This window comes from Herbidospora mongoliensis (genome assembly GCF_001570545.1).
Classification (GTDB): domain Bacteria; phylum Actinomycetota; class Actinomycetes; order Streptosporangiales; family Streptosporangiaceae; genus Herbidospora; species Herbidospora mongoliensis.
Map to the genome: position 1 here is coordinate 284,562 of NZ_BBXD01000017.1, position 57,671 is coordinate 342,232.

A 57,671-nucleotide genomic window follows, 5' to 3' on the forward strand; every position below is an offset into this window, starting at 1 on the left:
ACGAAGGCCGACAGCGGCAGGTCGCGGGTGAGTTCGTGCAGGTGCCAGGCGGCGTCGGCCTTGGGCGCGAACACGGTGTCGAGGCGGTCGCCGTTCATCTGCTCGACGGTCGCGTCGTCCAGGACGCCGGCGGTGTGCACGACGCCGGTCAGCGGCCGGTCGGGCGGGATGAGCGCGAGCGCGGTGGCCAGCGCGTCCCTGTCGGCGACGTCGCACGCGACGACCGTGACCCGCGCGCCGAGCTCGCCCAGGTCGCCGGCCAGGTCGCCGGCTCCGGGCGCGTCCAGGCCGCGCCTGGAGACGAGCAGCAGATCCCGTACGCCGTGGCGCTCCACCAGCCGCCGGGCGACCAGGCTGCCGAGGCCGCCGGTGCCGCCGGTGACCAGCACCGTGCCCTCGCCGAACCCGACCGAAGGTCCGGCGGTCCTGCGGGCCAGCCGGGGGGCCAGCAGCGCGCCGTCCACGGCCCTGAGCTGTGTCTCCCCCGCCGCGACCGCGCCGGCCACAGCGGACCAGTCGGCGAAACCCTCTGCGGCCTCCAAGAGGACGAACCGGCCCGGATGCTCCGACATCGCGGAACGGACCAGCCCGCGCACCGCCGCGCCGGCCAGATCCCCCGGTCGGATCACGAACACCAGGCGGGAGGCGGAGAACCGCTCGTCGCCCGCCCACATCCGGACCAGGTCGAGCGCCCGGCCGCACTCCTCCCTCAGCGCGACCGGCAGCTCGCTCGACGGGTCGGCGCCGACGGTGGCGACGACGAAACCCGGCACGTCCGCGGGCAGCGGACCGGCGCCGAGGAAGACGAACGCGGTCTCGTCTCCAGCGGGTACGGCGAGTCTCACCCAGTCCATCCCGTGGATGACGGGCCCGCGCGGGGCGGTCGTGCGCGCCGGGGCGGTCCGCACCCGCAGGTTGTCGATGGAGAACACCGGGTGCCCGGTCGCGTCGGCCGCCTCGACCGTCGCGTCGTCCCCGGACGGGACCAGCCGGACCCGCAGCAGGGTCGCCCCCGACGCGTGCAGGCTGACGCCCCGGAACGCGAACGGCAGGCGCGGCCCGCCGGGCCCGGCGGCCAGCACCATCGGCTGGAAGGCCGCGTCCAGCACGGCCGGGTGGATGCCGAACCCGGTCACGTCCACGGTTCCGGCACCGGCGCCGTCACCGGTCACGTCCACGGCGATCTCGGCGAACAGTTCGGCGCCCCGGGTCCACATGGCGCGGACGCCCTGGAAGGCCGGGCCGTACTCGTAGCCGAGGTCGGCCAGCCGCTCGTAGCCGCCGTCGATCGGGAACGGCTCGGCGTCGGCGGGCGGCCAGGCGGTCGCCCAGGCGGACAGGTCCGCGATCGGCGAGCCGGTGACGACGAGCCCGGACACGTGCCGCGTCCAGTCCGCCCCGGCGCGGGCGAAGACCCCGACGGGGCGGCGGCCGTCGGCGTCGGGCGAGCCGACGATGACCTGGATGGGGACGACGTCTCCCTCGGAGAGGAACAGCGGCGCCTCGATGACCAGTTCCTCCAGGTGGTCGCAGCCCGTGAGCGCGCCTCCTTCGAGGGCCAGCTCGACGAAGGCCGCGCCCGGCAGCAGCACGCCGCCGTCCACGGCGTGGTCGGCCAGCCAGGGCGCGGTCGCCGCGCTCAGCTCCCCGGTGAGCAGGAATCCGTCGTCGGCCGTCGGCACCACGGCGGTGAGCAGCGGGTGGCCGGAGGCGTCGATCCCGGCGGGCGCGATCCCGGCCGGCCCGGCGGCGCCCAGCCAGTAGCGGCGGCGCTCGAAGGCGTACGTCGGCAGGTCCACGTTGCGGTCGGGCCCGGGGGTGACGGCCGCGCTCCAGTCGACATCCGCGCCGAGGACGTACGCGTCGGCCAGCGCGGTCAGGAAGCGACGCCAGTCGCCCGCTCCCCGGCGCAGGGTCGCGGCGACGCCCGCCGTGATCCCGGCCGACTCGCAGATCTCCCGCAGGTCGTGGCCGAGGACCGGATGCGGGCTGGCCTCGATGAACAGCGGCGTGCCCGTGCCCGCGAAGGCGGTGACCGCCGACTCGATCAGGACCGGGTTGCGCAGGCTCTCGTACCAGTAGGCGGTGGTCAGTTCGGCCGTGTCGATGAACTCGCCCCGGTGCGCGGAGCTGAACGCGATGTCGGTCGCGCGGGGCGCGACCCCGTCCAGGGTGGCCAGCAGCTCCTCGCGGAGCGCTTCGACGTGCGGGGTGTGGGAGGCGTAGTCGACCACGATCCGGCGGATCTGGACGGCGTCGCCGTGGGCGGCGGTGAACGCGTCCAGCGCGTCCACGTCGCCGGCGACGACGCACCCGGCGGGGCTGCTGTGCACCGCGATCCAGATCTGGTCCCGCCACGGCTCCAGCAGGTCGCGCAGCTGCCCGGCGGGCAGCGACACGGCGAGCATGCCGCCGGTGCCGCTCAGCTTGACCAGGGCCCGGCTGCGCAGCGCGACGATCTTCGCGGCGTCCTCCAGGGAGAGCGCGCCCGCCACGCAGGCGGCGGCGATCTCGCCCTGGGAGTGGCCGACCACGGCCGCGGGTTCGACGCCGAGCGAGCGCCACAGCGCGGCCAGGGAGACCATCACCGCGAACAGGACCGGCTGGATGACGTCGGTGCCCGAAAGCTGCGGCGCTCCCTCGTCGGCGCGGAGCACCCCGGTGACCGACCAGCCCGTGTGCACGCGCAGGGCCTTCTCGCAGCGCTGCATCTGCGCGCGGAACGCTTCGTTGGAGTCGAGCAGGTCGACCGCCATGCCGACCCACTGGGAGCCCTGACCGGGGAAGACGAAGACCGGCCGCGTGTCGGCGGGGGCCACCCCGGTCACGGCGGCGGGGTGCCGGCCGCCTTCGGCGAGGGCGGTCAGCGCGTCGACCAGTTCGGCGCGGTCCTCGGCGACGACGACGGCGCGGTGGGCGAAGCCGGAGCGGCGGGCCAGGAGCCGGCCGGCGGCGAACAGGTCGGCTTCGGGGGCGCCGCCGGCGAACGCGCCCAGCCGGGAGGCCTGGCCGCGCAGGGAGGCGGCGGACTTCGCGCAGAGGACCCAGACGAGGGGACCGAAGGCCGGCGTCTCTGTCCCGGTCTCGGTCCCGGTCTCGGCGGCGGGCGCCTCCTCCAGGATGAGGTGCGCGTTCGTGCCGCTGATCCCGAAACTCGACACGGCCGTCCGCACCACCCGGTCGGCGGGGAGCGGGACCGACTCGGTGAGCAGCCGCACCCCTCCCGACGACCAGTCCACATGCGGCGTCGGTTCCGCCACGTGCAGGGTCGTCGGCAGGGTCCGGTGCTCCATCGCCTTGATCATCTTGATCACGCCGGCCACCCCGGCGGCGGCCTGGGTGTGCCCGATGTTCGACTTCACCGAGCCGAGCCAGAGCGGCCGGTCGGCTGCTCTCTTGCGTCCGTAGGTGGCGAGCAGTGCCTGGGCCTCGATCGGGTCGCCGAGCCGGGTGCCGGTGCCGTGCGCCTCGACGGCGTCGACGTCGCGGGTGTCGAGCCGCGCGTCGGCCAGCGCCTGCAGCACGACCCGCTCCTGGGCGGGGCCGTTGGGGGCGGTCATGCCGTTGCTCGCGCCGTCCTGGTTGACGGCCGAGCCGCGCACCACCGCGAGGATCTTCCGGTTGTTGCGCCGCGCGTCCGACAGGCGCTCCAGCAGCAGGATGCCGACGCCCTCGGCCCAGGCCGCGCCGTCGGCGGTCGAACTGAAGGACTTGCAGCGGCCGTCGGCGGCGATGGCCCGCTGCCGGGAGAACTCGATGAACGGCTCCGCCGAGGCCATCACGGTCGCGCCTCCGGCGAGCGCGAGGGCGCACTCACCCCGCCGCAGCGCCTGCACCGCCAGGTGGATCGCCACCAGTGAGGAGGAGCAGGCCGTGTCCACCGAGATCGACGGGCCTTCCAGCCCGAAGGTGTACGACACCCGCCCCGACAGCACGCTCGACGCGCTCGAGGTGAACAGCGTCCCCTCGACCGTGGCCGGAACCGTGCCGATGAAGCGGCCGGCGTAGTGCTCGTACATGTTGCCGACGTAGACCCCGGTGAGGCTGCCGCGCATCGTGGCCGGGTCGATGCCGGCCCGCTCGAACGCCTCCCAGGAGGACTCCAGCACGAGCCGGTGCTGCGGGTCGGTGGCCAGCGCGGTACGCGGGCTCATCCCGAAGAACGCGGCGTCGAAGTCGGCCGCGTCGTACACGAAGCCGCCGTGGCGGGTGTAGGACTTGCCCGCCGCCTCCGGGTCCGGGTCGTACAGGTCGGTGGCCCAGCCCCGGTCGGTGGGGAACTCGCCGATCGCGTCCACGCCGCCGGCCACCAGCTCCCACAGCTCTTCCGGGCTGGTCACCCCGCCGGGGTAGCGGCAGGCCATGCCGACGACCGCGATGGGCTCGTGCCGGCGTTCCTCCAGTTCCGCGAGGTGCTCGCGGGTGTCCTCCAGCTCGATGATCGCGCGCTTGAGGTAGTCGCGAAGTCTGTCCTCAGTACTCATCGGTGCCGCCTTTCCACGTCCGGTGGCCACGGGTCACCGCTCGTTGTCGATAAGCGCGAAGATCTCCTCGTCGGAGGCCGAGTCGATCCGGCCGGCCACGTCGTCCACGTCGTCCACGTCGCCCGCGTCGCGCGCGGCATCGGCGGCGGTGAAACGGTTGAGGCCGTTCTGCAGGATCGCGACGACCTTGTTCCTGATCGCGTCCCCGGCCGCCGCCGTGATCATCGCTTCGACGCGTTCCAGCGCGCCGCGCAGCATCTCCTCCGGCGAGTGGGTGGCCGGCGCGAGGCTCTTGAACAGATGGTCGGTCAGCGCGTTCACGGTCGGGTGGTCGAAGACCAGCGTCGCCGGGAGCAGCAGACCGGTCTCGGCGTTGAGCCGGTTGCGGAGTTCGACCGCGGTGAGCGAGTCGAAGCCGAGTTCGTTGAAGGCCCGGTCGAGGCCGACACTGGCGGCGTTGCCGTGCGCCAGGACGGCCGCGACGTGGGCGCGGACGGTGTCGGTGAGCAGGCGCAGCGCGTCGGGCTGGGACAGACCGGCCAGCCGTTCCCCGAGCCCGCCGGACGGGCCCGCTCCCGCCGCCGGTCCTCCGGCGGCGACCCGGCGCGGAAGCCGGACCAGGCCATGCGCGATCGGGGGCAGGTCGCCCGCCTCGGCCCTGGCCCGCAGCCCGGCGGTGTCCCATCTGGCCGCCACGACGAGCGGTTCCTGGCTGCCGAGCGCCGCGTCCAGGAGGTCGAGGCCCTGCTCGACGGTGAGGGGGGCGACGCCGGCGCGGGCCAGCCGGGCCCTGTCGGCCTCGGTCAGCGTGCCGGACATTCCCGATTCGGTCTCCCAGAGCCCCCACGCGATCGACACGCCGGGCAGGCCCGCCTTACGGCGGTGCGCGGCCAGCGCGTCCAGGAACGCGTTCGCGCCGGCGTAGTTGCCCTGCCCCGGGTTGCCGAGCACTCCGGCCAGCGAGGAGAACAGCACGAAGGCCGACAGCGGCAGGCCGCGGGTGAGTTCGTGCAGGTGCCAGGCGGCGTCGGCCTTGGGCGCGAACACGGTGTCGAGGCGGGCGGGGGTGAGTCCTTCGACGGTGGCGTCGTCGAGCACACCGGCCGTGTGCACGACCGCGGTGAGCGGCCGGTCGGGCGGGACGAGCGCGAGCGCGGCGGCCAGCGCGTCCGGGTCGGACACGTCGCACGCGGCGACCATCACCCGGGCGCCGTAACTGCCCAGGTGGGAGACGAGCAGCCCCGCGCCGGGCGCGTCCAGGCCGCGCCTGGAGACGAGCAGCAGATCCCGTACGCCGTGCCGCTCCACCAGCCGCCGGGCGACCAGGCTGCCGAGACCACCGGTGCCGCCGGTGACCAGCACGGTGCCGTCGCCGAGCCCGGCCGCGGGTCCGGCGGTCCTGCGGGCCAGCCGAGGGGCCAGCAGGACGCCGTCGCGGGCGGTCAGCTCCGATTCGCCGGCCTCCACCGCGGCGGCGACCGAACTCCAGGCGGTGAAGTCGGGCCCCGCGTCCAGCAGGACGAACCTGCCGGGGTGCTCGGACTGCGCCGACCGCACCAGGCCCAGCACGGCGGCGCCGGCCAGATCGTCGGCGCGGGTGCGGAACACCAGGCGGGAACCGGCGAAGCGTTCGCCCGACACCCAGGTCTGGATCAGGTCGAGCGCCTGACCGGACAGGTCGCGCAGGGCCGCGGGCACATTCCCGTCATCGGCGGTCAGGGTCGTCACCACGAACTCGGGGACGGGTTCCAGCGACTGGAGGTGGGCCGGGTCCAGGAACGCGAACCCGGAACCGTTTCCGGTCGGCACGCTCACCTCCACCCAGTCCACCCCGTGCGGCACCGGGCCGGTCGAGGCGGCCAGCGCGGAGGCCGGGACCGGCCGGGCCCGGAGCGAATCCATCGAGAACACCGGCCGCCCCAGGCCGTCGGCCGCCTGGACGGCGCACCCGTCGGCGTCGATGGAGCTGAGCCGGACCCGCAGGCGACGGGCCCCGGCGGCGAGCAGCCGCACCCCGCGGAACTCGAACGGGAGGCGGATCTCACCGGCGGCGGCGGGGTCGGCCAGCAGCATGGGGTGGAACATCGCGTCCAGGAGGGCGGGGTGGACGCCGTAGCCCGTGATGTCCTGGTCGTCGTCGAGGGCGACCTCGGCGAGCAGGTCCTCGCCCTGCCGCCAGAGGGCCCGGACGGCCTGGAAGGCGGGGCCGTACTCGTAGCCGAGGTCGGCCAGCCGCTCGTAGCCGCCGTCGACGGGGATGGGGACGGCGTCGGCGGGAGGCCATTCGCCGGCCCAGGCGGCGGCCGTCACCGGGGCGGATGCCGCGCTGACGAGGCCGGAGACGTGCCGGGTCCAGACGGCTTCCGCCTCGCCGGCGGGCCGGGAGTAGACCCGGATCGGGCGGGGTCCTTCGGCGTGCTGGAGGACGACCTGCACGTCGACCGCGCCGCGGGAGGGCAGCACCAGCGGCGCCTCGAACATGATCTCTTCGATCTGGTCGCAGCCGATCCGGCCGCCCACGTCCAGCACCAGGTCCACCAGCGCGGCGCCGGGCAGCACGGCCGAGCCGAGCATCACGTGCTCGCTCAGCCAGGGCGCGGACGAGGCGGCGAGCCGGCCGGAGAGGACCGTGGTGCCGTCGTCGGCGAGGTCGAGAGCCGCGCCCAGCAGGGGGTGGCCGGCGTCGCGCAGCCCGGCCGCGGTGACGTCGCCGGTGCGCAGGAGCGAGCTGAGCCAGAACCGCTCGCGGTCGAAGGCGTAGGTGGGCAGCTCCACGTGCGCGCCGCCACCGGACAGCGCGGCCCAGTCGACCGGGACGCCGGCGACGGCCACCCGCGCGAGGCAGTCGATGAGCGAGTCGGGCTCGGGGCGCTGACGGCGGTGCAGTGAGGCGATCACCGTGCCGGGGCCGGTGACGCAGTCGTGCGCCATCCCGGCCAGCACCGCCTCGGGCCCGACCTCCAGGAAGGCGCGCACGCCCTCCGCCTCCAGCCGGGCGATCATCGGCTGGAACAGGACCGCGTGCCGGATCTGGTCCAGCCAGTACGACGGCTGCGTCCAGGTGGCGTCGGCGCCCAGGTTGGTGGCGGCCTGGAACTGCGGTTCGGTGAACAGGACGGTGCGGAGTTCGGCCTCGAACGCGGCGAGCATGGGCTCCATCAGCGCGGAGTGGAAGGCGTGGCTGACCGGCAGCCTGCGGGTGCGGCGGCCGAGTTCGCGCCAGCGCGCCCCCACCGCGAGCGTCGCCTCCTCGGGGCCGGACACGACGACGGAGGCGGGCCCGTTGACGGCCGCGAGGCCGACCTGGCCGGTCAGTCCGGGCCGTACCTCATCGACGCTCGCCTCGATGGCGACCATCGCGCCGGGCACGTCCAGCGCCTGCATGAGCCGCCCCCTGGCGGCGATCAGCCGGGCCGCGTCGGCGAGCGACCAGACGCCGGACACGTGCGCGGCGGCGAACTCGCCGACGGAGTGGCCGGCCACGAAGTCGGGGGTGACGCCGAGCGATTCGAGCAGCCGGTAGGCGGCCACCTCGTAGGCGAACAGCGCGGGCTGGGTGTAGCGGGTCTTGTTCAGCAGTGCCGCGTCCGGCGTGCCGGGTTCGGCCCACATGACCTGGAGGAGCGGCCGGTCCAGGTAGCGGTCCAGCGCGGCGCAGACCTCGTCGAGCGCGGCGGCGAAGACGGGTGAGGCGGCGGCCAGCTCGCGGCCCATGCCGGCCCGCTGGCCGCCCTGCCCGGTGAACAGGAACGCCAGCCGGGGGCGGTCCGGCGCGGTGCCGGTGATCCATTCGTCCTGAAGGTGCCCGCCGAGGCGGGCCAGCAGGGCTTCCCTGTCGTGGCCGACGATGACGGCGCGGTGTTCGAACCTGGCCCGCCGGGTCGCGAGAGCATGCGCGACGTCGGCGGGGGTCATCGCCGGGTCGGCGCTGACGAGCCGGTGCAGCCGGGCGGCCTGCTCGCGCAGCGACGTGGCGGTGCGGGCGCTGAGCAGCCACGCGTGCGGGGCGCCGGCGACCGCGGGGGGCTGGATCGGCGGCTCCGGCTGCTCGGGCGCCTCTTCGAGGATGATGTGCGCGTTCGTGCCGCCGATGCCGAACGAGGAGACGCCGGCCCGGCGCGGGTGGCCTTCGCGGAACCAGCGGCGTGCGCTGGTCAGCAGCCGGATCCCATCGGCGTGGTCCGGCCGGACGTCCTGGGTGAACTGGGTGTTGGCGTCCTCTACGTGCAGCGTGCGGGGCAGGACGCCGTGCCGCATGGCCAGCACCATCTTGATCATGCCGGCCACCCCGGCGGCGGCCTGGGAGTGGCCGATGTTCGACTTCACCGAGCCCAGCCAGAGCGGGCCGTCCTTGGAACGGCCCTGCCCGTACGTGGCGAGCAGCGCGCCCGCCTCGATCGGGTCGCCGAGCCGGGTGCCGGTGCCGTGCGCCTCGACGGCGTCGATGTCGCGGGTGTCCAGCCGGGAGTCGGCGAGCGCCTGTTCGACGACCTTCTCCTGGGCGGGGCCGTTCGGGGCGGTGAGCCCGTTGCTGGCGCCGTCCTGGTTGACGGCCGAGCCGCGGATGACGGCCAGCACGCGGCGGCCGTTGCGGCGCGCGTCCGACAGCCGCTCCAGCAGCAGGATGCCGGCGCCCTCGGCCCAGGCCACGCCGTCCGCGTCGGCGGAGAACGACTTGCACCGCCCGTCGGCGGCCAGCGCGCGCTGGCGGGAGAACTCGACGAAGGAGTCGGGGGTGGCCATCACGGTGACGCCTCCCGCGAGAGCCATCGTGCACTCGCCGCGCCGCAGCGCCTGCACCGCCAGGTGGATCGCCACCAGCGAGGAGGAGCAGGCCGTGTCCACCGAGATGGACGGGCCTTCCAGCCCGAAGGTGTAGGACACCCGCCCCGGCAGCACGCTCGGCGCGCTCGACACCAGCAGCGTGCCTTCGACCCCTTCCGGGACCGCCCCGTCGGTGAACCGCGAGGAGTAGTCGCTGTACATGTTGCCGACGTAGACCCCGGTGAGGCTGCCGCGCAGCGTGGCCGGGTCGATGCCGGCCCGCTCGAAGACCTCCCAGGAGGTCTCCAGGACGAGCCGGTGCTGCGGGTCGGTGGCCAGCGCGGAACGCGGGCTCATCCCGAAGAACGCGGTGTCGAAGTCGCCCGCGTCGTAGAGGAAACCGCCGTGCCGGGCGTACGACTTGCCCATCGCCTCCGGGTCGGGGTCGTAGAGACCCTCGACGTCCCAGCCGCGGTCGGCGGGCATCTCGCCGATGGCGTCGCCACCCGCGGCGACCAGGTCCCACAGCTCTTCCGGGCTGGTGACCCCGCCGGGATAACGGCAGGCCATGCCGACGATCGCGATAGGTTCGTGCCGGCGGTCGTCGCTGTCGCTGAGCCGTTGCCGGGTCTCCGCCAACTCGACGATCGCGCGCTTGAGATATTCGCGCAGTTTGTCCTCAGTCGCCATGTTCGGACCTTTCCGGTGAGGACCTCAGGGGTGACGCCTTGGCCCGGTCGTCGAGCAGCGCGAAGATCTCCTCGTCCGAGGCGGAGCTGAGTCGCTCCGCCGCGTCCGCGGTGCCGCTCGGCCGCACTCGGAGCCTGGTGGTCGTGGCGGCCCCGAAGGTTTCCAGGCCGCTCTGCAGAATCGCGATGAGCTTGTCGCGGATGGAGTCGCCGTCGCCGTTGGCGGCGGCGACCATGAACGCGACCTGTTCCAGCGCGGCGCGCAGCGTGTCTTCGGCGGAGGGCCCGGCGGGCGCCAGGGTGTGGAACAGGTGGTCGGCGAGGGCCTCGACGGTGGGATGGTCGAAGATCAGCGTCGGCGAGAGCCGCATCCCGGTGTCGGCGGTGAGCCGGTTGCGCAGCTCGACCGCGGTGAGGGAGTCGAAGCCGAGTTCGGTGAAGGCGAGGTCGACGCCGATGCTGCTCGCGGCGCCGTGCGCCAGGACGGCGGCGACGTGCGCGCGGACGACGTCGATCAGGCGGGCCCTGGCGTCGTCCGGGGCGAGGTGGGCCAGGCTCTCGGCCAGGCCGGCCTTCCCGGTCGCCTGCCCGGCGCCCTTCCCCGCGGTCCGGCGCGGGGCGCGGACCAGGCCGCGCAGCGGCGGGGGCAGTTCGCCGGCCGCCGCCTTCGCGCGAAGCCCGGCGCGGTCCCAGGTCGCCGCCACCAGGAGGGGGTCGTGCGCGGTCAGTGCCGCGTCGAAGAGCTCCAGTCCCTGCTCGGCGCTCATCGGAGCGATGCCGGCGCGGGCCAGGCGGGCCGTGTCGGCCTCGGACAGCGTGCCGGACATCCCCGATCCGGTGTCCCAGAGGCCCCAGGCGACGGAGACCGCCGGCAGGTCCATGGTGTGGCGGTGCACGGCGAGAGAGTCCAGGAAGGCGTTCGCGGCGGCGTAGTTTCCCTGGCCGGGGTTGCCGAGCACGCCCGCCACCGAGGAGAACATCAGGAAGGCAGTCGCGTCGGGGAGGAGTTCGTGCAGGTACCAGGCGGCGTCGGCCTTCGGCGCGAACACGCTGTCCAGGCGGCCGGCCGACATGCCCTCGACGGTGACGTCGTCCAGGACGGCGGCGGCGTGGATGACGGCGGTGACCCGGTGGCCGGCGAGGAGTGCCGCCAGCCGGGTCCGGTCGGACACGTCGCAGGCGGCGACGGTGACGCGCGCGCCCCCGGCCGCCAGCTCGGCGCGCAGCTCGGCCGCGCCGGGCGCGTCGGGGCCGCGCCGGGAGACAAGCAGCAGGTCTTGTACGCCGTGCCGCTCGACCAGCCGCCGCGCGATCAGCGGGCCGAGCCCACCGGTGCCGCCGGTGACGAGGACCGTGCCCGTGCCCAGCCCTTCGATCTGCCCTGAGACCTGCCCCGGGATGCTCCGGCGGGCCAGACGGGGAGCCAGGACCGCACCGTCGTCCGTCACGAGCTGCGTCTCACCCGCCGCCACCGCGGCCGAGGCCGAACCCCAGGCGGTGAACCCCTCTTCCACGTCGAACAGGACGAATCGCCCCGGATGCTCGGACTGCGCGGAGCGCACCAGCCCCCAGAGCGCGCCACCCGCCGGCGAACTGCGCGCCCCCCGGGTGACGAACACCAGCCGCGACCCGGAGAACCGGTCATCGCCCACCCAGGCCTGGATGAGGTTGAGCGCCTGGTTCATGCCGTCGTGCGCGCTGTAGGGAAGGTCGTCGTCGTCCGCCGAGATCGGCGCCAGCACGGTGGCGGGGACGCCGCTGACGGACATCTCCGCGACGGACACCAGGTCATAGCTCCGTGGCGCGATCACCCCGGCCTCGTCCAGCGCCGCGCCGATCTCGTCGGCGAACTCGTCGAGCCCGACGACGGCCCAGCGCTGGTCGCTCAGGTCGGCGGCCGGCGTCTCCACCTCGACCCAGTCGAGGCCGTACGTCTCCGCGGCGGCCCGCGTCGCGCCCCGGGCCACCCTGCGCAGATGGAGCGCGTCCACCTCGGCGATCTTGAATCCGGTCCCGTCGTAGATCGTCAGGGAGTCGCCCGACAGGTGCGCCCTGAGCGAGTCCGCGCCCAGGGCGGACACCCGTACCCCGCTCCAGGAGAAGGGCAGCAGCAGCGTGCCGGGGTCGCGCGCCTCGTCGGCGGCCTCCAGCACCAGGAGGTGGAGAGCCGCGTCCAGCAGCGCCGGGTGGAGGGTGAACCCCTCCCCGCGCAGCGGCTCGGGCAGCGCGACCTCCACATAGGTGTCCTCGCCGGAACGCCAGGCGGCGCGCAGGCCCTGGAAGGCGGGACCGTACTGGTAGCCGTGCTCGGCCAGCCGCTGGTAGGCGTCGGCGATGTCTACGGGTGGGCCGGGCGACCATTCCGCCGGTCCGGCCATCGGGGCCGACTGCGCGAGCGTGCCCGACGCGTGCCGGGTCCACGGGTTCTCGGCGTCTCCGGCCGGGCGGGCGTGGATCGTGAACCCGCGCCGCCCCTGCTCGTCGGCGCGGGCGACCGCGACCTGGACCTCGACCGACCACGCGCCCCGCAGCGGCAGCGGCGCCTCCAGCATCAGCTCCTCGACCTCTTCGCAGTCCGCGGCGGCTGCGGCGGCCAGCGCGAACTCCAGGAACGCCGTGCCGGGCAGGATCGCCTCGCCGTCGACGACGTGGTCGCCCAGCCAGGGCGCGCCACCGCGTGTCAGCCGTCCGCTGAGCAGGAATCCGTCGTCGCCGGCCAGCGCCACGACCGCGCCGAGCAGAGGGTGCCCGGAGGCGCCCATCCCCGCCGGAGCGTCACCGTCGAGCCAGTGGCGGCTGCCCTCGAACGGATAGGTGGGCAGGTCGACGTGGTGGCCCGGCCCGTCGGCGAGCGCGGCGGCCCAGTCGACCTCGGCGCCCAGCGTGTACGCGTGGGCGACCGCCGTCAGGAACCGCGCGAGACCGCCCTGATCACGCCGGAGTGTGCCGGTGGCCCCGCCCGGCCTGTCCGCCGCCGCCAGGGTGTCCTGGACGTGCCCGGTCAGCGTCGGATGCGGGCTGGCCTCGATGAAGATCGGGGCACCCTCGAACGCCTCGATGGCCTGCTGGAAGCGGACCGGGGTGCGGAGGCTGGTGAACCAGTAGTCGGCGGTGAGCTCGGCGGGATCGATGAACGCGCCGTCGCGGGCCGAGCAGAACGCGACCTCGGTCGGGCGCGGCGTGACGTCGCCGAGCGTGGCCAGCAGTTCCTCGCGCAGCGCCGCGATGTGCGGGGTGTGCGCGGCGTAGTCGATCGCGACCGGCCGGGTCCGCACGGCCTCGCCGTACTCCGCCGCGTACTCCGCCAGCGCGTCCAGGTCACCGGCGACGACTGTACTGGCCGGGCCGCTGTACACGGCGGGCCACAGCCGGCCGTCCCAGCGCGCCAGATCGATCCGGTCGGCCGGCAGCGACACGGCGAGCATCCCGCCGGTGCCGCCCAGCTTCATCAGCGCCTTGCTGCGCAGCGCCACGACCTTCGCCGCGTCCTCCAGAGACAGCGCCCCCGCGACGTACGCCGCGGTGATCTCCCCCTGCGAATGCCCGACCACGGCCGTGGGATCCACTCCCACCGACCGCCACAGCCCGGCCAGCGAGGCCATCACCGCGAACAGCACCGGCTGGATGACGTCGGAGCCCTCCAGTTTCGGCGCGGCGTCGGCCTCCCGCAGGACGTCCGCCACCGACCAGCCGACATACGGCTTGAGCGCGTCGTCACACCGGGCCAGGTGCTCGCGGAACACCACGCTGGACTCGAGCAGCTCGACGGCCATCCCGGCCCACTGCGACCCCTGCCCGGGGAACACGAACACCGGCCGCGCCGTGCCTGCGGCGACGCCCGCCACCACGGCCCCGTGCGGCGTGCCGGCGGCGACGGCCGCAAGTCCTTCGAGGAGTTCGGCCCGGTCCCGCGCCACCACGACGGCGCGGTGCGCGAAGGTCGCCCGCCGCGCCAGCAGCGGCCCGGCCGCGGCCAGATCCTCCTCGGCGGCGCCCTCGGCGAACGCGCCGAGGCGCACCGCGTGATCCCGGAGCGCGCTCTCGGTCTTCGCCGACAGCACCCAGACCAGAGCGGAGCCCACGGAGGTCGCGGAGCTCGGAGCGACCCGCGCCGGCTCCGCCGCGCGTTCCAGGATGACGTGGGCGTTGGTGCCGCTGATGCCGAAACTGGAGACGGCAGCCCGGAGCGGGCGGTCGCCCGGCAGGTCGACCTGTTCGGTGAGGAGGCGGACCCGGCCCGCCGACCAGTCGACCTGAGCGGTGGGCTCGTCGGCGTGGAGGGTGCGCGGGAGCGTGCGGTGCTCCAGAGATTTGATCATCTTGATCAGGCCGCCGACCCCGGCCGCGGCCTGGGTGTGCCCGACGTTGGACTTCAGGGAGCCCAGCCAGATCGGCCGCTCCGGATCGCGGTCCGCGCCGTAGGCGGCGATGATCGATTCGGCTTCGATCGGGTCGCCGAGCCGGGTCCCCGTGCCGTGCGCCTCCACCACGTCCACGTCGGCGGCCGACAACCGGGCGTCCGCGAGGGCCTGGCGGATGACGTCCTGCTGGGCCTGGCCGCTCGGCGCGGTGAGGCCGTTGCTCGCGCCGTCCTGGTTGATCGCGCCGCCGCGCAGGACGGCCAGGATCGGGTGGCCGTGCCGGACCGCGTCGGACTGCCGTTCGAGCAGGAGCATGCCCACGCCCTCGCCCCAGCCGGTGCCGTCCGCCTGGGCGGAGAACGCCTTGCAGCGGCCGTCGGCGGCCAGGCCGCCCTGCCGGCTGAACTCGACGAACAGCCCGGGGTTGGACATCACGGTCGCGCCCCCGGCCAGCGCCAGCGAGCACTCGCCCCGCCGCAGCGCCTGCATGGCCAGCACGATCGCGACCAGCGACGACGAGCACGCCGTGTCGACCGTGATCGCGGGGCCGCGCAGGCCCAGCGCGTAGGCGATCCGGCCGGAGGCGACGCTGAGGGCGGTGCCGGTCAGCAGATGGCCGTCGGCGACGCCGGTGGGCTGGTGCAGGCGCGGCCCGTAGTCGGAGGACATCGCGCCGACGAAGACGCCGGTGGGGGTGCCGTCGAGCGTGGCCGGGTCGAGGCCGCCCCGTTCGACGGTCTCCCAGGAGACCTCCATCAGCAGCCGCTGCTGGGGGTCCATGGCGACCGCTTCGCGCGGGCTGATCCCGAAGAATCCGGCGTCGAACCGATCCGCGCCGATGAGGAAGCCGCCGTAGCGGGTGTCGCTGGTGCCCGAACGCTCCGCGCCCGTCGCGAACAGCGCGTCGAGGTCCCAGCCCCGGTCCTCGGGGAACTCGCCGATGGCGTCGGCCCCGGCGCGCACGAGCTGCCACAGCTCCTCGGGCGTCGTCACGCCGCCGGGGTAGCGGCAGCCCATCGCGACCACCACGATCGGGTCGCCGTCGGGGCCGGTCGGCTCGACCGGGGCGGCGCCCGGCCCGGTCCGCTCGATCAGGGCGGTGGTGGCCATGCCATCGGCGGTCAGCGCGTACAGGTGGTCGGCGAGCCGGTCCGGCGTCGGGTGGTCGAACAGGAGTCCGGTGGGCAGCCGCATCCCGATCGCGGTGCGCAGCCTGGCCCGCAGGTCCTCCCCGGCCGCCGAGTCGAAACCGAGGTCCCTGAACGTCCGGTGCGGCTCCACGCCCGTTCCGTCCTGATGCCCGAGGACACCGGCGGCGGTGGTGAGGACCAGTTCGCGGATCTCGCGCCGCGAGAGCCCGGATTGCGCGCCGCCCATTTCCGGGCCGGTTCCCGGGTCCGCCGCCGCGACCACCGCGTTCGCACGACGGGACACGATCGCGGCCGGGCCGCACTGGCGGCGCTGGAACGGGTAGGTCGGCAGGTCGATCAGCCGGGCGCCGGCGTCGTGCCGGGCCGCCCAGTCGACGGGCGCCCCCCACGTGTACGCCTCGGCCAGCGACCGGGTGAACCGATCGGGCCCGCCCTCGCCGCGCCGCAGCGACCCGACGACCGCGACGTCAAGCTCCGCGGCCTCGGCCGTCTCCGCGACGCCCGCGCCGAGCACCGGATGCGGGCTGCATTCGACGAACAGGGCGGCGCCCAGGTCGAGCGCCGACCGGGTGGCCTGCGCGAACCGGACCGGCTGCCGCAGATTGCGGTACCAGTACTCGGCGTCGAGCCCGGAGGTGTCCATCGGCTCGCCGGTGAGGGTGGAGACGAACCGGATCGCGGAGCGCACCGGCCGGATCGGCTCCAGCGCGGCGACGATCTCGTCGCGCACGCGCTCGACCTCCGGCGAATGGGACGCGTAGTCGACCGGCAGCAGCTTGACCCGGTGCCCGTCGGCGGCGAGCCGCTCCCCCAGTTCGGCCAGGACCGCGCGCGGTCCGGACACGACCGCCGAGCGCGGGCCGTTGAACGCGGCCACGCCCACCTGCGGCGCCAGCGGGCGTACGGCCGCCTCGACGACGTCGAGCGGCGCGGCGACCGACATCATGCCGCCGCGGCCGGCGATCCCGGCGATGGCCCGGCTGCGCAGCGCCACGACCCGCGCCCCGTCCTGGATGCTCAGCGCCCCCGCGACGGTGGCCGCGGCGATCTCGCCCTGCGAGTGCCCGAGGACCAGATCGGGTTCGACGCCGTTCGCCCGCCACAGGCCGGCGAGCGACACCATGACCGCCCACAGCGCCGGCTGCACCACATCGACCCGGTCCAGGCCGGGGGCGTCCGGGGCGGCGCGCAGGACGTCGAGGACGGAGTAGTCGACGAAGGGCGCGAGCGCGGCGTCGCAGGACGCGACGAGCGCGACGAACTCCGGCGACCCGTCGAGCAGCTCCGCGGCCATCCCCGCCCACTGCGACCCCTGGCCGGGGAAGACGAACGCCCGCTGACCGGAGATGACCGATCCGCTCACCACCGACTCGTCGGGCCGCCCACCGGCGAACGCGTCGAGCGCCTCCCTGCGGCGCTCGCCGAGGACGACCGCCCGATGTTCGAGGTGTGCCCGGGTCCTGACCAACGAGAGCGCCACGTCGGCGTCGCCGACCGCCGGCTCGCCGTCGATCCGGTCGCGGAGTCGTCCGGCCTGCGCCCGGAGCGCCTCGGCCGACCGCGCGGAGATCACCCAAGGCAGTCCGGGGGCGTTCGGGGACCCGGTGCTCGAAGACCCGGTGCTCGAAGACCCGGTGCTGGCCGGGGCCTCCGCGAGGACCAGATGGCAGTTGGTGCCGCCCATGCCGAACGAGCTGACACCGGCGATCAGCCGATCGCCGGGTGCGGGCCACTGGCGGGAGGACCGGACGACCTGAAGGGCCAGGTCGTCGAGCGAGATGTCCGGGTTCGGGCTCTCGAAGTGGAGGCTGGGCGGGAGCTCGCGGTTCTTGAGGCTGAGAACGGTCTTGAGTAGGCCGGCGATGCCCGCCGCGCCTTCGAGATGGCCGATGTTCGTCTTGACCGAACCGACCAGCAGCGGATCCCCCGGGGGGCGGGATCCGGCGTGGGCGGCGCCGAGGGCGGCGGCCTCGATCGGGTCGCCCACCTTCGTGCCGGTGCCGTGCAGCTCGACGTACTGGACCTCGGCGGGGGCGACCCCGGCGGAGCGGCGGGCCAGCGTGATGACCTCCTGCTGGGCGCGGGCGCTCGGCACGGTCAGGCCGTCGCCGCCGCCGTCGTTGTTGACGGCCCCGCCGAGGATCACGCAGTGCACCGCGTCGCCGTCGGCGAGCGCCGCCGCGAGCGGCTTGAGCACGACGAGCGCGCCGCCCTCGCCACGGACGTAACCGTTCGCGCGGCTGTCGAAGGTGTGGCAGCGCCCGTCGGGGGACAGCGCGCCGAAGCTGCCGATGGCGGCGGTCGTCTGGGCGAGCAGGTTCAGGTTGACGCCGCCAGCCAGGGCCAGGCCGGTCTCGCCCCGGCGCAGGCTCTCGCACGCCAGCTCCACCGCCACCAGCGACGACGACTGCCCGGTGTCCAGCGTGAGGCTCGGGCCGCGCAGACCCAGGAAGTACGAGACGCGATTGGCGATCATGGCGCGGTTGGCGCCGATGTAGGTGTGCCGCCCGGGTTCGCCGAGCAGGGCGGCGTGGTCGTTGGAGATCGCTCCGATGAACACCCCGGCCGCCGCGTCCCGCAGGGCGGTGGGGGCGACCCCGGCGTTCTCCAGCGCCTCCCAGGCCAGCTCCAGGACCAGCCGCTGCTGGGGGTCCATGGCGGCGGCCTCGTTCGGGGAGATCCCGAAGAAGGCGGCGTCGAAACGGTCCACGTCGTCGACGAACCCGCCCCGGCCTTGGCCCGGCGCGCCGGCGTCCGGCCACCGGCCGGCGGGGACCTCGGTCACCGCGTCCACGCCGTCCCGCAGGAGGCGCCAGAAACGCTCGGGAGTATCCGCCTGGGGAAGCCGGCAGGAAAGGCCCACCACAGCGACCGGCTCGACCGACGAATCGCGCCGGGCGTCCGACTGAATCGAGTCCTGAACCATGAATGCGCCACCTCAAGCCTCGGGCGTCACCGGCACATCTCGCCGGTTTTCCAATATCCGTCCGGAGAAAATGCGTTATTCAAATGGTCACCACTGCAAGTTACTGCGACCCTACGGGCGGCTCCCCGCACCGGGCCACGATCGCGTGCTGGCACCTTGTTGCCAGTAGCTAGCTGTCATCGCCACCCCGGGAAAAGCCTTGACATGAGCGCGCGCGAGCTCTGATGCTGGTACGACGCGCTATTATCGGCCGAAATCAAATAGACGCCCCGCACAGAATTCATCTCTTGGGAGAACTCTTTGGGAGAAGAGGCCGGTAACGCGAGCCCGCCATTCGATCCGGCGATAACGGCGCCCATCCGGTCCGCGCTGATCTGGGCCGCCTCGGCCGGGGTCTGGCCGGCCGCCGGCAGCGTGCTGTTCCTGCTCCGGGGAATCGACCCGCTCACGTCCGCCGTCTGGGCGGCGGGTCTGGTGGTCTGCGTGCTGCTGGTCGCGACGCGGCGGACCGAGCCGGAACCGCTGTCGGCGCTGCGGTGGGGTTCCGCGCTCACCCTGGCCGGGGGTGCGGGCGCGCTCGCCGTCGGCGGAGACTTCACGCTGTTCCTGGCGGCGCAGGCGCTGCCGGTCGTCGTGCTGTCCGCCGCGGTGCTCCGGCCGCTGGGCCGCCGTACCGACCGGGTGCGGTCCCGGCTGGTCAGGGTGCGGCTCACGTGGACCGTCGCGGGGTCCTACGCCGGCCTGATCGCGTTCAGCCTGATGCAGGATCTGCGGGGGTTGCCGTTGATCCATCCTGACGTGGCGAGCCTGGTCACGCTGGGGACCATGTTCGAGATCGCCGTCGCCGTCGCCATCTTCGTGCTCTGGCATGGACGGCAGTCCGTAAACCGCTAGGAGAACCGATGCCCGCCGACGCCCCCCTCAGCCACGGTCAACTCTTCAGCTGGCGCGAGATCGAGCGATATCCCGATGACTGGATGCAGGACGCGAACCTCCCCATCGTCTGCGACCTGCGGGGGTTGCCGATGGCCCGGGTCGAGAACGCGCTGCGCGTGCTGATGGACCGGCATGAGCCGCTGCGCACCACCTATCACGTCGTCGACGGGCAGCCGGTGCAGCGCGTGCACGAGCCGGCGGCGCTGGAGCTGCCGATCGAGCGGGTCGACCGGGTCGTCCGCGACTGGGAGGACCCGGAGGACACCAAGGACGAACTCTGCGCGGAGCCGTTCGCGATGGAGGGCGGCCTGTGCTGGCGCGGGCGCATGATCACCACCAACGGGTCGGCGGTGTTCCTGGCGCTGTCCTTCTCGCACCTGATCATGGATGTGTGGTCGATCAACCACCTGACCGACCAGTTCAGCGCCTTGATCGCCGACCCGGCGGCCGTCGCCGAACTCGGGCCGACGCCGAGCGAGCTGGCCCGCGAGCAGCGCTCCGAGCGGTGGCGGGAACGGCAGGAGGCGTCGGAACGCTACTGGCGGCGCACCCTCGGCGACGTCCTGGCCGACCCGCTGCCGACGCTGCCGGCCAAGGAGAAGCGCAACCGCCTCGAGGCCACCCTGCACTCGCACCGCCTCGGCGGGCTGGCCGCGCTGGCCGCCAGAAGGCTCGGCGTCACCGCGCCGGCCCTGGTGATGGCGCTGGTCACCGCAGGGCTGGCCCGGCACACCGACACCGACAAGGTGACGATGAGCCTGATGGCCTCCAACCGGTTCTCGCCGGAACACCACCATGTGATCGGCACGATGAACCAGCTCATCCCGGTCGTCGCGACGGTCGACCCGGGATCGCCGCTGGGCGAGCACGTCAAGCGTCTCCACTGGGCCGGGGCGCGGGCCTACCGCTACTCCGCCTACGACTTCGACCGGATCGCCGCGCTCGCCGCAGAGGTCGCGGCGCAGCGCGGCGACGACCTGGCGCACGACTGCTGGGTGAACCAGCTGTTCCGCTGCTGGTTCAACTACGTGCAGCTCGACCGGCAGCCGTCCGACGCCACCGCCCAGACCCCGGCCGAGTTGTCGTGGACGCCGCTGGCGCAGCAGTACGGCCAGCCGTTCCGGGTCAGGGTGACGGTGTCCAACGGCCGGACCAGCATTCTGATGCTCGCCGACCCGACGATCATCCCGGCCGAGAGCATGGCCGGCATGCTGCGCACGATCGCGCTGGGCGTCCAGATCGCCGCGACGGCGCCGGAGACCAGCCTCAAGGACCTGTGGGACATCGACCACGAGTCCCTGGCGCCGTCCCTGTTCCCCGCGACCGTCCCCCTGCCGGAGTGAGAAAGGGGTGCCGGGCACGGCCCGGCACCCCTTTCCTCTCACACGAGTATTTCGACCGGCGCCGGATGGCTGAGGAACCCCGTGGGGCTCGCCGTGAGGCCGTACGCGCCAGCCTGGAACACCACGACCAGGTCGCCGATCTCGGTTCTCGGGAGTTCCACCCGGTCGCCGAGCAGGTCGAGCGGTGTGCAGAGGCGGCCGACCACGGTGACAGGCGCGTCCACGGGGTCGCCCATGCGATCGGCCACGGCCATCGGATAGTTGCGCCGGATCACCTGCCCGAGGTTCCCCGAGGCCGCCAGCTGGTGGTGCATGCCACCGTCCACGACCACGAAGGTCGTCCCCCGGGATTCCTTGCGGTCCACGACCCGCGTGACGTACACGCCGGCCTCGCCGACCAGATAGCGCCCGAGTTCGATGACGACGCGGGCGTCCGGCAGCAGCGGAGTGATCCGCTCGCGCATGAGCCGCGCCAGGTTGTCGCCGATCGGCTCCAGGTCGAGGGGCTGGTCGCGGCGCGAGTACGGGATGCCGAATCCGCCGCCGAGGTTGAGGTACCGGATGGGCGGCGACACGTCGGCCAGCCCGAGGACCAGGTCCACGGTGCGCCGCTGCGCCTCGCAGATGTGGTCGGCGCGCAGGTTCTGCGAGCCCGCGAAGACGTGGAAGCCCTGGAAGTCGACGTCGTCGCCCAGCCCGGCGAGCAACTCGGGCACCCGTTCCGCGTCGATGCCGAACTGCTGCGGCCCGCCGCCCAGGCGCATCCCGGAGCCTCTCACCGTGAAGTCGGGATTGACCCGGATCGCGATCCGGGCCGGAACCCCGAGGGTGGCGCCGATCGCGCGTACCCTGGCCAGTTCCGTCTCCGATTCCAGTTCCACCGTCACACCGGCCGCGACCGCCTGGGTCAGCTCCCCGACGGTCTTGCCCGGCCCGGCGAAACCGATCCGTTCGGCGGGCACCGGCGTGTCGAGCGCGTGCCGCAACTCTCCCGCCGAGGCCACGTCGAAGCCGTCGACCAGCCCGCTCAGATGCTGCAGCAGGGCGGGCATCGGGTTGGCCTTGACCGCGTAGCTCAGGTGGACTCCTGCGGGCAGGACGGCACGGAGGGAGGCGACCCTGCGGGTGACGAGGTCACGGTCGTAGGCGAAGAACGGCGTGCTCCCGACCCGGGCGGCGAGCCTCCCGGCGGGGATCCCACCGACGGTCAGCCGCCCGTCGCGGCGGCCTTCCCAGGTCATCGGATCGCCTGGCGGCGGAGTTCGGCGCGGTCGAACTTGCCGTTCCCCGAGCGGGGCAGCGCGGCGGCGAGGATGAACCGGCGCGGCACCATGTACCGGGGCAGGTCGCGTTCCATCGCCCGGCGCAGCTCGTCCGGGGTCGTGGTGGGGGCGGTGAGCACGGCGTGGAGCGCCACCTGCTCGCCCAGGTCCTCGTCCGGCACGCCGACCGCGACGGCCTCGGTGACCAGGCCGGTGGCGTAGGCCGCCTCCTCCACCTCGGTCGGGCTCAGCCGGTAGCCGGATGTCTTGATCATGTCGTCGGTACGTCCGACGAAGTAGATGAAGCCGTCCTCGTCCCGGTAGGCGACGTCGCCCGACCAGACGGCGATCTCGTCGGCGCCGGGCGGGTACGGCCGGAATCGCGCCGCGGTGCGGGCCGGGTCGTTCCAGTAGCCGAGTGACACCAGCGGTCCCCTGTGCACGATCTCCCCCTCCTCGCCGGGGTCGCAGATCGAACCGTCCGCCCGTACGACCAGGACCTCCGCGCCGGGGATCGCCTTGCCGATCGATCCGGGCCGGCGGTCGATCTCCGCCGGGTCCAGGTAGGTGGATCGGAAGGCTTCGGTCAGGCCGTACATCAGAAAGGGGGTGGCCTGGGGGAACGTCTCGCGCAGCCAGGCCAGGGTGGTCTTGGGCAGGCGGCCGCCGGTGTTGGCGAAATAGCGCAGGCTCCGGGTGGCCTCGGCCGGCCATCGCTGGGTGGCGAGCTGCGTCCACAGCGGCGGCACGCAGGTCAGCGCCGTCACCCCGTGCCTGGCGCAGAGGCGGACGACGTCGCGGGGCAGCAGATAGTTGACCAGCACCACATGTGCTCCGGCCAGGAACGAGGTGGTGAGCTGGCTCAGTCCGGCGTCGAAGCTCAGCGGCAGCGCCGCAAGGACCACGTCGCCGGCGGTGTGGCCGAGGTAACCGGCGACGCTCCGCGCGCCCGCGAGCAGGTTGCCGTGGCTCAGCACGACGCCCTTCGGCAGTCCGGTGCTGCCGGAGGTGTAGAGGATGGCCGCGACCTGTCCGGCATCGCGATCGGCGAAGAGGCTCACCGGCGGTTCCGCGCCCAGGTCCTCGATCAGCGCGGTGGGCACCGAGGCGTTCAGCGTGCGCGCCCGCTCGGGTGTGGTGAGCAGGAGCACGGCGCCGCAATCCTCGATCACATACTCGACCTGCCGCGCTTTGAAGAGCGGATTGATCGGGACGAAGACCCCGCCGGCCGCCGCCACAGCGAAGATCGCCACGACCGTTTCGAGCCTCTTCTCCGCATAGATCGCGACCCGGGCGCCGGGCTCCAGCCCGCGCAACCCCTCGGCCGCCCGCGCGACCCGGCTCCGCAGCTCGCGATAGGTGAGCGTCTCGTCCTTGTACGTGATCGCCGCATGATCGTCGTCACCGAACCGCAGCAGGTCGTCCACGCGCGTCAGCATGGCTCAGAGCCCGGCCCGCGCCGAGTCCAGCAGCGCCGACAGCCGCGCCCACAACGACCCCACCGTCGCGAACGTCTCCTCGTCGAGGATGTCGTCGGGCAGTTCCCGGTCATACCCGTCCTCCAGATCGACCAGCAACTGCACCACCCCCATCGAATCCAGCCCGAGCGCGGTGAGATCGTCGTCGGGGGCCAGATCACCCGGCCCGGCGTAGGGCAGATGCCGGCGAAGAATGGCCTGGAACTCGTGAGGTATTTCCATCACGGGTCTCCTCACAATCCCTGCGCTGAATTACCTCGTTCAGGGTCATCGAATTCCGCGACAACTGTCAACAATGGGCCCTGGCAGCTTTTTGCCTAAGAGAAGATGCCAGCGGCAGGTCAGGACGGGGGCTGTCTTCTCATTTAGCCTGAGTGGGCTGAACCGTTCAACCGCAGGAGGCGGGGCCGCCGATGAACATGAATCTCGGCTGGGGCCAGCATTACATCTGGCTCCGCTACCACGAACTGCCGCCGCACGCTCGCCACAATACACATATCATTCTGAATCTGGAGATTCCACCCGGCCTGACGATCCAGAACTGCCGGGCTGTTCTCAATCAGACGATCCGCAGGCACGAGACGCTGCGCACCACCTACCACTTCGACCTCGACGGCGATCCCTACCGGGTCGTCCGCCCGCCCGGCCCGTGTCCCCTCGTCGTCCTGTCCGCCGAGAAGGACGGCACGGCCATGCCCGCCGAGGTGGTGGAGCGGCTCGGCACAGCCGAGTTCGACATCGCCGGGGAGTGGCCGATCCGGGTCGTCATCATCACCACCGGGGGCGCGCCCCTGCAGGCGGTGGTGGTGCTGAACCATCTCGCGGTGGACATGTGGACGGTCACGGAGCTCAAGCGCGAGATGTGGGCGAGCTGCGCGGGCGTGGTGGCCCGGCGGCCCACCGCGATCGAACCGGTCCGGCACCGCCCCTCCGATCTCGTCCGGCACGAGGCGTCCCTGGACCCGGCGCCGGCGCTGGCGTACTGGGAGAAGGAGATCGAGGCCATGCCGGCCGACGGGTTCGGCGACCGCCGCCGGCCCGGTCCGCCCGTGGAGACGCTGCGGGCGTCGCTGGTCTCCCCGGCCCTGCTGGGCGCCTCGCAGCGGATCGCCGCCCGCCATCGGGTGTGGCCGTCGCAGGTGCACCTGGCGGCCTACACGGCGCTGATGGCCGCCTACACCGGCGGCCCGTCCTTCGACCATCTGACGCTCACGGGCAACCGTGAGAGCGGCCCGTACTCGAATGTCCTGACCTGCATGTTCTCCCCGCTGCTCATGCGCGTCGACGTGCGGGACGACCCGCCCTTCGCCGAGCTGCTCGCCCGCGTCGCCGACCGGTTCGAGCAGGCGCGGGAGCACGCCTACGTCCCCTACGACGCGGTGGTCGAGCTGCTGGCCAGGAAGGGCACCCGGCTGGCCTCGGAGTTCAACTTCATCAAGCAGCCCACCCTGGAGTCCCGCGCGCGGCGCAGCAGGATCACCTGGCACCCGGCGGCCGACGCCTACGGCACCGACACCTATGTCCGGGTCGACCAGTGGCAGGACTCCGTCGTGGTCGCGCTGAACGCCGCCTCCTCGGTCATGGACGCCGACGCCGTCGAGCGTTTCCTGCGCGCCCTGGAGACCACGATCCTCACCTACGACGCGACGCCGGACGGCCTGCGGACCAGCGACATCGCCGCACTGGCCGGCTTCGCCCCGGCGTCCGCGCCCGGCCCGGGGCACAACAGACGAAACATCCCGGAGAAGGCGGCGGTGGAGGTCCTAGCGGCCGCCGTGGGCCAGGCGAACGGACTCGCCGACGTCGACCCGGCCCAGAACTACGCCGAAACCGGAGGCGGGGTCCTGCGGATTCCGCGGGTGCTCGCCCTGCTCCGGGACCTCGGGTGGGAAGGAGTCACCCTCCACCAGCTCACCGGCGTCACGCCGCTGAGCACCCTGGCGGGCCAGTTACTACAACCCGGAGTTCGATCATGACTGAACTGTTCGCGGAGACCATAAGCAAGGCCCACCAACTCGTCGCCTCGGAGCAGGAGCTCCGCGCCGCCATCGACCGCGAGCTCGCCACTGCGAACCTGGACGAACTCGTCGTCATGGGCGGGCACTTCATGCTGTTCGAGGAGGAGGGCACCGGCAAGCTCGTCCCCGGCGTCCTGGAGGAGCAGTCCTCCACCACGATGCGCGACCGGATCGCCGGCCGGGTCGGGATCTTCCCCGGATACACCTGGCAGCTCTCGGTCGACCTGATCACGTCGTACGCGAAGATCGTCACCGACGCCAAACTGCTGCTGCTGATCAACGACTGGCAGTACGTCCCCACCGGCGGCCGTCCTGCCAGTCAGTTGCGCGCCGAGTTCCTCGAAGGCTTCACCGGGCTGCCCGACGGCTACGAGCGGATCCTGCGCGAGGCTGGACTGGACGCGGGGAGCGTGCTGCCCAGCCGCAAGCATCCGCTGGCGTTCCCGGAGACCTGGCTCAAATACCGCTTCCAGAAGGCCGCCGACAAGTTCGTCAAGCAGGGCAAGCTCGAAAAGCGGGTGCTGGAGTCCGGCGCGAAGGACACCGAGGTCTCGTTCCTGGACGAGTCGGGCAACTACCGCACGCTGATCAGCTGCGGCGTCACCGGCTGCGCCGGCGAGATCACCGAGATGATCTCGGAGGTCCACCGGGCCGGCTACCGGACCATCGTGATCTTCGCCCCGGGCGAGTGCCTGTCGCCGGTGCGGACCGGAGTCGAGATCGCGCTCAGCCTCTACGGGCTCACCGGCATGACCGTCGTGATCGCCGACCCCGGCGGCAGCGGCGAGATGTCCACCGACGAGATCTACTCAAAGCTGGTGACGGTCAGCACCTTCCGGAGTTGAGGGCGGAACGATGGACGTCATATATCTGGACAACTGCGCCACCACCCGGGTGGACGAAGAAGTGCTCGACGCGATGCTGCCGTATCTGCGGGACGAATTCGGTAACCCGTCCTCCCCACACCTGCTGGGCAAGCGTGCCCGCAGGGCGGTGGACGGGGCCACCGAGTCCGTCGCGCGGCTGCTGGGCGCCGACCCGGCCGGCATCGTGTTCACCTCCGGCGCGACCGAGAGCAACAACATCGCGCTGCTCGGCGTGTTCGGCCACGACGACCGTGCCCCGCTCAACGCGGTGTTCTGCCCCACCGACCACAAATCGTCGCTGTCGGTCGCCCGCGCGCTGCGCGAGCGCGGCGTCGGCATCCGGACCATGGCGATCCGGGCCGACGGCGTGGTCGACCTGACCCGGTTCGCCAACCAGCTCGACTTCGACTCCCGGGTGGCCACGGTCGCCTGGGTGAACAGCGAGATCGGCACCATCCAGCCGGTCCGCGAGATGGCCGCGCTCTGCCACGAGAGCGGCGCTCTGCTGCACGTCGACGCCGCCCCGGCCGCGGGCCGGATCCCGATCGACGTGGTCGGCGCGACCATCGACACCCTGGCCATGTCCGCCCACAAGATCGGCGGCCCGAAGGGCATCGGCGTCCTGTACGTCCGCCCGGAGATCCGCCGCAGGATCCGCCCCATCACCCACGGCGGCGGCCAGTACGACCTGCGCAGCGGCACCATCCCCACCCACCTGGCGGTCGGCCTCGGCAAGGCCTGCGAGCTGGCCGCGGCCCGGATGGAGGAGGACGGCGGGAAGGTCGCGCTGCTGCGCGCGACCGCGCTGGAACTGCTCACCCGCCGGATCCCCGGCCTGCGCGTCAACGGGCACCCGGAGACCGGCGTCCCGCACGTGCTGAACCTGGTGCTGCCGGGGGTGCGCGGCGAGAGCCTGGTCGCGAGCCTGCCGTCGGTGGCGCTGTCCACCGGATCGGCGTGCAACTCCGACTCCCAGGAACCCTCACCCGTGCTCACCGCGATCGGGGTGAGCGCCGAGGACGCCAACAGCTCCATCAGGATGTGCCTGAGCCCCCGCATGACGGTCGAGGAACTGGTCACAGGCCTGAACCTGGTCTGTGACCGGGCCCACGCCCTGGCCGACGTCGTGGTGGCGATGCGTTGAGAACACGGGTCCGCCGCCGACGCGGCGGACCCCCTCACGCGCCGCTGGCCAGGAACTTGCGGGCCGCCTGCACACCCGCCTGAAATCTGCTGGTGGCCTCCAGGTCACGCATCAGAGTGGCGATGTGCCGGCGGCAGCTCCGCACCGACATGCCGAGCTTGCGGGCCACCACCTCGTCGGTGTAGCCCTTCGCCATCAGCCCCGCGATGGCCTGCCGCAGGTCGTCGGCGACGTTCGCGTAGCCGGACTCGGCGCCCTCCAGCGGCGTCGCGGTGTCCCACAGGTGGTCGAACAGGTCGAGCAGGAACCGGACGATGCCGTCGTTGTGCACCCGCGCCACGTTGGTCTCGCCGTCCGACAGGCCGAACAGCACGACCAGCGTGCGGTCGAAGACGACCGCGGAGCGCGGGATGTGACTGACCGTGCCGATGGCCGCGCCCGCGTCGATGAGCTGCTTCAGCTTCATCCGGGTGGCCAGGTCGGCCCGGTTCCGGTGCTGGCAGACGATCCGCACGGTGACGCCGCGCGAGAGCAGCGGCAGGTACGCCCGCGCCAGCTCCTCCGCGTCGTCCTCACCGGACTGCAGGACCAGGACCTCGGTACGGCAGGCGTCCCCGGCCATCTTGAGGAAGCCGCGCACCTCCAGCGACCCGACCAGGTACTCGATCGGCGACGGCGGCGGCGCGGGAGCGCCGTAGTCTCCCCGGAACACGTCGATCCGCTCCCGGATCTGGTCGATCAGCTCCCGCCGCTGGTAGATCTCCCGCTCCACCGAGGAGACCAGTGCGTTGGCCGCGACCTGCGGGTCCACCGGGATGAACCGGTGGGCCGCGCCGTCCACGGCGCGTAAGAGGCGGCTCTCGACCAGCTGGTTCACCGCCTCGTTCAGCTCGCGCATGCCGATGCCTAGCTCGACGGCTGCCACGTCAAGGACGTCGATGGCGCCGTTCCTGGTCGCGTAACGGTAGACACCGGCGATATCGGCGCCGCCCGCGCGAACGGAATCGGAAAGCCACTTGGTGGTCGAATTCATCATGAGCTGCCTCCTCAGAGGGTTCTCGTTCGTCGGCTGAACAGGACAAGGGACAGGCTCAGCAGAGCGGCTGCCATGAGGCCCAGGACGGCGACCTCCAGCAGCACGTCGCCGAGTCCCGTCCCGGGCCGGGACAGAGTCAGGAGTGCGTCCATTCCCCAGGCGTGCGGGAAGAAGTGGCCGATGGCGTTGAGCGTCTGGCCGGCGGCCTCGGCGGGCCACAGGCAGCCGCCGAGCATGCCGAGCACGATGCCGAGCGGCGGCCCGATCGCGGACGGCTGCGCCGACGAGCGGACCAGGCTGCCCATCAGGATCGCGGCGCCGGTGGAGACCAGCGCGAAGACGCCCACGACGGCGGCGACGCCGAGCGGCTCGCCCCAGGAGACGCCGAACAGCAGCGAACTCACCACCATGATCAGCACGGCCTGGGCGGCGGCCACGATGAAGCGGCTGAGGGCCTCGCCGAACAGGACGGCCCCGCGCCGCACCGGGGCGGTGAAGGCCCGCGGCAGCATGCCGATGCGGCGGCTCTCGACGAGCGCGGCGGCGACGGCCATGGAGTTGATGAACGTGAACAGCAGCAGGTTGGCCGGGGCGGTGTAGGCGAACCCCCGCGGGGTCCCGGATGCCGTGTCGGAGTTGACCACCTCGACGTCGGCCGACGCCGCCTGCGCCCTGCGCACCAGTTCGGCGGCCTGGGCCGGGGTCGCGCCGGCCGAGGTGGCGGCGCGGGTGGCCTCGATGACGGCCGCGACCCGGCCGACGGAGACGTCGACGGCGCTGCGGGCGGCCATGCCGCTGCCGTTGGACTGCGTCATGACCAGCTCGAATGTGGTCGAGCCCGGCGGGATGACGACTCCGGCGGCCAGCGAACCGCCCCGGACGCCGGCCCGCAGCTCCTCCTTGCCGCCGACGGTGGTGATCTCCAGGTCGGGGTGGGCGCGCAGTTCCGCCAGGACGGCGGCGGCCACCGGGTCGGACTCCTGGGCCACCACGCCGACCGGCAGCCGGGAGGCGGCGGTGCCGCCGCCCAGCGCCATGCCGACGAAGATGATGCTGACGAACGGCATCACCACGATGAAGAACAGGCCCACCCGGTCGCGGGAGTGGCGGCGCAGGTTGGCGGCGACGAGCGCCAGGACAGGGTGAGGTCTCAGGTGCGGTCTCAGGTGCGGTCTCATCCGAGTAGTCCCTTCCTGAAGCCCGTCGCGGCGAGCCCGAAGGCGACCGCGGCGATCGCGCACAGGACGCCGATCGGCAGGGCCACCGAGGCCAGTCCCGCGCCTGAGCCGGCCAGGCCGGTGAGCCCGGTGGTGGTCCAGGCGTTCGGGGTGAACAGGGCGACCGTCTGGAGCAGGTCCGGCAGGTTGTAGAGCGGGACCAGGCTGCCGCCGAAGAACGCGGCCACGAAGGAGATCACCATGATCACTCCGTCCGCCTGGGCGTCGGTCCTGGCCCGGCTGGCGACCAGCATGGTGATCGCGGTGGCGGCCAGCACGTGCGCGAGCAGGAGGGTGAACACGGCCACCGGGTCACCCCAGGTGGAACCGAAGATCAACACCGAGGATCCCCAGGTGACGCAGACGCTGACCATGGCGAGGACGAACCCGACGACGGCCTTGCCCGCGATCGGGACCCAGCCGTGGATCGGCCCGGCCCGCATCCGGTCCAAAGTGCCCTGTTTACGTTCGATCAGGAGGCCGCGGAAGGACGCGCCGACCACGAAGAAGGCGAACAGCGCGGCCATGCCGGCGCCGTAGTAGACGGACAGGTCGACCCTGCCGCCGGCCATCGGGTCGTTCTCCAGGGTCAGGGCCGGCCCGGCCGCGCCGTTGCGCTCCACGAACTCCTTGACCTCGCCGGCGGGGACGCCCGCGTCCAGGGAGGCGCGGACGGCGAGCGTGCGGGCCCGCACCAGGCTGGAGATCCGGTCCACCACGGCGTTCGCGACCACCCCCGCCAGCGGCGTGTCAGCCGAGGTCAGCACGCCGACCTGGCCGCCCCGGCCCGCGCCGACGCTGGCGCTGAACCCCGCGGGGAAGACGATCGCGGCCCCGATGTCGCCCGCGTCCAGGGCGCTCTGGGCCTGCTCACGGCCGGGCAGGTCGCGCAGCGTCAGCACGCCGTCCAGCTCCGTCGACGCCATGATCTCGCGGCGGACACCGTCAGGGAACTCACCGCCGTCCAGGTCGACCAGGCCGACGGTGGCCCGCAGCGGCGGGTCGTCGCCGCCGAGCGCCACCCCGAACAGGGTGGCCATGGCCACCGGCACGATGATCGCGATGATCAGGGCGGTCCGGTCCCGCACCCGGGTCCGGAGCTCCAGGGCGCTCACCGTGAGAAGCGATCGCAACATGTCAGTCCCTGAGCGTGCTGCCGGTGAGGTGCAGGAAGGTGGCCTCGAGGTCGGGTTCGACGACCTCGACGGCGGTGACGGCGGCGATGCCGTCGACCGTGGAGATGACCGCGGGCAGCAGGTACCGGCCGCCCTCGGCGATCAGCCGGACCGATCCGGGCGCGGTGCGGACCGCCTCGGTGACGCCGCCCAGGCCGCGGAGCTTGGCGAGCGCGGTCTCGACGTCGCCGTCCAGGGTGAGCTCGATCCGGTCGGCCCCGCCGACCAGCTCGACCAGCTCGTGGCGGGTGCCCTCGGCGACGATGGAGCCGTGGTCGACGATCGCGATCCGGTGACAGATGCGCTCGACCTCCTCCATGTAGTGGGAGGTGTAGAGCAGGGCCATGCCGTCGGCCACCAGGCGTTCGAGGCCGTCCAGGATGGACTTGCGGCTCTGCGGGTCGACGCCGACCGTGGGCTCGTCCAGGATGAGCAGCTCGGGACGGTGCAGCAGGGCGGCGCCGATGTTGATGCGCCGCTTCATGCCACCGGAGTAGGTGTCGAGTTTGGCGTCGGCGCGGTCGGCGAGGCCGACCAGGTCGAGCACCTCCTCCACCCGCCCGCGCACCTCCTTGCGCGGGAGACCGAACAGGCGGCAGAAGAAGCGCAGGTTCTCCCGGCCGGTCAGATCCGGATAGAGGGCGATCTCCTGCGGGACGTAGCCGATCTTCGCCTTGGCCGCCATCGGGTCGGCCGCAAGGTCGGCGCCGCCGACCACGACCGTGCCGGAGTCGGGCTTGAGCAGGCCGACCAGCATGGAGATCGTGGTGGTCTTGCCGGCGCCGTTCGGGCCCAGCAGCCCGTACGCCTCCCCCGGCGCGATGGTGAACCCGACGTCGCGCACCGCGACGACGCCGCCGTAACTCTTGCTGAGGTTTTCGCAGGTCAGCGTGTTGGTCACGGCCGCCACCCCAATGCTTCTGCGGGCTCTCCCTTGGCGGCCACGTTGCCGGCGAAGGTCTGGAGCCCGAGGTCGGCGCCGAGCTGGTAGTCCAGCGGCGTGTTGCCGGTGACCCTGTTCCAGAGGATGTGGTTGGCCACCGCGTCGTCGCCGCCCCAGCCCTTGGACGAGCCCATCACGAACCCCGCGCCCATCACGGACTCGCCGCTGGGGTGGTTGTCGTGGACGTCGTTGTCGACCACGCACACCCGCTCGGTGCCGATCAGCGCGATCCCCACCCCCGAGATCGGCGGGCCCGCCGCGCCCAGCGCGCCGGGATCGTCGCCGCCGGAGGCCAGGTCGTTGCCGTGGACGACGTTGCCGGCGACCAGGCAGTCCCGCACCCCGCCGTCCGGCTCCCCCTCGTAGGTCTGGTTGAGCAGCATCAGCCCGATCGCGTTGCCGTGGCTGGTGTTGCGCAGCACCCGCACCCCGCTGGAGTTGTCGACGAACACCCCGAACGCGTTGGCGAAGGTCTCGTTGCCCTCGATGAGCGCCTCGCCCCGGCCGCAGAAGCTGACCGCGACGCCGCCGTACTGGCTGCCGGAGGCCCGGCACCGGAGCACTTCGCAGCCGGCGCCCTCCCGCACGTAGACACCCCAGACGGCGTTGTCCACGGCCGTCACGTCCCGGACGGCGAGGCCGGTGACGGAGTGGGCGTAGACGCCGGCGCCGGAGAAGCCGCGCACCGTCAGCCCGGCGACGGTGACGTCGCGGACGCCGTACGCGACGACGCCGGAGACCACGTCCTCGGCCGCGTCGTGCAGTCCCGGGACGTCGGGGCGGAGCCCTGGCCCGGGGAGCAGCACGGCACCTTCCCCGCGCAGGGTCACCCCGTCGTGCCTGATCCAGACGTTCCCCGGATACTCCCCCGGGGAAAGCAGGATCTCCGCGCCGGGGCCCGCCTCGTCCAGGGCGGCCTGGATCGACCCGCCGGGCCGGACGGTTCTGGTCATGGACATCGGGCGTCCTTCCTGTCGAGGTAGACGACGGCCAGGGAGACGAGCAGCCCCGCCCCGCTCCCCCAGCGGGCCGCGCCCGCCACCGGGCCGCCCAGGCGCAGACGGGCGGCCTCCCGGCAGGCGCCGCGCAGGATGTACGCCGCGCCGGCGGTCAGGGCCAGGCCGGTGGCGGCGGTGAGTTCGGCGGCCGCCTCGTCGAGCAGCTCGCCGGCCCAGGTCGGCTGCGGCTCCGGCGCGGCCTCGAAGTCGTGCCAGCTGAAGCCGGGCGGGCGGCCCCCGACGGCCTTGATGAAGCTCTCCTTGACCGGGAACGTCGCCGTGTCCGGGCCGAGGTCGCGTTCGGCGGGGGTGGCGAGGTGACGGGCGAAGGTCGCGCCGCCGCGCGCGACGGCCCGGGTCAGCCGGTCGGCCGAGACGATGTCCACTCCGATCAGGACGGCGGGAGTGGTCACGGTGATCATGCGGGCACCCGGCCGTGCCGGTCCAGGAACGACTCCAGGATCCCGGTGTACTCGGCGGCCCGTTCGATCATCGGGATGTGGCCGCTCTCCTCCACGACGACGACCTCGGTCCCGGGGTATTCGGCGAGCAGCTCCAGCCAGGGGCCGACGGGGGTCATCCGGTCGTGCCGGCCCCACACGTACGCGGACGGGCAGCGCACCTTGTCCAGCGCGGGCCTGACCTGGTAGCGGCGGGTGGCCTTGATGCTGCGGGCCATGCTGACCATCGCCTCGGGCGCCAGCAGCATGGTGCCGACGCCGTCCATCTGCTCCTGGGTGAAGAACCGCTCCTCGCCGTGGAAGAGCGCGGCGATCATCCGGTCGCCGAACTCCGTGCCGACCGGCCGCACGCTGGCCCGCCGGTCGAAGCTGAGGCCGACGTCGGGATCGGGGGTGAGGCCGGGGGCGCCGCTGACCACGATGCCGCGCACCCGGTCGGGGTGACGTCCGGCGAGGTCGATCGCGACGAGCCCGCCGAGCGAGTTGGCGCACACGATCACGTCCTGCGCGCCGGCCTCGTCGCAGGCCCGCAGGAGCGCGTCGCCGAGCCGTTCGATCGACCCGGCCACCCGCCGGTCGAGGGCGCAGATGGCTTCGTGGGTGCGGAGCACCGGCACCCCCGCCGCCGCCAGGCGCCGGTAGGGGTGCTCCCAGATCCAGCCGCCGGCGAACAGAGCGGACATGAACACCACGGCCGGCCGGTCGCCGTCCCCCGGCGCGTGCTCGAAGGTGAAGTCGGTCATCGTTGCTCCCGTCACAGTAGGGGGACGTCGCCGGGTGTCCACCCGCAGCCGCAGGCCGCGCCGTCGCCGAGCCTGACCACGGTGCCGCAGTCGGCGCAGCGGGCGTACTCACGGATGGCCTCGGGGATCAGGACGCCGGTGAGGGCACGGGCGCAGAGCCCGGCCTTGAAGAACCTGCGCACCGCCCGCTGGTGCGGGCGGGCGTGCACGGCACGCACCGACTCCGGCCGGTCGAAGGCGGCGAGCGTGTACTTGCGGTCGCCGATGTCGAACGTGGCGACCCCGAGGAAACCCTTGGAGGTCCGCAGACCTTTGACGATCTCCACGCTGAGCAGGTCCACCTCGGCGGCCTCCGCCGGGTCACCGACCTCCAGCCAGGTGAGGGTGAACGCGCCGGGCCGGTCGGTACGGCTGCTCGCCGCCCGCGCGCTGACCCCGAACTCGTACACCTCGTCGGCGGCCGGCACGAACGCGGCCCGGTACCCGAGCGCCTCGGCGACGGCCAGCCGGTCGAAGGAGCGCCTGACCCGCCCCTCGGCGGTGACGAGGTCGGTCCCGGCGATCCTGACGACCCCGCCGACGCCGGGCATCCCCAGGTAGGAGCCACGGTGGTCGGCTTCGATGGTCCACCAGACGGTCACGGCGTCCGCGTCTCCCGTCACCTGCTCGACCTGGAGGCGCGGGTTCCTGAATCGGTCCAGAACGGCCGCCGCGTGCGCGGCCAGCGCGTCGCCGCTCAGCCAGCCGGCGGTGTCGGGGTCCTGGAACCCGGTGACGGCGGCGGCCACGGCGGCGGGGTCGGCGTTCCGCCACGCCTCCAGATGCGCTTCGGCGATCTTCCTGGCGTCCATCACGCGTCCCCTTCCGGTACGTCTTCCGGGAGCCCTGCCGACGCCACGGCCATCGCCAGAGCCCGGCCGGACGTGTGGCTGAGCGAGAGCCTGATCCGCTGGTCGATCCGGGTGGCGAGGGCGGGGCCGAGCCGTACGAAAGGGGGATGGCCGTCGTTGCAGGCGGCGGTGCGGGCGCAGGCCGCGGTGGGCCGGGGCAGGACCTCGACCTGGGCCAGATGCTCGGCCGTGGGCGGGACGCCGAGCAGGCGCAGGACGGCGCGCTTGGCGGCCAGCCGGCCGGCCCAGTGCTGGAGCGACCGGCCGGCGCCGGAGCGCAGCCGTTCTGCGGGGGTGTAGACGTCCTCGAGCCGCATGCCGTCCAGCAGGTCCTGCGGCCGGGTGAGCCCGGCGAAGGCGACCACGGCGCTGCCCCACCGGCTCATGCCGCGAACTCCCTGGCCAGCCGGCGCAGCGTGCCGGGGTCGGCCATGCTCAGGCAGCGCGCGCCGGCCCGGCGGGACAGCCCGGCCAGCACCTTGCTGTCGCCCACCTCGACGGCGAGCCCGAGCGCGTCCACCACCGTGACGGTGTCGGTCCAGCGGACCCTGCCGGTGAGCTGGGCGATCAGCGATACTCTGATCACTTCGACGTCCTCGGTGGGCCTGCCGGTGACATTGGGGACGACCGGCACCCTGGGCGCCTCCATCGGCGCGGCCCGGACGGCCTCGGCCCAGCCCGGCACGGCCGCGGCCATCAGCGGCGAGTGGAACGCGTTGCCCACCGACAGCGGCACGATCTTGCCGGCGTCGACGGCCAGGCCGGTCAGCCGGTCCAGCGCCGCCGTCGAACCGGAGACGACCACGTGTCCCGGCGCGTTCTCCAGCCCGACCACGAGCGGCTCCGCCGGGGTCCCGGCCAGCGCGGCCAGCTCCTCGACCCGCTCGACCGGCAGGCCCATCACCGCGCGCATCCCGCCCGTGACGCCGACCCGCGACATCAGCCGCGACCTGATCTCCACCAGGCGGACCGTGTCGGCCCGCCCGAGCACCCCGGCCGCGTGCAGCGCGGTCAGCTCGCCGACGCTGTGACCGGCCACCACGCCCGGCTCGTAGCCCTCTTCCCGCAGGACGGCCAGCGCCGCCAGGTTGCACGCGGTCACCGCGATCTGCGCGTGCTCGGTGGCCACCAGCCGATCCAGCGGGCCGCGCACGCACAGCGCCGAGATCGGCCGCGCCAGCAGTTCGTCCACCTCGTCGAGCACGGCGCGGGCGACCGGCCGCCGGCGCAGCCAGGCGCCCATGCCGACCCGGACGGTGCCCTGACCGGGGAACAGGAAACCGAGCATCAGAGCCGCCTGCGCGGGCGTCGTTCGGCCTGGGCCGAGTCCTCCGTGCCGAGGAAGCCCAGCAGCAGTTTGCTGACCACTTCGGGGGCGTCGAGCGGAATCCAGTGGCCGGCCTCCTCGACCCGCTCGTACCGCCAGGGGCCCTTCACGAACTTGGCCGAGCCGAGCATGCCCTCCTCGCGCAGCGCCTGGTCTCCCGCCCCCCAGATGCCCAGGGTCGGGGCCAGGACCGGCGGGAACGGCCGGGCGGGCCGCAGCTCCGCCTCGGGCGAGCGGTTCGCGCGGTACCAGTTCAGGCCGGCGGTCAGCGCGCCGGGCCTGGCCATGTCGCGCAGGTAGCGGTCATGGTCGCCGTCCCTGCCCATGATCTCCTTGAACAGCCGCCAGCCGTTGCGGCGCAGCAGCTCCTCGCTGATCCCGGGGAACTGGTAGAGCAGCATGTACCAGGAGGCCGCGCGCTGCTCGATGGACGGCCGCGCGAACACCCCGGGGTGGCCGACCGACAGCACGGCCAGGTGGTCGATCCTGCGGGGCATCAGGAACGCGTACATCCAGGCGATGGCCGCGCCCCAGTCGTGACCGACCACGTGCGGGCGGCGGATGCCGAGCTTGGAGGTGAGCGCGACGATGTCGTTGACGATCGTCTGCATGCCGTACGCCTCGATCTCCTGCGGCTTGGAGGAGTCGCCGAAGCCGCGCAGGTCGGGCGCGATCACCCGGAATCCGCCCTCGGCGAGCGCCGGGATCTGGTGCCGCCACAGGTAGGAGGAGTCGGGGTAGCCGTGCAGCAGGATGACGGGGTCGCCCTCGCCCTCGTCCACGTAGGCGATGTCGACGTCGTTGACGCGCACCGTCTTCTTCTCAGTCATGCCGTCTCCCTGAACAACCGTTCCGCGAAGAACTCGCTGAATCCGAATTCGGGCACATCTTCGGGGGCCACCATGTTCAGCAGGCCCGTGACCTGGGCGGCGAAGTTCTTCGCCATCAACCGGCGGGCCCGTCGGCGGCGTTCCACCGCCTCCTCGCCGAACTCCACGTGCAGCCGGCTGACGATGTCGGCGCCGAACGCGAGCCGGTCCAGCCGGAACTCGCGCTCTCGCACGTACGGGTCGAACGCCGCCGGCGACCAGTCATCGGAGCCGAGCAGGATGTCGCAGACGGTCCGGGAGTCGCGCATCGCGCAGGAGAGCCCGGTGCCGAGCACGGTGTCGGCGTTGCCGGCCTCGTCGCCGATCAGCACCACGCCCTCGGCCAGCGGCGGCCCCTCCGGCACGCTCGACACCGACGGCCACACCGACAGCGGCCCGGCCGGGACGGCCTCGGTGACGGCCTTGCCGCGGTCGGGCAGGCAGTCGAGCTCGAACGCGGCCAGGAACCGTTCGACGCCGCCCTCGCCCCGGTAGCGCAGCTTGTTCTCGGCGGGGAAGTTCAGGTAGAGGCGGGCGCGGCCGAACCCCTGCGGGAAGACCATGAACATCACGTCGCCCTCGGTGCCCATGGCCTGCACGTCGGCCGGCCAGGAGTCCAGGCCCTCGACCATCATGCCGCCGCCCCAGTGGTGCATGGAGTTGCGCATGGTGACGCCGATCTGCCGCCCGACGGTGCAGCCCCGGCCGGTCGCGCCGAGCACCATCCTCGGGCGGATCTCGTGCTCGCCCTCGGGGGTCCGGTAGGTGACGACGGGTTCCCGTCCGGCGGTGACCTGGATGCGGGAGGCGTCCATCACCAGGCGGGCACCCGAACCCACGGCCTGGGCGGCCATCAGCTCGCACACCGCGTGGTGAGGGAACGACATCGGGCCGCCGATGCCGGGGATGAACCCGGTCATGTCGACGGCTTCGACCTCGTCGTCGTCGACCGCCTCGTCCCAGGTCATCCACTCCCGGATCTCCCAGGCGCCGCCCGCCCCGAAGCAGTCGTAGACGCCGAGCCGCTGCGCCTCGCGGATGCCCCAGGGGGCCAGCCACTCACCGCGGACCAGATCGTGGTACGCCTGCTGCTTCTCCAGGAGCACGACCTCCAGCCCACCGGCGGACAGTTTGCAGGCCGCCGACGCGCCCGCGATGCCGCCTCCGACGATCACGACATCGGTCATGCCTCCCACCTCTCCCAGTACGTGCGTTCCTTCGCGCCGACCCGGTCCGCCGGGCGGAAATCGGTGCCCACCGTGTAGGCGACCGGGATCATGCAGACCTGTGTGACCCCGGTCGGGATGCCCAGCAGCTCGCCGACCTGCCGCTCGTGCGGGATGTGCATGCAGGTGATCGTGCTGCCGAGGCCACGGCTGCGCAGCGCCAGCTGGAAGGACCAGATGGCGGGGAAGATCGAGCCGTAGAAGATGCTGGCCCGCATCGGGCCGAGCCGGACGTGATGGCCCGGGTCCTGCGGCGGTTTGGTCGACATGCGCTCCCGCCAGGCGGCGTCGATCGCCTCGATGTCCGGGGGACGGCCGAGCACGCACGGGATGACCAGGATCGGCACCCGCGCGATCGTCTCGGCCAGCGCGACCACCGACTCGTTGTTGCGGCGCGCCTGTGCCGTGTTCCGCCGCCGCCCCGCGTTGGTCCACACGTCGTTGCGGTGGAACAGCCAGGACGCCCGCGTCATCTCGGCGATCTTCTCTTTGACGGCGGGATCGCTGATCACCAGCCAGCGCCAGTTCTGGTGGTTGTTGGCGGTGGGCGCCTGGACGGCGATCTCCAGGGTCTCCTCGACGATCTCCCTGGGCACCGGCCGGTCGAGATCCAGGCGGCGGCGTACGGAACGGGTCGTGGTCAGCAGCCGATCGGTCTCGCTCACCTCGAAGGGGGTCATATCGCCCCCAGCAGGACGGCGCCGCGCACCGAGCCGGGCGCGGAGCTGAGCACCAGCGCCCGCCGGGCGGGCTCCGGCAGGTCCGGTGCGCTCAGGTAGTCGGCGAGCCCGCCCGCCGCCGGCGTGGCCAGCCCGGTCAGCGCGGGGGCGACCCCGTCCCTGATCGCGAGCGCGGCCAGCGCGATGTTCAGGGCGCCGGTCGCGGCCTGGCAGTCGCCGGTGAGCCCGGCCGACGCGGTCAGCGGCACGCCGGGCAGCGCGGCCAGCACGGAGGCGGCCTCCTCGGCGTCGTCGCCGCCGCCGGTGGCCGCGCCGACCACCAGGTCGAGCGGCTCGGTGAGTCCGGCGAGGCCGGTGAGCCCGTCGAAGGGGCCGCTGACGTGGCTCGCGTCCAGCACCCGCGCGTAGGGGCTCCCGCCCCGCGCCGCGCAGTGGTCGGCCGCCTCCACCACGAACGCGACCGCCGCCGACCCGGGCACACGTGCGGAATCCCGGTCGTAGGGCGACACGAACGCGTCCTGCGGCACCACGCCGACGTGCTCGTCGGCGGCCACCACCAGGACCACCTCCGCCTTGCCCGCTCTGATCATCTCCATCGCGCAGGTCAGTGCGATCGACGCCGACGCCCCGCCGTTGCAGATCGTCGTGGTCGGCCCGCGGAACCCGAGGGTCTGGCAGACCGCACCGCCGGTGGCGTTCAGCACCACGTTGGAGAAGCTGAGCACGGCCGGCTTGTTCGGGTTGGCCGCGATGCTGTCGTCGAAGCCGCCGGTGCTCTCCGCCGACCCGGCACTGGTGGCGAACACCAGCCCGACGTCGTCGAGTTCCTTCCTGGGCAGCTTCAGCCCGGCGTCCTCCCAGCTCAGCCGGGCGGCCGCGATGGCCATCCTGGACAGGTTGTTCATGTGCCGCCAGAGTGAGCGGGGCGCGAACGTCCTGCCTTCCAGGGAGGGCCGGGCGCCCAGCGCCTGGCGGCCGGCCAGGACGGCCTCGGTGGTCTCGGCGATGCCGGCCCCGAGCCCGCTGACCGGCCCGAGCCCGGTGATCACGACCTCCCGCGGGAGCGGTTCGCCGTACGCCCGGTCGGCGCCCGGCGTGGTCAGGACCAGCGAGACGTTGTTCCCGCCGAACGCGTAGTTGTTGGAGACGACGGTGTCGGTCGAGAGCTTTCGCGCGTGGTTCGGCACGAAGTCCAGGTCACCCGGCACGGCGCCCGGGTCGAAGCCGATCGTGGGCGGCGCGATGCCGTCCCGCAGGGCGAGCACGGCGGCGACAGCCTCGACCGCGCCGGCCGCGCCCAGGGTGTGGCCGACGAACGACTTGATGCTGCTGGTCGGCACCTGCCCGGCGCGCGGCCCGAAGACCACGCGCATGACCTTGGCCTCCATCGCGTCGTTGGCCGGGGTGCCGGTGCCGTGCCCGCTGACGTAGCCGACGTCGTCGGTGGTCAGGCCGGCGTCGGCGAGCGCCCGCCGCATCGCGGACACCCCGCCGCGGCCGGTGGGGTCGGGGGCGGTGGCGTGGTAGGCGTCGGCCGACAGGCCGTACCCGGCGACCTCGGCCAGCGGGACCGCGCCCCGGGCCAGCGCCAGGTCCAGCGGTTCCAGCAGCAGGAACGCGGCTCCTTCGCCGAGGTTCAGGCCGTCGGAGTGGCTGTAGGGCCGGCACGGGCCGGTGCTCAGGGCCTTGAGCCCGGCGAAGCCGGCGTAGGTGCCGAACAGCAGCGGGTCGACGCCGCCGGCCAGGACCGCGTCGGCCTCCCCGGCGCGGATCTTGTCCATGGCCAGCCCGACCGCGTTGCCGCCGGCCGCGCAGGCCGTGGACACCAGGATGCGGGGGCCGCGCATGCCCAGCCGGTCGGCGATCACGTCCTGGGTGTGGTGCATGGGCTGGTAGTGGCCGGCCGCGTCCGGGGTGGCCTGGCACTTGCCGAGGATCATCCCGAACCGGGTGGCGCCGATGCCGGCCAGCCCCGCCTGGGCGATCGCCTGGCGGGCGGCGATCAGGGCGAGCCCGGCGGTGCGGTCCAGGGCGGTGTCGGGCTCGGGCAACTGCCCTGTGATCCACTCGTCCGGGACCTGCCCGGCGTACCGGGCCTCGAAGACCGCGAAGGCCGGGTCCTGGATGGGGGTGAGGCCGCCCTGGCCGGTGGTGAGCCGGTGCCAGAACTCCTCGGGGTCTCGGCCGATGGCACAGATGACTCCCAGGCCGGTGACGACGACGGGCCGCAGCGCCATTCTGGATCTCCTTACCTGGCGGAACCGATCAGATGATCGGAATGCTCCAGCTCTTGGGCACGATGTAAGGGCTGGTCAGCGTGGTCACACCGGCGCCTTCCACGGTGAGCTCCAGCCCGGCGGCGGCCAGCCCGGCCTCCACCCTGGCCAGGCCGAGCGTCGTGCCGAGGCCGACGCTGCGGACCGCGAACACCACCTCGCCGATGTCCTCGCCACCGGCCAGGACGCGCGCGCCCGGCTCGGGCACGGTGTCGCCGCCGGAGAAGCCGACGGTCCTGCGGCCCTGCCGGGACTCGAACGCCGCGAGCACGGCCTCCTTGCCGACGAACTCGTCCTTGGTGACGTCGACCAGCCAGTTGGCACCGATCTCGATCACGTTGACGTCGCCGGTGGTCTCCAGCCTGGGGATGGGCTGGCGAACCTCCAGCATGGCCAGCTCCAGCGCCTCCTGCCCGGAGGGGGTGACGTGCTCCAGGGTGGCCTCCCACAGGTCGGCGGCGGACTCGACCGGCACGATCATCTGGTAGCCGTACTCGCCGGTGAACCCGGTCCGGGCGAAGATGATCTCGACGTCGTTCCACACGGTGTCCGACACCGCCTCGAAGGGCAGCGAGGCCAGCTCACCGTCGATCAGGCGGCCGACCACGCCCCACGCGTACGGGCCTTCGAGACCGATCACGGTCAGGTCGGCGGAACGGTCGACGATCTCCACGTCCTCGATGTCGAGGGCCCGCAGATGCTCGAGCAGCCGGGTGCCCGCCCCGACCGAACTCTCCAGCAGCAGCCCGTCCTCCCGTCCGAACGCCAGGACCTGGTCGACGACCCGCCCGTCGTCGTCCAGCACCAGGCTCATCATGCAGCGCTCCGAGGTCAGGTACTCGACGTCGCGGGCCAGCACCTGCTGCGCGAAGTCCACCGCGGCGGGACCGCTGATCTCGATCAGCGTGTGCCCGCCCAGGTCGAGCGCCACCGCCCGTTCCCTGAGCACCTTGTACTCGGCCGACAGGTCGGTGAAGCGGAGCGGGACGGTGGCGTCGCCGACCTGGCCGTAAACGGTGTCCCCGGGGTGCGTGTGCGCGAGGGGGGTAGTCATGGGTCACACCTTTCGCTCGGCGGCGTTGCCCGCCGGATCGACGATCGTGAGGATTCCTTCGGCCGCGACCTGGCCGTCGACCCGGGCCGAGACCCGGAACTCGGCGAAGCCCGCGCCGCCGCCGGTCCGCTCGGCGGTCAGGGTGAGCCGGTCGCCGGGGACGACGGGGCGGCGGAACCGCATCGACCTGACCCCGGCCAGGTAGCTGATCCGGCTGGCCCCGGCCAGGGCGAAGACCAGGCCGGCGAGCTGCGCCATGGCCTCGATCATCACCACGCCGGGCAGCACCGCCTCGGTCGGGAAGTGGCCCTGGAACCACAGCTCGGTGCCGGTGACGTTCTTGGTCGCCGTGCCCTTCACGCCGGGTTCGACCTTGCCGACCCGGTCCAGCAGCAGCATCGGCCAGCGGTGCGGCAGCACCTCGCGGATCTGGTCGTTGCTCAGCCCGGTGACGGGGGCCGCCGCCACGATCGTCATGCGGTCACCCTGAGCCGCGGATTGACCTCGTCGGCGAGGCGGGAGATGGAGCCGAAGACGGCCATGTCGCTGTCGTACAGGGCCACCCCGAACTCGGCCTCGATCGCGACGTACAGCTCCAGCACGTCCAGGCTGTCGAGTTCGAGGCCGCGCCCGAAGAGTGGCTGGTCATCGGTGATCCAGTCGGGTTCGACCTCCAGGTCGAGGCGGGACACGATCATCTTCTTGATCTGGCCGCACGTCTGCTGACGCTCGGCGGCCTTGGCGCGTAGCTCGTCGATGGTCATCTGTCCTCCAGGTTGGGTTCTTCAGCCGAGGCCGCCGCCGTGGGCGACCACGACAGAGCCGGAGATGTAGGACGCCTTGTCGGATGCGAGGAAGCTGACGATCGAGGCGATCTCCTCGGGCCGCCCCATCCGGCCCAGCCGGATGCGGGACTCGTACTGCTTCCTGATCTCGGCGGGCACCTTGCGGGTCATGTCGGTGGCGACGAAACCGGGCGCGACGACGTTCGCGCGCACCCCGTGGGGGGCGGCCTCGTTGGACAGCGCCCGGGTGAACGCGATGATCGCGCCCTTGGACGCCACATAGTTGGTCTGGCCGGGGAAGCCGCCGTCCAGGCCGCTGGTGGAGGACAGCGTGACGATCGCGCCGCGGCGCTGGTGCTGCATCAGCCGCAGGCCCTCCCGGCAGGCCAGGAACGTGCCGACCATGTTGACGTCCATCGGCGTGCGGAACTGCTCCAGGTTCATCGCGACGAGGTAGCGGTCCAGGGTGATGCCGGCGCTGGTCACCAGGATGTCCAGCCGGCCCCGGACGGCGCGGATCTCGCGGAACATCGCCCGCACCGCGTCCTCGTCGGTGACATCCGCGCGTACGGCCGTCGCGGCGCCACCCCGCTCCTCGATGAGGGTGACGACCTCCTTGGCGTCCGCCTCGGAGCGGGCGTAGTTGACGATTACGTGCGCGCCCTCGGCGGCGAGGTCGAGCGCGACGGCCCGGCCGATTCCGCGGGAGCCACCCGTAACCAGGGCCACGGAGCCTTCGGCAAAGAGCATCATCGTCTCCAGATTCGCGGGGATTCGACAATCACACTTGGAAATAGTCTGCAACTTCAAGAATCAAGCTACTAAGGGGCGATATCACGCCTGTATCACCGAGTTATCCAGGGATTGACGTGCATTAATTGGATATATGATTCTGGCTCCGTGGATGAACCACGCGTCGAGAACGTCGATACTTTGATCGTGGGCGGCGGCCCGGTCGGGCTGGCGGCTTCCATCGAGTTGTCCCGGCACGAAATATCTTCGTTACTTGTTGAAAAACATCCGGATACATCTCTTTTCCCGAAAGCGCGGCTCGTCTCCACCCGGACGATGGAGATCCTGCGCTCCTGGGGCATCCAGGAGGAGGTGGAGCGGGCCGGCATGCCGCGCGAGGACGTGCTGGCGGTTGGCGTCGGCACCTCGCTGAGCGCCGGCGACTACCTGCGCAAGGCGGCGGCCATCGCGGAGGACGCGGCGCAGAGCCCGACCTACACCTATCTGTGCTCCCAGGACATCCTCGAAGTGATCATGCGCAGGGTCGCCGCGTCAGCCGCTGACGTGCGCTTCGGCACCACCATGACCGACCTGCGGATCGACCGTGACGGGGTCGTGGCGACGGCGGTCGCCGGCGGGGTCGCCACCCGGGTCAGGGCCCGCTACCTGATCGCCGCCGACGGCGGCCGCAGCACGATCCGCGAGCGGCTCGGCATCGCCGTGGAGGGCCCGCCCCCGCTCGGGCACATGGTCAGCATCATGTTCGACGCCGACTTCGACTTCCTGCCCCCCGGCCGCCGCGCCGCCCTCTCCTTCGTCCGCAGCACCCCGGGCGGCGCGATCGAGGCGGTCGACAACCGCCGCCGCTGGATCATGCAGACCGGGTACGACCCCGCCGGGGGCGGCAGCGCCGACGACTTCACCGAGGAGTACTGCCTGGCCGCCGTACGTTCGGCGATCGGCATCCCCGACCACCCGGTCGACATCGTCGGCGTGATGCCCTGGCTCCAGCAGGCAGTGGTCGCCGCCGAGTTCGCCAGGGACCCCGTCTACCTGGCCGGGGACGCCGCGCACGTGGCCACCCCACAGGGCGGGTTCGGCATGAACTGCGGCATCCAGGACGCGCACAACCTGGCCTGGAAGATGGCCGCCGTCCTGCGCGGCGAGGCCGGCCCGCGACTGCTGGACACCTACGCGGAGGAACGCCGCCCGATCGCGGTGCGCACCGTGGACGAGAGCCTGGTCAACGCCATGATCACGTTCCAGATGATGGCCGGGCGGCTGTCCATGCACGAGGCCATCGAGCAGCAGGCGGGACGGCGTGGGTCGGAGGGACTGGTGCTGGGTTTCCACTACGACTCGGCCGCCGTCATCCCGGACGGCACGCCGGAGCCCGCGCCGGCCGATCCGTACCGGACGTATGTGCCGACCGCCCGCCCGGGTCACCGCGCCCCGCACGTCTGGGTGGCGCCCGGTGTGTCCACGCTCGACCTGCTCGGCCCGACGTTCACGCTGCTCACCGCGACGGGCAGCGGATGGGCGGCGGCGCCCGCGGCTTCGGAGGTGAAGGTCGTGGAGATCGACTCGGCGGAGTGGGCCGAGGCGTACGGCGTCGGCCGGGAAGGCGCGGTCCTGGTGCGCCCCGACGGCCATGTCGGCTGGCGTACCCGCGGCGCCGACCACGCCGAACTGGAGAAGGCGCTCGACGTCATCCTGACCCGGTCGTGACCGACGTCGTGACCGACCTGGTGACCGACACCGCCCGGGAGCCGATCCGGGCGGCCCCCATCCGCAACCGCAGCGGATTGCCGGAGGAGCGCGCCAGCAGATCCGTCACGGCCTGCGCCCCGGCCGGGCCGGCCAGCAGACCGGCCAGTTCCCTGGCGGCCTCGGTGGCGAGCGGCCGGACGAACTCGCGGTGCGCGCCCTGCCGGGCCACCAGTTCGTCGAGCGGGTCGGTGCTGGTCACGATCACCCGGCAGTTCGCGCCGCCGGGCAGCAGCGGCAGCACCTGGGCGGCGTCCGCGGCCCGATCGAGCACCACGACCATCCGGCGGCGGGCCGTCCAGCTGCGGAACAGCGCGACCTTCTCGTCAAGGTCGGCGGGGATGTCGGCGCGGGGCACACCCAGCGCGCGCAGGAACCGTCCCAGCACGGCGGCGGGCTCGGTCTCCTCCAGGTCGGCGTACAGGTGACCGTCGGGGAACCAGTCGGCCCTGTCGTGCGCCCACCGCAGCGCCAGCGCGGTCTTGCCGATGCCGGCCGGGCCGCTCAGCACGGTCGTGCCAGGCAACGCCATCTCGGGGTCGGGCCGCAGGACCGCGTCCAGCGCGGCCAGTTCCTCCCGCCGTCCGACGAACGGCACGACCCGGGGCGGTAGCTGAGACGGCACGACCATTCCCGCCTGGTGCGCGGGCTGCCGCATCAGGCCGGACTCGTCGCGCAGGATGCGCTCGTGCAGGTGGCGCAGCGCGGGGCCGGGCTCCAGGCCGATCTGGTCGCGCAGGTAGCGGCGGGTCTCCTGGTAGGTGCGCAGCGCGTCGGCGCGCCGGCCAGCCCGGTATTGGGCCAGCATGAGCTGGGCCCTGACCCGCTCACGGAACGGGTGCTCGGCGACCAGCGCCAGCAGTTCGGGGATCACCTGGTGGTGGTGGCCCAGCTCGATCTCCAGCTCCAGGCAGGCCTCGGCGGCCTCCAGCCGGGACTCCTCCATCCGGGCCACGTCGTAGCGCAGGCCCCGGATGTCCTCGAAGGGGTTCCCACGCCAGAGCGCGAGCGCCTCCCGCAGCAGCCGGACCGCCTCCTCCCGGTTCTTGCCCGCGGCCTCGCCCCGGGAGCGGGCCACCAGGGACTGGAAGCGCAGCCAGTCGATGCTGTCGGGAGCCGGGCGGATCAGGTAGCCGGGGCTGGACGTCTCGATCACGCCGGCACCCAGGATGCGGCGGAGCCGGGACACGCAGATGGCGATCTGGCGGCGGGCGCTGGGGGGCGCGCACTCCGTCCAGACGGTCTCGATCAGGCGGTCGACGCTGACCGCGCGGCCCGCGTTGAGCACCAGGCTGGCCAGTATCGCCAGCTCACGGCTGGCGCAGATCCGCAGCTCCGCGCCGTCCCGCAGGACCTGCATGGGGCCGAGCACCCGGAATCTGAAACCGTCGTCCATCATCGGGCCCATAAATCGCCGGGAATGTAAACAATCTCACCGCGGTCACACGGAGGAAAAATGAAGAGATGATATCGAGCCATTTTAAGAATCTCTCCCGCGCAGATTACTGGCAGGGCATCCACTACCTCCGAACCTAATGAGCGGCCCCGCCGTCCCGGCACCCCTAGCAACCCCCTGCTACCCCCTACCCCGCCGCCCGATTGGGATTCCCCTATTTCTCCGGTAAACCGGCAGGGGGCGAACCGTCACTGTACGCTTTTGACCTGACTTTGACCGACACAAGGCTGTCAACAAGATAACGATCGGGACGCCGAGGGGGGAAATTGCGTTACACCAGACTCGGACGGGACGGCCCGGTGATCTCCAATATCGGGCTCGGCACCCTCGCCCTGTCCGGGGCGTACGGGTCGGTGGATCCCGGCGGCGCGCTCAACCTGATCGGTCGCGCGCTGGACGCCGGCGTCAGCATCGTCGACACCGCCGACCTGTACGACGACGGCCAGGTCGAGCGCCTGGTCGGCCGGGCGGTCGCGAGCCGCCGCGAGGAGATCGTGGTCTGCACCCGCGGGAACGGCACCGCGCAGGCGTGCGAGGCGTCGCTGAAACGCCTCGACGTGGACGCCATCGACCTCTACTACCTGCGATCCCCCCACCGGGACGCTCCGGTCGAGGAGAGCATGTCCGGGCTGGCCGACCTGGTCAGAGCCGGGAAGGTCCGCCATGTCGGCCTGTCCGACGGGACGCTGCGGCAGCTCCGCGAGGCCGACGCCGTCCATCCGGTGGCCGCGCTCGCGGTGGAGTACTCGCTGTGGGGACTGCGCGCCCAGCCCGGCCTGCTGGCGGAGGCCCGGCGGCTGGGTGTCAGCGTGGTGGCCGCCCGCCCGGTCGGCCGGGGTTTCCTCACCGGCCGCATCCGTTCCGCCGACCAGCTGACGCCCGGCGACTGGCGGCGCCGCGACCCCCGCTTCCACCCCGCCGACCTGCGCCGCGGCCTTGACCCGCTGCGTGCGGTCGAGGATGTCGCCGCCCGGCTGGACCTGGGCGCGGGCCGGCTGGCGCTCGGCTGGCTGCTGTCCCAGGGCGACCATGTCGTCCCGATGCCGAGCACCCGCGACGAGGTGCATCTGGAGATGAACCTCGCCGCCTCCGAGGTGAGACTCGACCCGGACATCCGGGACGAGCTCAGCCGGATCTTCCCGCCCGGGGCGGCGGATCAGTCCGAGTCTCTCCTGCTCTGAGCCGGGATCAGCGACGCGGCCATCGCCTTGTTGACCGCGTCGATCCGGGAGACCGCGTTGAGCTTCACGAAGATGTTCCGCATGTGCCGCTTGACGGTCGCCTCGGCCAGCCCGAGCCGGCGGGCGATCTGGAGGTTGCTCAGCGCCTGCGCGGCCAGTTGCAGGATCTCCTTCTCCTTGTCGGTCAGCACCCCCGCCTGCGGGCCCTCCACCTGGGCCAGGCTGGCGCGGGACACGGCGAGCACGACCCGGCCCGGGTCCTCGTGCACGCTGCGGACGGCCGCGAGCAGTTCGTGCCGGTGGATGCTCTTGAGCAGGTAGCCGCTGATCCCGGCCGCCAGCAGGCGGGTGAGAAGGTGCGGGCCGTCGTACATGCTCAGGATGATGATCCGGGTGGACGGCGAGAACGTCCGGATCCGGGTGACGGTCTCCAGCACATCGTCGCCGGGGATCTCCACGTCCAGCAGCACCACGTTCGGGCGGGTGTCCCGCACGAGCCGTACGGCGTCGGAGGAGTTGCCCGCCTCGCCGGCGACGACCAGGTTGGCGGTGGATTCGAGGATCTCGCGCAGGCCCTCGCGGAACAGGGCGTGGTCGTCGACGAGCGCGACCGAGATCTTCCCGCTAGAGCTCGTCGTGCTCACGGGTCTGCCTCTTGAGTGGGATGGACAGGTCGACCCGGCAGCCGCTGCCCGGGGCGCTGGTGATCGTCAGCCGGCCGCCGAGCAGCTCGGCCCGCTCACGCATCGAGGTCAGCCCCACGCCGCGGCCCCGGACCCGGGACGGCTCGAAGCCCCGGCCGTTGTCCTGCACGAACGCCTGGAGTTCGTGCGGGGCGATGTCGACCCGCATCAGGATCACCGACGGCCCGCCGTGGGTCAGCGCGTTCCTGGTCGCCTCGCGGATGATCAGGAAGGACTCGTCCAGGACGCGCGGCTCGGCCCACGACTCGTCGCCGTTCACGTCCAGACCGACCGACACCCCGTCGTCCTCGATCGCTTCGAGGAACCTGAGCAGCGCCTTCTCCAGGCTCTTGACCGGCACCTGCGGGTGCAGTTCGGAGGTGATCTGGCGGAGGTTCTCCATCGCCTCCTGGATCGCCTGCTGGGCGACCCCGATCTTGACGGCCGCCCTGGCGGGGTCGGTGCCGCGGTGCAGCTCCGACAGCGCGAGTTGCTGGTGCGCGACGCTGACGCCGTGACCGATCCGGTCGTGCAGATCGCGCGCGATCCGGCGGCGCTCCTCCTCCTGCACCTGCTGGACCTGGTTGAGCAGGAACCCGTGGTAGCTCTCGGAGGCCTCCCTGACCCGGCGCGACAGGCTCTCCTCCATGCCGGTGGCGGCCAACGCGAAGACATCGGTAGGGCTGTCGGAACCGGCCGCAATTTGCCGTGCCAGATGTGTCAGCGCGGACCTGAAGAAAAGTGAGCCCGCCTCAAGAGATGCCTTCGGATGAACGCTGGAAGCCGCCCTGCTGGTGCCGACTTCCCAGGCGTGAAACTTATAGAGTTCGTTGACCTGCACTTTTCCGGTGCGTAGTGTCGCGGCCACGTCGTCGAGAACGTACTGGGCCGTCATAAGAGCCTGGCGAACCGCGTTCGGATCCGTGGAGAGCGCGTTGCCGGTGGAGTGCAGCTCCGACTCGAATTCCTCAAGGATTTCGGCCCGGCACGCATCCACGAATCTAGCCGGATCGCTCTCCGCCCCGAAATCAGCACCCAAGGAAGTCCCTCTCGATTTGGGACGCGCGAGAGCCCTCATTCTCTCACATACGTCACAAAAGCAACATATCCTTCCCAATATTAGAGGACAGAACAGTAATGTGAACCACGTATTGCGTCGCCATGAAGGCCCGGTAAGGTCTGCGCCGCCGCAGCCGGGCGGCGTCGGCGTCCGCGGTGCGTCCCGCGAGGGTGACCGCCACCGCTCCGGCGAACATGGCCAGCGCGGTCTCGGCGAGCGGCACCGAGAGCGCCACACTGGCCACCCAGAATGCCCCTGCCAGGAGCAGCGCGGCGGCTGACATGACATTCCTGGCCACCCGCGCGCCCCAGATCACCGCGATGGTGCGCCGACCGGCGGCGGCGTCCCCCTCGATGTCGGACAGGTCCTTGGCCGGGATGCCGACGAGCGTCATCCAGCAGGTCGCGGCCGTCGCGAACATGATCAGGGTGAGCGGCGTGGCCCCGTCCGCCCCATTGACGACCACGGTGAACCCGCCCCAGTAGGCCAGCAGCCCCGACCCGCAGAGCACCGCGACGGTGCCGCCGGAGCGCCGCTTCAGGCGGAACGGCGCGCCCGAGTACAGGTAACCGAGGATCAGGTTGGCCGCGATGACCCAGGTCATCGCGGCGGGCAGCCCGGCGGTCGCCACCAGCGACAGGGCCGCGGTGACCGCGGCCGCCGCGGTCGCCGTGCGCGGGTCCAGGTCATTGCGGGCGATCGGCCGGCGGGATCCGTTGACCCGGTCCTCGTGGACGTCCGAGACGCCGTTGCCCACGTAGATCGCGAAGATCGACAACACCCAGGCGGCGGCGCCCTGCAGCACCTTCGCCGGGTCGGCGGCGACGGCGACCGGCAGTGCCAGCGTCGCCCCCGCCAGGAATCTCAGCATGGACACGGCCAGCACGGCCGGCCGGGCCTCGATCGCGCAGAACCGCAGCGCTCTCGTCGTGCGTCTGAGGGTGGAAGGTCCGGATGCCCGGCCCGATACCCAGGTGCTCGCCATGACCGGATTGTTACGCCGGAATCGAAGCCCGGTTAAGGGGGATAATCCGAGAGTTGCAGGGGGGAATACAACTTTAGATACCTCCCCTTACCCCTCAGGGCTAATTTCCCCGAACTGCCGACACCCCTACTTGCCGGGTCACGGCGCCCCCTATTAGCTTGAGGCCAGCGGAATAGGGATCGTACAACTTTCAACAAGTCCAATCTTAGGCAACCCCATGCCGCATATCAAGCTCCTGTGCTTGCTGAAGGTTATTCGAGAGCTCGCCCGCCGATGACGTTCCCCCACAGGCGGTTGCACAGGTCAGACCGCCGGGCTCCTTCTTCTCCGAGCCCGATCCACCCCCCGGGAGTCATACAGGAAAGGAAATACGACGATGAAGGGTGTCGAGCGTTATTCCGGATTCACCCCCCTTGTTCTGACCGATCGCACGTGGCCGGGAAACCGGATCATCACCGCGCCGCGGTGGCTCTCCACCGACCTGCGGGACGGCAACCAGTCACTCGCCGATCCGATGACACCCGAGCGGAAACTCCTGATGTTCGAACTTCTCGTGGGGATCGGCTACAAGGAGATCGAGATCGGTTTCCCGGTGGCCAGCCGGAGCGATTACGACTTCGTGCGCATGCTCATCGAACGCGACCGGATCCCGGACGACGTCTCGATCACCGTGCTCACCCAGGCCCGTGAAGACCAGATCCGGCGCACCGTGGAGTCCCTGAAGGGCGCGCGCCGCGCGGTCGTGCACATCTACAACGCGACCTCCCCCCTGTTCCGCCGCACCGTGTTCAACCTGGACCGGGCGGGTGTGCGCGACCTGGCCGTCCAGGGCACCCGGACGATGATGCGCCACGCCGAGCGGATGCTGCCCGACTGCGACCTGGCCTACCAATACTCCCCCGAACTGTTCAACGAGACCGAGGCCGACTTCGCCCTGGAGGTGTGCGAGGCCGTCATGCGGGTCTGGCAGCCCGAACGCGGGCGCGGCATCATCCTGAACTTCCCGACGACGGTCGAGCGGTCGCTCCCGAACGTCTTCGCCGACCAGATCGAGTGGCTGCACCGCAACCTGTCCCGGCGCGAGCACGTCTGCCTGTCGGTGCACCCCCACAACGACCGGGGCACCGCGGTCGCCTCCGCCGAGCTGGCCCTGCTGGCCGGCGCGGAACGGGTCGAGGGCTGCCTGTTCGGCAACGGAGAACGCGCCGGCAACGTCTGCCTGGTCACCCTCGCGATGAACATGTACAGCCACGGCGTCGACCCCGGCGTCGACTTCTCGGAGATGAACGCGGTCCGGCGCACGGTCGAGCGGTGCACCGGGCTGCCGGTCCACCCCCGCCACCCCTACGGCGGCGACCTCGTCTACACCGCGTTCTCCGGGTCGCACCAGGACGCCATCAAGAAGGGCTTCGACGCCCGCGTCCGGCAGGCGGCGGAAACGGGGACGCCCCCCGACGCGCTGCCGTGGCGGATGCCGTACCTGCCGGTGGATCCCAAGGACGTGGGCCGCACGTACGAGGCGGTGGTCCGGGTGAACGGCCAGTCCGGCAAGGGCGGCGTGGCCTACGTGATGAGCGCCTGGCACGGCCTGAACCTGCCGCGCGGCCTTTCGGCCGACCTGTCCGCCCGGGTGCAGCGGCACGCCGACGCGACCGGCGGCGAACTGAGCCCGAACCGGATCGGCGCCCTGTTCTCCGAGGAGTACCTCCACCACGGCGAGCCGACCGGCCCGCTCCCGGTGGGCCGCGAACCGCTCGCGGCGACCCTGCACGTGGACGGCGGGTTCGAGGTCGGCGGCGACCAGGCCGACGCGTTCGGCGCCCTCGGCTCGGTGCTGAGCCCGTGGGGCATCCGGGTCGACGTGGTGCACCACACCGGACGGCCGCTCGACAACGACGATCTCACCCCGGACCAGGCGGTCAGGTCCGGCGACGAGACCGTGATCTACGCCGAGTGCCGCAGCGGCGGAGCGGTCGCCTGGGGCGCGGGCATCGACAGGGACGTCGCGGCGGCGGCCTTCTCCGCGGTCCGCGCGGCCGCCGGCCGGCTCGCCAGGGACGGCCATCTGGACGCTCACCTGGCCGCCGCCGGGCACTGACCAGAGGGGAACGACGGTGGACGACACACATGAGGGCATGGCGACCCTGCGGGTGCTGCTGGCCGAGACGGTCGCGGGCAAGGGCAGGATCGCGATGGTCACCGGCGCGGTGGCGACCGGCAAGAGCGAGTTGCTGTACCTGATCGCCGAGCACGCCCTCGACCAGGGCGCGCTGCCGCTGACGGCCACCGGTTCGCCGGCCGAGAGTGGCCTGCCGCTGGGCGTGTTGTCCCAGCTACTGCACCACGCGCCGCTGCCGGCCGAGCAACGGGCCGCCATGCTCGGCCTCCTGCACGAGGGTGCCCGCAGGCAGCTGGCCGGCGACGCGGGCGCCGAGTCGATCGAGCACGTGGACGCGCAGATCGTGGACGCCCTCTGCGTGGTCCTGCTGGAACTGGCCGGGCGCTGCCCGCTGGTGATCACGGTCGACGACGTGCACCACGCCGATCGCGCCTCACAGCTGTGCCTGGCCTACCTGGCCAGGCGGATGAGGTTCGCCAACGTCATGCTGGTGTTCAGCACCCCCGACCACAGCACCCACCTGCGCACCCTCTTCCACACCGAGGTGCTCAGGCAGCCGCACTGCCGTCCGGTACGACTCACCCACCTGTCCCGCGAGGGCGTCGACGCCCGGCTCGGCGAGGACGCCGCCCACCGGTTCGGCGAGCTCGTCCACACGCTGAGCGGCGGCAACCGGCTGCTCGTCGACGCCCTGCTGGAGGACCTCCAGGTCACCGGCGCCCCCGGTGACCGCTACGGCGAGGCGGTGCTGGCGTGCGTGCGCAGGCTGGGGCCGTGCGCCCAGGAGGCGGCGTACGGCCTGGCGGTGCTGGGCGAGCCCGGCTCGATCAGCCGCCTGCTCGGCCTCGGCGAGAGCGAGGCCGTCGTCTCCAAGTCGCTGCAGGCGATGGCCGGGGCCGGGCTGCTGGACGGCGGCCGGTTCCGGCACGAGGCGGCGCGCTCGGCCGTCCTGGCCGAACTGGACGCCGCCGACCGCATCCACCTGCACCGCCGCGCCGCCGAACTGGCCCACCGGGACGGCGCGTCGGCCGACGTCGTGGCCGGCCATCTTCTCCAGGCCAGCCACGCGGGCGACCCGTGGGCGCTGTCGGCCCTGGAGGAGGCGGCCAGGCTCGCCCTCCGCGATGACGGCGTGGAGTCCGCGATCGAGTACCTCAGGCTGGCCTGGCGCGCCTGCGACGACGAGCGCCGCCGGGCCAGGATCGGCACCGCGCTGGTCCGGGCCGAATGGCGGATCGACCCCGGCACGCCCGCCGGCCACCTGGCCGGGCTGACCGACGCCCTGCACAAGGGCCACCTCGGCGGCGGCGAGACCGTCGTCCTGGCCAAGGCGCTGCTCTGGCACGGCCACACCAGAGACGCCCTGGACGTCCTGGACCGCTTGCGTGAACTCGGCGAACCCGACCGGGAGACCGCCTCCGAGCTCGCCGCCGCCCGCCCGTGGTTCCGCGCCCTCTACCCGTCGTTCCTGCCGCACCTGCCGGAGGTCGGCGTCCCGTCCGCCCCGGCCCCCGGCGTCGGCCGCCGCATCCAGTCCGCCGACGTGCTCGCCGACGTCCTCACCGGCGGCCCCAGCGACGAGACCATGGCCGCCGCCGAGCACATCCTGCGCGGCTGCCGCCTCGACGAGGTGACCATGGACACGGTGGAGACGGCGCTGCTGGCCCTGACCTACACCGACCGCCCCGGCCGGGCCGCCCCGTGGTGTGACGCGTTCATCGCCGAGGCCGAAGCCCGGCGTGCGCCCAGCCGCCAGGCCCGCCTGTCCGCCATCCGGGCCGAGATCCGTCTCCGGGAGGGCGACCTGGCCGCGGCGGCCCGGGACGCGCGGCGCGCCCTGGAGATCATCCCCGCCGGGAGCTGGGGGGTGGCCGTGGGCGGGCCGCTGGGCACCCTGCTGCTGGCCGGCGCCGCGATGGGCCGGCTCGACGACTTCCTGCCCGAGTTCAACCTGCCCGTCCCCGAGGCGATGCTGGAGACCCGGTACGGCCTGCAGTACCTGCGGGGCAAGGGCCGTCTCAACCTGACGGCCGACCGTCCCGGCCAGGCCCTGCGGGACTTCCAGCTGTGCGGCGAGCTGATGACGCGATGGGACCTGGACGCCCCCGGCTTCATCGCGTGGCGCCTGGACGCCGCCGAAGCCCTGATCGCGCTGGGTGAGGAAGAGAAGGCCAGGCGGCTCGTGAACGAGCAGCTCTCCCGCTGCGGACCCCGGTCCCAGCGGGTCCGCGGTTCGGCGCTACGCCTGCTGGCCGCCGTCAGCGAGGTCGACCAGCGCCCGTCGCTCCTGCGCCAGGCCGCCGACCCGCTCCAGGAGGGCGGCGACCGCTACGAGTACGCCCGCCTGCTGTCCGACCTCACCGAGGCCTACCACGCCATCGGCGAACACCGCAAAGCCGGGATGCTCAAGCAGCGCGCCCGCGCCATGGCCAAGGAGTGCCACGCCGAGCCGCTCACCCGGGCCCTGGCCGGCCGGGACGATCCGGCGGCCAACGTGCCCGGTCAGCTCAGCGACGCCGAACGCCGGGTGGCGCAACTGGCCGCCGAGGGATACACGAACCTGGAGATCGCCACCCGGCTGTACATCACCGTCAGCACGGTCGAGCAACACCTGACCCGCGTCTTCCGCAAGCTGAACGTGTCCGGCCGTACGGAGTTGCCGGCCAGCCTCGCGCGCATCGGATGACTCACAACGGGATGTTGCCGTGCCGCCCGCGCCGGCAAGGGGCCCGGTCCAGGGCCTCCGCCAGGCGGAACCGGGTGGTGTCGGGCGAGATGACCTCGTCGACGACGCCGAGCGCGAGCGCCCGTTCGACTCCGCCGGAGACGCGCAGGTGCTCCTGGGTGAGCCGCGCCTTCAGGTCCGCGCGCTCGTCCTCGGGCGCGGCGGCCAGCGCCTTGCGGTGCAGGATGCCGACGGCGGACTCGGCCCCCATGACCGCGACCTCCGCGTTCGGCCACGCGAAGACCGCGGTGGCGCCGAGGGAGCGTGAGTTCATCGCGATGTACGCGCCACCGTACGACTTGCGGGTGATCAGGGTCACCCGGGGCACCACCGATTCGGCGAAGGCGTGCAGCAGTTTCGCGCCACGCCGGACGACACCGTCCCACTCCTGGGCGACCCCGGGCAGATATCCGGGCACGTCGACCACCACCACCAACGGCACGCCGAGCGAGTCGCACATCCGCACGAACCGGGCCGCCTTCTCCGCGGAGAGCGTGTCCAGGCACCCGCCCTTACGGATCGGATTGTTGGCCAGCACGCCCACCGAACGCCCGCCCAACCGGCCGAGGCCGACGAGGATGTTGCCGGCCCAGCGCGGCTGCAGCTCCAGGAATCCCTCATCGACGATCGCGCGCACGAGCGGCCGGACGTCGTACGCGCGGCGCGGCGAGTCGGGCAGGATCGCGGCCAGGTCGCGGCTCTCGGCGAGCGCGCCGAGATCGAAACTCCCGGGCCGGGTGAAGATGCCCGTGAGCCGGCGCGCCTGCTCGTACGCCTCGTCCTCACCGTCCGCGACCAGGTGCGCGACCCCCGACTTGGGGCCGTGCGCCTCGGGACCCCCGAGCCCGGCCATGTCGATGCGTTCCCCCGTGACACTGCGGACGATCTCAGGACCGGTGATGAAGATCCGCGCGTCCTCGGCCATGATCACGATGTCGGTGAGCGCGGGCCCGTACGCGGCGGCTCCCGCGGCGGGACCCAGGACGACCGAGATCTGCGGGATCACCCCGGACACCCTGGTCATCGCCGCGAACATCCGCCCCACCCCGTGCATCGACTCGACACCGTCGGCCAGGCGCGCCCCGCCCGAGTGCCACAGCCCGATCACCGGGCAGCCGAGCCGTTCGGCCGCGCCGATGGCCTCGACGACGCGCTCCGCGCCCGCTCCCCCGAGCGCGCCGCCCATCAGGGTCGCGTCGGTGCAGTACGCGACGACCACCGAACCGTCCACCCGCCCGCACACTGCCTGGACTCCACTGTCGTCGTCGGCGTGCAACGGCACCGCCGAACCGGGGTCGAGCAGCCGGGCCAGCCGGACCGAAGGAGCCCGGTGATCCATCTCGATTTCGACGATCGGCATGGTGGTCATCCGCGAACCCCGATTCCCTCAGAGGTATTTCGCCGAATGTGCCCAGCCGTGCCTGCGGCGGCCAACCCCTATTTTCGGCCATCCCGGTTCGCAAGCCTGTGACCAGCGCAAACGTCTATTGGCAACTTGTGACCGCCATTTCTGCCAATTGACGCGTCATCTCACATCCCCGTTTTCTCGTCGTGATCACCTGAACGATGGAGGGCACTTTGTCCATATGGTCAGCACCGACGATCGCCGCGCTTCTGGCGGCGATGGCATTGCCGGCGGGCGTGGTGGCCGACACCGTGCCCGCCCCGGTCAGCGACGTGGCCGCACTGGTCAACCCGTTCCTCGGCACCAAAGCGGGCGACGCCGACTTCGGGCACGGCGGCGGCGCGGGAATGAACTTCCCCGGCGCGGTCGTGCCGTTCGGCATGATGCAGTGGAGCCCCGACACGATGGAGAACGCCGGGGGCGGCTACGCGTGGGAGGACAACCGCCTGCGCGGTT

39 protein-coding genes (2 of these 39 cut by a window edge) are annotated in these 57,671 nt (G+C 72.4%); 10 read left to right on the top strand and 29 right to left on the bottom strand.

The window, feature by feature from the left end:
* The 3 genes in view from AW272_RS25865 to AW272_RS25875 are tightly spaced (at most 33 nt apart) and all read right to left on the bottom strand, a layout consistent with a single transcriptional unit that may run on beyond the window.
* Window positions 1-4,484, bottom strand: partial view of a type I polyketide synthase gene (locus AW272_RS25865; RefSeq protein WP_066370167.1) — the 5' portion only. 922 nt of this gene lie to the left of the window's left edge; only the first 4,484 of its 5,406 coding nucleotides appear in the window; the start codon lies at window positions 4,482-4,484; its stop codon lies beyond the left edge, outside the window.
* Window positions 4,485-4,517: 33 nt separating this feature from the next.
* Window positions 4,518-9,938: a type I polyketide synthase gene (locus tag AW272_RS25870; protein ID WP_066370170.1), complete on the bottom strand. Its 5,421-nt coding sequence runs from the start codon at window positions 9,936-9,938 to the stop codon at window positions 4,518-4,520.
* Window positions 9,928-18,375 carry an SDR family NAD(P)-dependent oxidoreductase gene (locus AW272_RS25875; protein ID WP_066370172.1) on the bottom strand — a complete coding sequence of 2,816 codons (8,448 nt, stop codon included), beginning with the start codon at window positions 18,373-18,375 and terminating at the stop codon, window positions 9,928-9,930. The genes AW272_RS25870 and AW272_RS25875 overlap by 11 nt, the downstream gene beginning before the upstream one ends.
* Before the next feature lie 300 nt (window positions 18,376-18,675).
* On the opposite strand from AW272_RS25875, the gene AW272_RS25880 reads away from it, so the two are divergent.
* Both AW272_RS25880 and AW272_RS25885 read left to right on the top strand, forming a co-directional pair.
* Window positions 18,676-19,269: a hypothetical protein gene (locus AW272_RS25880; RefSeq protein ID WP_066370174.1), complete on the top strand. Its 594-nt coding sequence runs from the start codon at window positions 18,676-18,678 to the stop codon at window positions 19,267-19,269.
* An 8-nt stretch (window positions 19,270-19,277) separates the two neighbouring features.
* Window positions 19,278-20,654 (top strand): condensation domain-containing protein, encoded by a 1,377-nt coding sequence (locus AW272_RS25885; RefSeq protein ID WP_066370176.1) that lies wholly within the window; start codon window positions 19,278-19,280, stop codon window positions 20,652-20,654.
* A gap of 38 nt (window positions 20,655-20,692) precedes the next feature.
* Here the strand turns inward: AW272_RS25885 and AW272_RS25890 are convergent, their stop codons facing one another.
* From AW272_RS25890 to AW272_RS25900, 3 genes are read right to left on the bottom strand one after another with little or no spacing between them, the layout of a single operon-like run.
* Window positions 20,693-21,895, bottom strand: coding sequence for a pyridoxal-dependent decarboxylase, exosortase A system-associated (locus AW272_RS25890; protein WP_066370178.1), 1,203 nt, complete (start codon window positions 21,893-21,895; stop codon window positions 20,693-20,695).
* Window positions 21,892-23,355 carry an AMP-binding protein gene (locus AW272_RS25895; protein ID WP_066370181.1) on the bottom strand — a complete coding sequence of 488 codons (1,464 nt, stop codon included), beginning with the start codon at window positions 23,353-23,355 and terminating at the stop codon, window positions 21,892-21,894. The genes AW272_RS25890 and AW272_RS25895 overlap by 4 nt, the downstream gene beginning before the upstream one ends.
* A gap of 3 nt (window positions 23,356-23,358) precedes the next feature.
* On the bottom strand, window positions 23,359-23,616 hold the full coding sequence (locus tag AW272_RS25900; protein ID WP_030450103.1) for a phosphopantetheine-binding protein: 258 nt from the start codon (window positions 23,614-23,616) through the stop codon (window positions 23,359-23,361).
* A 191-nt stretch (window positions 23,617-23,807) separates the two neighbouring features.
* Here AW272_RS25900 and AW272_RS25905 point away from each other — a divergent pair, with 191 nt between their 5' ends.
* From AW272_RS25905 to AW272_RS25915, 3 genes are read left to right on the top strand one after another with little or no spacing between them, the layout of a single operon-like run.
* Window positions 23,808-25,370 carry a condensation domain-containing protein gene (locus AW272_RS25905; RefSeq protein ID WP_066370182.1) on the top strand — a complete coding sequence of 521 codons (1,563 nt, stop codon included), beginning with the start codon at window positions 23,808-23,810 and terminating at the stop codon, window positions 25,368-25,370.
* Window positions 25,367-26,257, top strand: coding sequence for a hypothetical protein (locus AW272_RS25910; protein ID WP_066370183.1), 891 nt, complete (start codon window positions 25,367-25,369; stop codon window positions 26,255-26,257). The genes AW272_RS25905 and AW272_RS25910 overlap by 4 nt, the downstream gene beginning before the upstream one ends.
* Before the next feature lie 10 nt (window positions 26,258-26,267).
* On the top strand, window positions 26,268-27,422 hold the full coding sequence (locus AW272_RS25915) for a cysteine desulfurase family protein (protein ID WP_066370184.1): 1,155 nt from the start codon (window positions 26,268-26,270) through the stop codon (window positions 27,420-27,422).
* Between the two features lie 34 nt (window positions 27,423-27,456).
* On the opposite strand, the gene AW272_RS25920 is transcribed toward AW272_RS25915, so the two are convergent.
* Genes AW272_RS25920 through fabG form a run of 18 tightly spaced genes read right to left on the bottom strand, consistent with a single transcriptional unit; the run spans window position 27,457 to window position 43,855 of the window.
* Window positions 27,457-28,458 carry a hypothetical protein gene (locus AW272_RS25920; protein ID WP_066370185.1) on the bottom strand — a complete coding sequence of 334 codons (1,002 nt, stop codon included), beginning with the start codon at window positions 28,456-28,458 and terminating at the stop codon, window positions 27,457-27,459.
* A gap of 11 nt (window positions 28,459-28,469) precedes the next feature.
* Window positions 28,470-29,636 carry an ABC transporter permease gene (locus AW272_RS25925; protein ID WP_066370187.1) on the bottom strand — a complete coding sequence of 389 codons (1,167 nt, stop codon included), beginning with the start codon at window positions 29,634-29,636 and terminating at the stop codon, window positions 28,470-28,472.
* Window positions 29,633-30,811: an ABC transporter permease gene (locus AW272_RS25930; protein ID WP_066370189.1), complete on the bottom strand. Its 1,179-nt coding sequence runs from the start codon at window positions 30,809-30,811 to the stop codon at window positions 29,633-29,635. Before AW272_RS25930 ends, AW272_RS25925 begins: the two co-directional genes overlap by 4 nt.
* Before the next feature lies 1 nt (window position 30,812).
* Window positions 30,813-31,751 (bottom strand): ABC transporter ATP-binding protein, encoded by a 939-nt coding sequence (locus tag AW272_RS25935; RefSeq protein WP_066370470.1) that lies wholly within the window; start codon window positions 31,749-31,751, stop codon window positions 30,813-30,815.
* Window positions 31,748-32,746 carry a right-handed parallel beta-helix repeat-containing protein gene (locus tag AW272_RS25940; RefSeq protein WP_245657724.1) on the bottom strand — a complete coding sequence of 333 codons (999 nt, stop codon included), beginning with the start codon at window positions 32,744-32,746 and terminating at the stop codon, window positions 31,748-31,750. Before AW272_RS25940 ends, AW272_RS25935 begins: the two co-directional genes overlap by 4 nt.
* Entirely contained in the window at window positions 32,743-33,213 is a 471-nt protein-coding gene (locus AW272_RS25945) for a 4'-phosphopantetheinyl transferase superfamily protein (RefSeq protein WP_066370194.1), read from the bottom strand. Before AW272_RS25945 ends, AW272_RS25940 begins: the two co-directional genes overlap by 4 nt.
* A complete protein-coding gene (locus AW272_RS25950; protein WP_066370196.1) occupies window positions 33,210-33,995 on the bottom strand; it encodes an alpha/beta fold hydrolase in 786 nt (261 codons plus the stop codon). The genes AW272_RS25945 and AW272_RS25950 overlap by 4 nt, the downstream gene beginning before the upstream one ends.
* Window positions 33,996-34,006: 11 nt before the next feature.
* Window positions 34,007-34,846, bottom strand: a complete 840-nt coding sequence (locus AW272_RS25955) for an ester cyclase (RefSeq protein WP_066370198.1) — start codon at window positions 34,844-34,846, stop codon at window positions 34,007-34,009.
* Window positions 34,846-35,271 carry a holo-ACP synthase gene (locus AW272_RS25960; protein ID WP_066370208.1) on the bottom strand — a complete coding sequence of 142 codons (426 nt, stop codon included), beginning with the start codon at window positions 35,269-35,271 and terminating at the stop codon, window positions 34,846-34,848. The genes AW272_RS25955 and AW272_RS25960 overlap by 1 nt, the downstream gene beginning before the upstream one ends.
* A complete protein-coding gene (locus AW272_RS25965; RefSeq protein WP_066370209.1) occupies window positions 35,268-36,173 on the bottom strand; it encodes an ACP S-malonyltransferase in 906 nt (301 codons plus the stop codon). The genes AW272_RS25960 and AW272_RS25965 overlap by 4 nt, the downstream gene beginning before the upstream one ends.
* A complete protein-coding gene (locus AW272_RS25970) occupies window positions 36,173-37,042 on the bottom strand; it encodes an alpha/beta fold hydrolase (RefSeq protein ID WP_066370210.1) in 870 nt (289 codons plus the stop codon). Before AW272_RS25970 ends, AW272_RS25965 begins: the two co-directional genes overlap by 1 nt.
* A complete protein-coding gene (locus tag AW272_RS25975) occupies window positions 37,039-38,268 on the bottom strand; it encodes an FAD-dependent oxidoreductase (protein WP_066370211.1) in 1,230 nt (409 codons plus the stop codon). The genes AW272_RS25970 and AW272_RS25975 overlap by 4 nt, the downstream gene beginning before the upstream one ends.
* Window positions 38,265-38,987, bottom strand: a complete 723-nt coding sequence (locus AW272_RS25980; protein WP_066370212.1) for a nitroreductase family protein — start codon at window positions 38,985-38,987, stop codon at window positions 38,265-38,267. Before AW272_RS25980 ends, AW272_RS25975 begins: the two co-directional genes overlap by 4 nt.
* Window positions 38,984-41,224: a beta-ketoacyl-[acyl-carrier-protein] synthase family protein gene (locus AW272_RS25985; RefSeq protein ID WP_066370213.1), complete on the bottom strand. Its 2,241-nt coding sequence runs from the start codon at window positions 41,222-41,224 to the stop codon at window positions 38,984-38,986. The genes AW272_RS25980 and AW272_RS25985 overlap by 4 nt, the downstream gene beginning before the upstream one ends.
* 28 nt (window positions 41,225-41,252) lie before the next feature.
* Window positions 41,253-42,317: a glycine cleavage T C-terminal barrel domain-containing protein gene (locus AW272_RS25990; protein WP_066370216.1), complete on the bottom strand. Its 1,065-nt coding sequence runs from the start codon at window positions 42,315-42,317 to the stop codon at window positions 41,253-41,255.
* Window positions 42,318-42,320: 3 nt separating this feature from the next.
* Window positions 42,321-42,794 (bottom strand): 3-hydroxyacyl-ACP dehydratase FabZ, encoded by a 474-nt coding sequence (gene fabZ / locus AW272_RS25995; protein ID WP_066370217.1) that lies wholly within the window; start codon window positions 42,792-42,794, stop codon window positions 42,321-42,323.
* On the bottom strand, window positions 42,791-43,081 hold the full coding sequence (locus tag AW272_RS26000; protein WP_066370219.1) for an acyl carrier protein: 291 nt from the start codon (window positions 43,079-43,081) through the stop codon (window positions 42,791-42,793). The genes fabZ and AW272_RS26000 overlap by 4 nt, the downstream gene beginning before the upstream one ends.
* 21 nt (window positions 43,082-43,102) lie before the next feature.
* Window positions 43,103-43,855: a 3-oxoacyl-ACP reductase FabG gene (fabG, locus tag AW272_RS26005; protein ID WP_245657725.1), complete on the bottom strand. Its 753-nt coding sequence runs from the start codon at window positions 43,853-43,855 to the stop codon at window positions 43,103-43,105.
* A gap of 147 nt (window positions 43,856-44,002) precedes the next feature.
* Here fabG and AW272_RS26010 point away from each other — a divergent pair, with 147 nt between their 5' ends.
* Window positions 44,003-45,562 (top strand): FAD-dependent monooxygenase, encoded by a 1,560-nt coding sequence (locus AW272_RS26010; RefSeq protein ID WP_083958670.1) that lies wholly within the window; start codon window positions 44,003-44,005, stop codon window positions 45,560-45,562.
* Here the strand turns inward: AW272_RS26010 and AW272_RS26015 are convergent.
* A complete protein-coding gene (locus AW272_RS26015; protein WP_083958690.1) occupies window positions 45,543-46,997 on the bottom strand; it encodes an AfsR/SARP family transcriptional regulator in 1,455 nt (484 codons plus the stop codon). The genes AW272_RS26010 and AW272_RS26015 overlap by 20 nt on opposite strands.
* A 326-nt stretch (window positions 46,998-47,323) precedes the next feature.
* Between AW272_RS26015 and AW272_RS26020 the strand changes: the two genes are divergently transcribed.
* Window positions 47,324-48,238, top strand: coding sequence for an aldo/keto reductase (locus tag AW272_RS26020; RefSeq protein ID WP_066370223.1), 915 nt, complete (start codon window positions 47,324-47,326; stop codon window positions 48,236-48,238).
* Here AW272_RS26020 and AW272_RS26025 read toward each other — a convergent pair.
* The 3 genes from AW272_RS26025 to AW272_RS26035 form a co-directional block, all read right to left on the bottom strand.
* A complete protein-coding gene (locus AW272_RS26025; protein ID WP_066370228.1) occupies window positions 48,214-48,882 on the bottom strand; it encodes a response regulator in 669 nt (222 codons plus the stop codon). The two genes, AW272_RS26020 and AW272_RS26025, sit on opposite strands and share 25 nt — an antisense overlap.
* Entirely contained in the window at window positions 48,863-49,585 is a 723-nt protein-coding gene (locus AW272_RS43510) for a sensor histidine kinase (RefSeq protein ID WP_066370231.1), read from the bottom strand. The genes AW272_RS26025 and AW272_RS43510 overlap by 20 nt, the downstream gene beginning before the upstream one ends.
* A 427-nt stretch (window positions 49,586-50,012) precedes the next feature.
* Window positions 50,013-50,966 carry a UbiA family prenyltransferase gene (locus AW272_RS26035; protein WP_066370233.1) on the bottom strand — a complete coding sequence of 318 codons (954 nt, stop codon included), beginning with the start codon at window positions 50,964-50,966 and terminating at the stop codon, window positions 50,013-50,015.
* Between the two features lie 376 nt (window positions 50,967-51,342).
* Here AW272_RS26035 and AW272_RS26040 point away from each other — a divergent pair, with 376 nt between their 5' ends.
* Entirely contained in the window at window positions 51,343-53,064 is a 1,722-nt protein-coding gene (locus AW272_RS26040) for a 2-isopropylmalate synthase (RefSeq protein ID WP_066370235.1), read from the top strand.
* 16 nt (window positions 53,065-53,080) lie between these two features.
* Window positions 53,081-55,771 carry an AAA family ATPase gene (locus tag AW272_RS26045; protein ID WP_245657726.1) on the top strand — a complete coding sequence of 897 codons (2,691 nt, stop codon included), beginning with the start codon at window positions 53,081-53,083 and terminating at the stop codon, window positions 55,769-55,771.
* Window position 55,772: 1 nt separating this feature from the next.
* Here AW272_RS26045 and AW272_RS26050 read toward each other — a convergent pair whose 3' ends face one another.
* Window positions 55,773-57,170, bottom strand: coding sequence for an acyl-CoA carboxylase subunit beta (locus tag AW272_RS26050; protein ID WP_245657727.1), 1,398 nt, complete (start codon window positions 57,168-57,170; stop codon window positions 55,773-55,775).
* Window positions 57,171-57,388: 218 nt separating this feature from the next.
* On the opposite strand from AW272_RS26050, the gene AW272_RS26055 reads away from it, so the two are divergent.
* On the top strand, window positions 57,389-57,671 hold the 5' end (the start) of the coding sequence (locus tag AW272_RS26055; RefSeq protein ID WP_245657728.1) for a GH92 family glycosyl hydrolase. The gene runs 2,927 nt beyond the window's last position; only the first 283 of its 3,210 coding nucleotides appear in the window; the start codon lies at window positions 57,389-57,391; its stop codon lies off the right edge, out of view.

What these genes read in the sequence shown, in the direction of transcription:
- AW272_RS25870 (WP_066370170.1), bottom strand. Translation starts at nt 9,938, where the DNA reads ATGGCGACTGAGGACAAACTGCGCGAATATCTCAAGCGCGCGATCGTC.
- AW272_RS25875 (WP_066370172.1), bottom strand. Translation starts at nt 18,375, where the DNA reads ATGGTTCAGGACTCGATTCAGTCGGACGCCCGGCGCGATTCGTCGGTC.
- AW272_RS25885 (WP_066370176.1), top strand. Translation starts at nt 19,278, where the DNA reads ATGCCCGCCGACGCCCCCCTCAGCCACGGTCAACTCTTCAGCTGGCGC.
- AW272_RS25890 (WP_066370178.1), bottom strand. Translation starts at nt 21,895, where the DNA reads ATGACCTGGGAAGGCCGCCGCGACGGGCGGCTGACCGTCGGTGGGATC.
- AW272_RS25895 (WP_066370181.1), bottom strand. Translation starts at nt 23,355, where the DNA reads ATGCTGACGCGCGTGGACGACCTGCTGCGGTTCGGTGACGACGATCAT.
- AW272_RS25900 (WP_030450103.1), bottom strand. Translation starts at nt 23,616, where the DNA reads ATGGAAATACCTCACGAGTTCCAGGCCATTCTTCGCCGGCATCTGCCC.
- AW272_RS25905 (WP_066370182.1), top strand. Translation starts at nt 23,808, where the DNA reads ATGAACATGAATCTCGGCTGGGGCCAGCATTACATCTGGCTCCGCTAC.
- AW272_RS25910 (WP_066370183.1), top strand. Translation starts at nt 25,367, where the DNA reads ATGACTGAACTGTTCGCGGAGACCATAAGCAAGGCCCACCAACTCGTC.
- AW272_RS25915 (WP_066370184.1), top strand. Translation starts at nt 26,268, where the DNA reads ATGGACGTCATATATCTGGACAACTGCGCCACCACCCGGGTGGACGAA.
- AW272_RS25920 (WP_066370185.1), bottom strand. Translation starts at nt 28,458, where the DNA reads ATGATGAATTCGACCACCAAGTGGCTTTCCGATTCCGTTCGCGCGGGC.
- AW272_RS25925 (WP_066370187.1), bottom strand. Translation starts at nt 29,636, where the DNA reads ATGAGACCGCACCTGAGACCGCACCTGAGACCTCACCCTGTCCTGGCG.
- AW272_RS25930 (WP_066370189.1), bottom strand. Translation starts at nt 30,811, where the DNA reads ATGTTGCGATCGCTTCTCACGGTGAGCGCCCTGGAGCTCCGGACCCGG.
- AW272_RS25940 (WP_245657724.1), bottom strand. Translation starts at nt 32,746, where the DNA reads ATGACCAGAACCGTCCGGCCCGGCGGGTCGATCCAGGCCGCCCTGGAC.
- AW272_RS25945 (WP_066370194.1), bottom strand. Translation starts at nt 33,213, where the DNA reads ATGATCACCGTGACCACTCCCGCCGTCCTGATCGGAGTGGACATCGTC.
- AW272_RS25950 (WP_066370196.1), bottom strand. Translation starts at nt 33,995, where the DNA reads ATGACCGACTTCACCTTCGAGCACGCGCCGGGGGACGGCGACCGGCCG.
- AW272_RS25955 (WP_066370198.1), bottom strand. Translation starts at nt 34,846, where the DNA reads ATGGACGCCAGGAAGATCGCCGAAGCGCATCTGGAGGCGTGGCGGAAC.
- AW272_RS25960 (WP_066370208.1), bottom strand. Translation starts at nt 35,271, where the DNA reads ATGAGCCGGTGGGGCAGCGCCGTGGTCGCCTTCGCCGGGCTCACCCGG.
- AW272_RS25965 (WP_066370209.1), bottom strand. Translation starts at nt 36,173, where the DNA reads ATGCTCGGTTTCCTGTTCCCCGGTCAGGGCACCGTCCGGGTCGGCATG.
- AW272_RS25970 (WP_066370210.1), bottom strand. Translation starts at nt 37,042, where the DNA reads ATGACTGAGAAGAAGACGGTGCGCGTCAACGACGTCGACATCGCCTAC.
- AW272_RS25975 (WP_066370211.1), bottom strand. Translation starts at nt 38,268, where the DNA reads ATGACCGATGTCGTGATCGTCGGAGGCGGCATCGCGGGCGCGTCGGCG.
- AW272_RS25980 (WP_066370212.1), bottom strand. Translation starts at nt 38,987, where the DNA reads ATGACCCCCTTCGAGGTGAGCGAGACCGATCGGCTGCTGACCACGACC.
- AW272_RS25985 (WP_066370213.1), bottom strand. Translation starts at nt 41,224, where the DNA reads ATGGCGCTGCGGCCCGTCGTCGTCACCGGCCTGGGAGTCATCTGTGCC.
- AW272_RS25990 (WP_066370216.1), bottom strand. Translation starts at nt 42,317, where the DNA reads ATGACTACCCCCCTCGCGCACACGCACCCCGGGGACACCGTTTACGGC.
- fabZ (WP_066370217.1), bottom strand. Translation starts at nt 42,794, where the DNA reads ATGACGATCGTGGCGGCGGCCCCCGTCACCGGGCTGAGCAACGACCAG.
- AW272_RS26000 (WP_066370219.1), bottom strand. Translation starts at nt 43,081, where the DNA reads ATGACCATCGACGAGCTACGCGCCAAGGCCGCCGAGCGTCAGCAGACG.
- fabG (WP_245657725.1), bottom strand. Translation starts at nt 43,855, where the DNA reads ATGATGCTCTTTGCCGAAGGCTCCGTGGCCCTGGTTACGGGTGGCTCC.
- AW272_RS26015 (WP_083958690.1), bottom strand. Translation starts at nt 46,997, where the DNA reads ATGGACGACGGTTTCAGATTCCGGGTGCTCGGCCCCATGCAGGTCCTG.
- AW272_RS26035 (WP_066370233.1), bottom strand. Translation starts at nt 50,966, where the DNA reads ATGGCGAGCACCTGGGTATCGGGCCGGGCATCCGGACCTTCCACCCTC.
- AW272_RS26040 (WP_066370235.1), top strand. Translation starts at nt 51,343, where the DNA reads ATGAAGGGTGTCGAGCGTTATTCCGGATTCACCCCCCTTGTTCTGACC.
- AW272_RS26050 (WP_245657727.1), bottom strand. Translation starts at nt 57,170, where the DNA reads ATGCCGATCGTCGAAATCGAGATGGATCACCGGGCTCCTTCGGTCCGG.